Below are 44,797 nucleotides of genomic sequence, written 5' to 3'. Positions count from 1 at the left end.
CGAAAAAGAACTTTATTTTACAAACCGTTTCCAGAATTAATTTTTCCAGAACTTTATCCCGAAAAAATACCTTCTAACAACGCTTTCAATTTCAGCTTCCCCCGTTTGGGTCTGCAAAGGTGAGGAAGTTTTTCTTAGTTACAAAGCTTTTTCTTCGTTTTTATTCAACAAAAACTTAACTACTCTAATTCTCAGTTAAATAAGTTTTGAAAAACTTTGAAAGCTTAAAAGAACAATTTCCTCTTCTTTATTTCAATCTCAATATATCCTGCAACTTTTAGCAAGTTCGTTAAAAAAGCACTTGTTTCCTTAAACAAGAACTGTAGTGACCTCGCCAGGATTCAAACCTGGAACCTCTTGAGCCGTAATCAAGTGCTCTATTCAGTTGAGCTACGAGGCCATTATTTGGGATTGCAAATGTAGCACATCCCGTTAAATGATCAAAGGTTTTTTAAAATAAATCTCAAAAAAAGTAAAAGCATTTCAACTAAATAGTCTATTAATCAGCCAGATATTTCGTAAAACGAATTTCTCACTAAAGCCATGTACTCCATTCCCAGAACTTACATTAAGAATAATTAAGATAAAAAGCCCTAACTATCAAGCAAGTTTTTATAATTTAGCTCCCTGAAAATAAAATACAAAATACTCTTTCATGAAAAGACTTATAATTATTTTACTTGTATTTACCTTTCCGATCAGCATTTATGCACAAGAAGGTAAGAACAATCCATTAAAAGGCAGGCCAGATATAAACGGAGATTTATTTTTGGACTTCGGCTTCAATATATTAAACAATAGACCGGAAGATCTAAACACTAAGTTTTTCGCTTCTAAGACTGCAAACATCTATTTTCAAAGAGCCATAAACCTTGGAGAAAAGTCAGGATATACTTTCAACCCAGGAATTGGTTTTGGACTTGATAAAATGGCCCTTAAAAATGATATGACTTTAGTCAATGACCCAGACAAAGGAACCAATTCAAGTATGGTTGCAGATCTAGAAGATATATATGGAGAAGGTACTGTAGTTCATAAAAACACCATGGCACTTAATTATATAGACATCCCTTTAGAATTCCGTTACCACTTCAACAAAAGCGATTATAATGAAGGATTCAGAATCGCATTGGGTGGAAAAGTAGGATTTCTATATAATGCACATACCAAAAATGATATCACTACGCCTGACGGAGTAAGACAAAAGATAAAAACCACTCAGGACTATGGTTTAAATAAAGTTCGATACGGTGCTTATACTAGAGTAGGTTTATCAGGATTTAACCTATGGGCCTATTACGGGCTAAATAAAGTTTTTGAAAAAGACCTTGGTCCATTAGCCACTGAAGCTAGCCAATTCAACTTCGGTCTATCAATAGCTTTATTCTAGCAAGTCAATCAATAAAAAAGGGGATTTAAATATCCCCTTTTTTATTGATTGAAATTTGGCTTCCTTTTTTCCAAAAATGCGCTTACACCTTCAATAAAATCTTTCCCACTGCCAACTTTTTGTTGAAAATCTGCTTCCATCTCCAAAACCTCCTTCAAACTCATCCCTCCTGCCTTTTGGAGCATTTCTTTAATCCCCGCCACTGCTGCTAATGAAGCATTGGTATACACATCTATATATTGCTGAACTACTTCATTCAATTCAGAGGAATCTACACTTTTTGTTATCAAGCCAATTTTTTCAGCCTCATCCGCATACACCTTTCTTCCGGTAGTAGCAATTTCATAGGCTTTTGTATAGCCAAGCTTGTTCAACAGGAAATACGTAGAACCACCATCCATTACCAATCCAATATGAGGGAATATCTCTGCAAGATAAACATCCCTAGAAGCAACTATCAAGTCACAGGCCAAGGCCAGCGAACAACCTGCACCTGCTGCTAAACCATTCAGTTTACATATAATGGTTTTTCTACATTCAGCCATTTTTAAGATCAGCGGATTATATTGTTCCCTGACTATTTTGCTAAATGGAATATTGTCTAAATCTCCCCCTACTGATTTCAAATCCTGACCACTACAAAAAGCCCCTCCTCGCCCAGTCATCACTATACATTTAAGTTCTCTATCATTATCAGCCTCGGTAATTGCTTCCAAGAGTTCTTCAAGCAATTCCTTGTTTAGTGCATTATAAACTTTCGGTCGGTTCAGGGCTATTTCAACCCATCCCGATTGTTTAGTCACTATAATGTACTTATAATCCATAACCACTAAATCATCAAGAAATAAAAGAAAGCTGCAAAACAAGTTAAAAAGCCAAGACAAAAGCCAGCCACCAATTCTAAAGGGCGGTGTGCATTCAAATACAACCTACATGATCCCACAACCCCACTAAGGATAATTGTTAATATCAATGGATATAATAAATGGGACTGTGGAAATTTCATGCTCAAAACAATAATAATGGCTATAAGACCTGACAAACCTGTTAGATGAGCACTTACTTTCCAAAAAAAAGTAACCAAGGTAAGCAATATAATGGCTGCAGTTATTGTAGCAAGACTGAAGACTATGAGCTCATCAAAATTCAGTTTTAAATAAAACAGGTAGGTTACCAAAATATAGAACAAGCTCACAATTGTAAAAGGAATAAAGCGCTCCCTCTTCTCAGCCATATGCATGCTGGGAATAGAATCAGTGTATTTCATGCCCAATATTGTTAACATAGGAATCATCAATGTTGAAACAATTACCAACAAAAAAACGGAAAGCTTCAATTCATCAGGAACCTTTGTTGCCTCGGGAACTCCATATAATATCAAAGCAAAAACCAAACTTGGCATTAATAAAGGCTGAAATATCACCGAAAGGGTGAGCGCTATCTTTCTATACACTATAATTCTTTTCTTAATCTGGCTACTGGAATATGTAGTTGTTCCCTATATTTTGCTACGGTCCTTCTAGCTATATTATAACCTTTATCATTTAATAATTTCACTAACTTATCATCAGAAAGTGGCTTCCTCTTTTCTTCCTCATCCACCAGTTTTTGTAAAACACTTTTCACTTCCCTGTTACTTACATCCTCTCCACCCTCTGTAGAAATACCTTCAGAAAAGAAATACTTTAAAGGAAAGACCCCAAATTCGGTTTGAATGGCTTTACTGTTAGCCACTCTTGAAACCGTAGAAATATCCATATCAATTCTCTCAGCGATATCCTTCAAAATCATAGGTTTAAGTTTGGTCTCATCTCCCTCAATAAAAAACTCAGTTTGATAATCTAAAATAGCCTGCATGGTTTTCAATAGGGTCTGTTGCCTTTGTTTGATAGCATCTATAAACCACTTTGCGGCATCCAGCTTTTGCTTTACGAAACTAACTGTATCCTTAAGCTTTTTATCCTTCTTATCACTTTTATCATATGCCTCAAACATTTCTGAATATGATCTACTCACTCTAAGCTCTGGTGCATTTCGGGAGTTAAGGCTGATCTCCAATTTCCCATTGACATTATTTAGAATAAAATCTGGAATTATGTACTGGGTGCGCATTAAGCCATCAGAGCCTCCTCCAGGTTTTGGATTAAGGCGAGTAATCATATGAATGACTTCTTTTAAATCCTCTTCTTCCAGGCTGCATTTTTTAAGGATCTTGTCATAATGTTTTTTTGTGAACTCTTCAAAACATTCAGAAACTACTATAAGGGCCTTTTGTACTATCTCATCTTCTTGATGCTCTTTTCTCTCCAGCTGGATCAAAAGACATTCCTGAAGACTTCTAGCAGCAATTCCCGCAGGATCAAAGTTTTGGATCTTACGCAGAACTTCTTCCACCTCATCCAAATCTGTCTCCACATTTTGGCTGAAAGCCAGATCGTTTATGATAGCTTCCAAATCCCTTCTTATATAACCATCACTCTCAATACTACCAATTAGCTGTCTACCAATTGTTCTCTGATGCTCATCAAGACGTAAAAAATTTAATTGAGAAATCAACTGCTCAGACAGGGAGGTACCACTGGAAAGAGGCATTTCCCTTTCCTCTTCATCAGGGGAATAATTCCCATCACCTTGCATTTTATACCCGCCATAATCATCATTTAAATAATCATCCAGGTTAAGGTCTTTATCCTCCTTTTTCTCTTCTTCATAACTATCTGGAAGGATTTCCTCTTCCTGAGGCTCCCCTGTTTCATCTCTCCCTTCTTCCAGTGCTGGATTAATTTCCAACTCCTCTTCTACCCTTGCCTCCAATTCAGCTGTTGGTACTTGCAACAGCTTTATAAACTGAATCTGCTGAGGAGACAATTTTTGGGATAATACCTGATTTAAATTAAGCTTCTGCATATCGCGTACTCTAGAACTCCTTATTTCTTAAAAATTAAACACCACTTTCGGCAAGCCAAATTAAGGTCATCGATTATTATTCAAATTTAGGAAATTACAGCAAAATTTTGATAAAAAGCTTATTATATCGTTTTTTGCATTCCATTTTAAATCAATGATTCAAACTTACCTTTAAGGGGTAAAACCATAAATTCAATTCCTATGGCATTCAACAAACGATCTAAGATTAAATTCTTGCTTGACAATGATATTATTGGTGAAAAAGCCACTGTAATGGGCTGGGTCAGAACTAAAAGAAGTAATAAAAGCGTTTCTTTCATTGCCCTTAACGATGGCTCTGTCATCCAAAACTATCAAATTGTCGCTGACCCGAATGTCATAAGCGAAGATATTCTTAGAAGAATTACCACTGGCGCCTGTATTAAAGTTACTGGCCAAGTTGTCGCATCACAAGGATCAGGCCAAGTTTCTGAACTTGCCGCAGACGCCATTGAAGTTTTAGGTGAAGCTGATCCTGAAAAGTACCCTTTGCAGCCAAAAAAACATTCAATGGAATTTCTTAGGGACATTGCCCACCTAAGAATGAGAACAAATACTTTTGGCGCTGTATTTAGAGTTAGGCATGCCTTGGCTTTTGCTGTCAACCAATATTTCAACAACAAAGGGTTCTTCTATATCCATACACCTATTATTACTGCTTCCGATGCAGAGGGTGCTGGAGAAACATTTAAGGTCACAACCCTAGACTTAAAAAACCCACCATTGACAGAAAATGGTGATATTGACTATAAGGAAGATTTCTTTGAAAGAGAAACCAACCTAACGGTTTCTGGACAGCTTGAGGGTGAGTTAGCAGCTATGGCTCTCTCTGAAATCTATACATTTGGACCTACTTTCAGAGCTGAAAACTCAAACACTACCAGACACTTGGCTGAGTTTTGGATGATCGAGCCTGAAATGGCATTTTATGATGCTGAGGACAACCAGGATCTAGCAGAAGATTTCCTCAAGTATATTATCTCTTATGCCATGGAAAACTGCAAAGATGATCTTGATTTCTTGGATAAAAGAGCAGCCGAGGAAAACGCAAAGAAACCTGCCAATGAAAGGGCAGAGATGGGACTCTTAGAAAGACTTCAATTTGTGGTAGAGCATGAATTTGAAAGGCTCACTTACACTGAAGCCATCGAAATTTTAAGGAATTCAAAACCAAACAAGAAAAAGAAATTCAAATATTTAATTGAAGGTTGGGGTGCAGATCTACAGTCTGAGCATGAAAGGTTCTTGGTAGAAAAGCACTTCAAAAAACCGGTTATTCTAACTGATTATCCAAAAGAGATCAAAGCTTTCTACATGAAGCAAAATGAAGATGGAAAGACCGTTGCAGCTATGGACATACTTTTCCCGGGAATCGGAGAGATTGTCGGTGGTTCGCAAAGAGAGGAGAACCTAGAAAAGCTGACAAATAGAATGGATGAAATGAACATTCCTCAGGAAGAACTTTACTGGTACCTTGACACCCGTAGATTCGGAGCAACTCCACATTCAGGTTTTGGCCTTGGTTTCGAAAGAATGGTTCAGTTTGTTACTGGAATGGGAAATATAAGAGACGTAATAGCATTCCCAAGAACTCCAGGAAATGCAGAATTTTAAATAAAAAATGTCCCTTGAAGATTCAAGGGACATTTTTTATTTAATCCTTAATTTCACGAAACTCTTTGGAATAGCCTTAATAACATCCGAGGCAATGGTTCCTCTCAACTTCTTAGCAGAAGCCAACTCCCCAGCAACTCCATGCTGATATACTCCACACAAGGCTGCATCTTCAGCACAATAGCCTTGCCCCAGAAATGATGTAATCATACCTGTAAGCACATCCCCTGTCCCTCCAGTGGCCAAGTATTGGTTTCCGCTCGAATTAAAATATTGCTTCCCGTCTGGTAAGTTAACCGCGGTATGAGCGCCCTTTAACACCAAATAACAACTATATTTTTGAGCAAATTCTTTTGCCTTTTTCAATCTAATCTGATGATTTTCACAAGCTCCAACTAAGCGTTCAAACTCTTTAATATGTGGAGTAAGAATTATATTTTCCCTCAACAATGGCAAAAGGTACTTATGCTTCGCTAAAATATTAATTCCATCAGCATCTATTACCATAGGACCTGAATAATTCTTCAAAATTCCTTTTAACAAACTTGCTGTAATTTCTTGGGTTCCCATGCCAGGACCCAAGCCTATAGCATCGTAATTATCAAGCTCTGCATGTTCAAAATCACTCAAATACTCCTCATCCTTAGAAGCAATCACCATAAGCTCTGGCAAACCGGACTGTAATACAGCAACACCACATTTAGGACTTAAGCAGGTTACTAACCCACTACCTGTCCTCATGGCTGCTTCAGAACTCATCCGGATGGCACCCATTTTCCCATAACTCCCACCAACTAGCAAAACTTTCCCGAAATCACCCTTATGAGCAAATCTATTAAATGATTTATGCCTATGTTTAATATCCTTGTATTGTAAAAAATATTTCCCTTCAGAAAACTGACCAAAAAATGGCTGTTCAATCCCTATATTCACAACTTTGAGCTTACCTACGTTTTCTGCATGCTCTGGAAACAAAAGAGAATATTTAGGAAACTGAAAACTTACTGTAATATCTGCCTTAAACGCTTCTCCTACTAAACAGCCATCAGAAGGAAGGCCAGATGGTATATCCACTGCTATTCGCGTAGCATCTTCAATCCTATTAAGCTTGCTTACAAGATCTAGATAAAGCCCATCCAATGGTCTGTTTACTCCAATACCTAGTATTGCATCAATCAAAACGTGAAAGTCATAATCTATCAACTTGATACGCTCGTCGCAAACTGTAACAGAAGGGAGTTTATCAGGTAACAATTCCTTGTTCAATCTACAATCGGCGCTCGCCTTAACATAATCACCAATAAAAAAGACCATAACATCATAGCCTTTTCTCCAAAGAAGCCTTGCGATAGCCAATCCATCTCCTCCATTATTTCCATGTCCACAAAAAATCCCCACTTTATCATTTCGATGAAAGTTCTTTTCAAAAAAATCACAAAAGGCTGTTGCAGCGTACTCCATTAAGCGATGAGATGATATCCCCTTATCGTGTATAAAATCCGCATCCAGTTTTTTCACAGAAGTACCAGAAATAATTTCAAGCATTATAATATTTATTAAACTTTAAGCAATTTATGACTTGGAAACCTCATCCGCAACAGAAAGACTAGACCAACTACAAAAAATATACCTAAAACTAAAGAGCTAACCCGCATACTGCCTGTAAATTGCTCAATCAAGCCATAAGAGAATGTCCCTAAAACAATCGCAATTTTCTCTGTAACATCATAGAAGCTGAAGTATGAGGCATGATCTACCGTTTCCTCAGGTATTAGCTTGGAATAAGAAGATCGTGAAATCGATTGTATTCCTCCCATAACCATACCTACTACAAAAGCCAAAGCATAAAATTGATATTCGGTATACACAAAATATGCAGCAAAACATATCAAGACCCAAATAACAACCATGCTTACCAAAGCTAACTTATTTCCTTTTTTCATGGATATAAAGGCGAACAAGTAACTACCCAATATCGCTACTATTTGAATAATAAGAATGGTCAATATTAATTTATCTCCAGCAAGCTCTAATTCTTTATCACCAAAAGAAGCAGCCATATACATCACCGTTTGAACACCCATGCTGTAAAACCAAAAGGAAAGTAGAAACCTTTTCAATTGAATTTCACCTTTAATCTACTTAAAAACGGACCTGATCTCCCTATAGCCCGACAATAATAAGGACCTATCATATCTTCTGCCGTAAGGATTGTCTTCAAGCACACTAAATGGGATCATAGAAAATCCTAACCACCACAATCCTGTCAACAAAAATGACAACCTTGCAGCTTCTCCTCCATCACTAATATAAAATAATTCTGGCACCTGTATCATTAATAGATTTATCACCAAAAGAATTACACTCCCAATATACCCCAATGCAAAACCTTTCGCACTAAGCATATCATATTCATCCACACTACTAATTTCTGGAAGAAACGCATTATAAAACACTATACTACCTGCATATCCTATACTTGCCAGAACACTACATATTATTCCAAACTCCAAATTAGAACCATCAAAAAAGAACAACGCCATGCATGACAATGAACCCAATGTGGCAAATATCTTCATAAAGGTAAGCTTCTTACCCCCAGAGTCCGCCATCCCAGACAATAACGGAGATAAAACCGCAATAACAAGAAAAGAAAAAGAAATGGACCAAGAATACAACACCGTGTTGACCACTTCAAATCCAAAAAAGGAAACCAAATCATTATCGGAATCAGTTTGAGTCACATTATTGTAATAAACAGGAAAAATAGTTGAGGTAATGACCAAACTATACACAGAATTGGCCCAATCATACATTGCCCAGGCAAAGTGCGTCTTCTTCTTACTCTTTGACATTGAATTTTCTCTTGGATTAACAAAAAAAAGCTACCCTAGTTACTAAGGTAGCTTTTTCAAAATATTGATATTATCAAATATTATTTTACTTTTCCAACTGATGCATAAAGTACTTTTCTAGCATCAGCTTCTCTAAGCTCTAACTGAATATCAGCAATCGGTCCCATCTTAACGTCCCTATCTGCTTTAAGGGAAATGGTAATCTGGTCTCTTTCTGCTTCTGATAAATTATCTTTTTCCTGGTTCACCCAAAGCAAGATGTCATTTGTAGTTATCAAAGCATCATTTGCCTGCACTCTTGGCTCTGTACCGTAAAGTGAAGTGTTCTTAGGCTTACCCACATATAGATAAGATATCAAAGATTTCTTTTCCAATTTTTGCAACTGAGTAGCTTGAGGAAGCTTTTGTTCTACCAAAAGTTCCTGCTCTCTCAATACAGTAGTTACCATGAAGAAGAAAAGAAGCATGAAGATAATATCCGGCAAGGCTGACGTAGGAATGTTCTCTTCGGTCTTTGTTTTTTTCTTAAACTTTGCCATAATTATTCTCCTCCTGTTTTATCTGGTTCAGCAATTGAAATCGCCATAGGAATGTTTTCTTTTCCTCTTTGCATCAGTTCTTTTTCTGCAGCATCTCTACTGGACAATGCCCTGTATTCATCTGCAGTCAAACCTACTCTTTCGGCATAGATTTCAAAATAAGCTTTCTTTACCAAATCAAGTACTTCCAAATATAACTCATAGCTAGTACCACGATCTGTTTTTATTGACACTACCGCTTCATTGGGGTGGTCTGAAGACTCAGGATCTTTAGCAGACATTCCTTTCAATGAAGGAGGAAGGCTATTGTATAGATCCACATTCTCTTGATCAGGATTCCCGAAGTTCATGACGAATTCCTTTACTTCCTGATCCAAACCCTCTGAATTCTCCCTGAAATCTCCTTCAACCAATAATTGGTCATTGGAGTTGACTAATATCTTAAAGATATTTCTTTCATTCTTTTTAATATCAGGTGGTGGCACGTTAGGGTCTTGCTTTGGAGGCAAGATGTTAGTGATACCTTTGTCAGAAGCAATTGTAGTTGTTACAAGAAAGAAGATAAGTAGCAAGAAGGCGATATCCGCCATGGAACCTGCATTTACCTCCTGACTCATTCGGTTTTTCTTTCTTGCCATCGTAAATTACTTTATAATTTTACTTAATTCCGTATATACAATTCCTACTAATGAAAGTCCGAAAAGTACATAAGTAGTTAGCAATATTCCACCAACAGCTTTTGAAGCTCCTGGAGTCAGGTTGAACGGTTCAACTGCGAATTTAGGCAATACCTCGTCACCAGACACTGAGTAGGCAACAAAGAACAATACCGCAACACCAATTACACCGACACCTATCTTTAGCAAACTTTTTGGGTTATCAATTGATTTGATTAGAGGCATTACTATTGCAAATAACACTCCGAATCCGATCAATGCATAACTTACATATAGCATGATATCGTAAGAATCCATATCGTTTAGTTCTTTGGTTGGTTAATAAATAATTTTATTGTTAAAGCAAGGCTTGACTATTACTTAGTCAATTTATGCTTTACAAGGATATCAACCAAAGTGATAGAGGCATCCTCCATATCGTTCACCAATGAATCGATTTTAGCTACACAGTAGTTGTAGAACAACTGTAGGATAATCGCAACGATCAAACCTGCTACAGTAGTCAAAAGGGCGATTTTAATACCACCTGCTACCAAAGAAGGAGAGATATCACCAGCTGCTTCAATTGAATCGAAGGCTCCAATCATACCAATTACAGTACCCATGAAACCAAGCATTGGAGCAAGAGAGATGAATAGGGAAATCCATACCAAACCTTTTTCCAAACGACCCATTTCTACAGAACCGTAAGCGATGATAGACTTTTCAACCATCTCGATACCTTCTGAGTATCTCATCAAGCCTTGTGTAAAGATAGAGGCAACTGGACCTTTAGTGCTTTTTGTAACGTCTTTAGCCGCTTCAATTCCACCTTGATCTAGAGCATCTTCAACTTTTGCAAGAAGCTTTTTAGTGTTAGTAGTTGAAAGGTTAAGGGTAATGATTCTTTCAAGAGCTACTGCAAGACCCAAAATCAAACAAATCAATACTGGAGTCATGAAAGTAGGATCACCTTCAATAAACTTGTCTTTGATTACTTGATGGAATGGTTGATCTTCCACTACAATCTCGTCGTCTGCAACAACTGGTGCAGGTTCCTCAACTGCTTCTTCTTCCATTGCCATTTCAGTAGTGTCTTCAGCAGAAGCATCTTCTGTGGCATCCTGTGCTTTTGTGATAACCGGAGATAGAAGTAGTCCGGTAAGCATGAACAAAGCGATTAACTTTTTCATAATTTAGTTTTTAATAGACTTTAAATAAAGGTTAAACGGTTTCTAATTTTAATATTGAGCTTTTAAAGATATAATTTTTTCAAATCAAATGACAAGGGATGCTGCTATAATTTTTTCAGCTACCCATCCACTACCTTATTCTATTTACTCCTCTACAAGTTAGTTAACTTTTCATAAACTAAAAAAGCTTTAGTCTTATGAACGGATGATTAAGTGTACCAATTACTCTATCAGAGGATAATAAAGAAAGAACGAATGGCTTGTCGGTGGCTTAATTGGCCTAAATTCAAAATTAAAATGCAGAGAGGAAGGGATTCGAACCCTCGATACCCTTTAGGGGTATACACGCTTTCCAGGCGTGCTCCTTCGACCGCTCGGACACCTCTCTGTATACTTCGCTAACAATCGAAGCGACAAATAAAAATATAATATTTTCCTCCTGCAAATAAACTAACGCTTATTTAAGCAAAAATAAGCGTTTAGAAGACGTATTTCAAGATTTATTGAAAATAGGAGACTGAAAATCAAATGCTTGATGTTTTTAGATTTTTTTCAGTTTCTTTAAGCTTTTAACAGAAAAATTAACCTTAAAATCCTAAATACTCGTCAAAGACATCTCTCCTGCAATAGGAGTAATCAGCTTCCTTCTTATTTGTTCATCATCCGTTTCATTGGCCAACAAGAACATCATTTTGCATATGGCCGCCTCTGAAGTAATGTCACCTCCACTTAACACTCCTATTCTCTTTAACTCTTTACTGGTCTCATATCTTCCCTGTATTACTCTACCTCCATTACACTGGGACACATTCAATATTATGATACCTTTCTTTACGGCTCTTTCAACACATTCCACGAACCAAGCTTCTGTAGGACTGTTTCCGGACCCATAAGTTTCCATAACCACTCCCCTAAGTCCTTTGGTATTAAAACAACTATCCATGACTTCGGAAGTAATCCCTGGAAAAAGCTTCAAGATCATGACACTTTTATCCAGCTTGTTAAGATATTTTAATTGAACCCCTTCCTTATAGGGCTTAATAGCGGCATAATTAAAATCGATTACAATTCCAGCTTCTGCCAATGGAGGATAGTTTTCTGATTCAAAAGCATCAAAATGGACACTCTGCATCTTCTTGGCTCTATTCCCCCTAAGAAGCATATGATTAAAGAAAATGCACACTTCTGGCACAATAGGCTTCCCATTGGCCTTTGAAATGGCAATTTCCAATGAAGTCATCAAATTTTCCCGGGCGTCAGAACGCATGGCACTGATGGGCAATTGAGCACCGGTAAAAATCACAGGCTTGCTCAAGCCCTTCAACATGAAGCTCAACATAGAAGCTGAATAAGCCATCGTATCCGTTCCATGAAGTACTACAAAACCATCATAGGTATCGTAGTTCTCATATATAATGTAGGCCATATCCACCCAATGCTGCATGTTTACATTGGAGGAGTCTATTGGCTCGGGAAAACTAATTACCGTTATGGCAATATTCATATTGGTCAAATTGGGTATTTTCTCCAATATCTGTCCAAAATTAAAGGGCACCAAAGAGCCTTCATCATCATAGGCCATCCCTAGGGTTCCTCCTGTATAGATTATCAGCACCGAAGATTTGATCTCACTCTTGGCGGCTGTATTTAATCTTACGATCTTATAATTCATAGTTCAGACCGGTTAAAAACTTTATTGGCATTTAAATTAGTGATTTCGGAAACTTTTTCCAGTGTATTCTCTGTAAGATCTCCTACTCGCTGTGCAATTAAAGGAATATATTCTGGAGAATTGCGCTTGCCTCTGTGCGGCACTGGAGCCAAATATGGCCCATCTGTTTCCAAAACCAAATTATCAAGACCTATTTCTGGCAAAACTTTGTCCAAACCGCCATTTTTAAAGGTAGAAACACCTCCTATTCCCAGCAAAAAACCCATTTCTATTATCCTATTGGCCTGCTCTACATTGCCTGAAAAACAATGAAAAACCCCAGTTAACTTCTGATCATTAAGTTCACCTATGATCTCGATAGTCTCATCTATAGATTCCCTACAATGCAGAACAATCGGTAATTCCTTTTCCTTGGCCCAGTTAACTTGGATTTTCAAAGCTTCTTTCTGCTCTTCAAATAGGCTCTTGTCCCAATACAAATCTGTACCGATCTCCCCAACAGCTACAAAAGGTCGCTTATTCAACCAATCCTCCATCACATATAATTCCTTTTCAAAGCCTTTTTTTACATCACAGGGATGCAAGCCCATCATTGGAATACAAATATCTGGGTAGCGATGCTCAGCCTCCAACATGGCATCAATAGATTCCACATCCACATTGGGCATATAAATCTTTGTCACACCATTTTCAACACTTCTACGGATCACCTCATCACGATCACTATCGTACTTCTTAGAATAAATATGGGCGTGGGTATCAATAAATTGCATCAGTACTTCCTTTCTTTCCATTTAATTTTCGAAGGCCAAAAATAATACACTATTGTGGACCATGAAATTACTGGATAATAAAGTTCAAATATTATTAGTTGAAATAGGGGTATCACCTGTCCAACTTTTTTTGCTAGTGCCTTTATAAATAAAGATTGCATAATCCATTTACCAAGCCAAACCAGCCCTGCCTCAAGTGGAAAAAACATCAAAAGAACAAAAATACAGGGATAAAACATTACTTGAAGCAATAATAATAGTTGCCATTTCATAGGTAATGTTCTCGCTCCCCACATCCATCTTTTCCTTTGAATAAGTAAAGCCAAAAAATTATTTTCCCCTTTGGTATCTATTAAACTATTGGGACTAAATTGGTGAACAGGCTTATAGCCTATAGCCTTTACAGCCTCGCCAAGTGCAAAATCTTCAGTAACAGAAAAAGACAATCCTTCATAGCCGCCTACTTTTTCATAGGCTTCCCGGCTTACCAGCATATTATTTCCCACAGCTGTCAACAGAAAGCCAAGATCAGAGGTCACCTTTATCATTCCCAAGGTTTGCCACCACTCCAAGCCCTGAAGCTTTTCAAACAAATTTTCCCCAATGACCTGAGTCACCCCTACCACCAACCCAAACTTTGGTCTATAGGCCCTTACCAATTCTTTTACCCATTGATCACCCACCCTACAATCAGCATCCGTCAATAAAAGCAATTCACCTTTTGAATTTTCTATCAGCTGAGCCAGGGCATTTGCTTTTCCATTGATATGTGAATACAGGGATTGAATTTCCATATAAGTCCTTTGGTTGCCATTACCAGCCCAAGCTCTTAGTATATCAGGAGTTTCATCCTCACTTTGGTCATTTCCAATGATAAATTCTATTTTCCCCTTCGGATAATCAATTAGATCAAAAGCCCTTAAGCAACCTACTAAAACAGCTGATTCATTTCTTGCTGTCATAATAACCGAAACACTTGGCCAATCACGCTCTACCTGATCTTGTTCACTATGGTTTTTATAATTGAACAGAAAAAGGATCAGCAACAGGATATCCTGTACAACTAAAAGTGCAACAAGGATAATAGCAGTCCAAACAATCATAACAAGGCCGTTTGGATATTATTGGTTTTTAGGTAATCCAAATATAGGGGCAAAGCCTCTCTAATTACTGTTTCTGTTTTTTCCTGATCATGAAAAAGTATAATAGAACCATTCTGAGTATATTTGATTGTCTTTTGTAGACATTGACTAGGACTGATCCCATTTACAAAATCACCTGACAAGACATCCCACATGATGATCTTAAAGTACTTGGAAACAACTTTTGTCTGACTAGCCTTTAGCCTGCCATAAGGTGGACGAAACAAATGTGTGTCAAGCCCCAATACCTTTTTAATAGTTTGTCGGCATTTCTCTAGGTTCCCAATATAACTATTATGGTCTACCTTTGCCCCGTTAAGGTGATTATAGGTATGATTACCTATTTGATGCCCTTCCTCCATTACTCTTCTCGCCAAAGCAGGATGCTTTCGAATATTATCCCCCACCATAAAAAAAGTCGCAAACATCCCTCTCTTTTTCAATTCATCCAAAACAAAAGGGGTTATACTTGGAACAGGACCATCATCAAAAGTCAAATAGACTTCCTTTTTTGCTCTTGACTTGTTCCAAACATATTTAGGGAAAAGCCATTTTACTGGCTTGGGCACAAAATGGATTATCATGACATCGGTCTAATGGAACTGGATACTTAACATGGTTGTGTCATCCCTTCGTTCCACGCCCTCTGAAAATTTATCCCAGCTGTTGAACAGCATTTCATGAAATTTTTTAGGCTCAATGTTTCCTTCTTTTTTTACAAAATCAAAGAGCCTTTCTTCACCAAACTCCTCCTCATTCTTGTTGATAGCCTCCGTGAGCCCGTCCGTATACATATGGATGCTAAAATCCTTCACCCCGTCTCTTCTCCCCTCCTCTATAAAAGGCAATTCTTTAAAAGCACCCAAAATAGTAGTACCAGCCTCTAACAGCTCGCATTCACCAACATTGCCTCCACATAATAAAGGTGCATTATGACCAGCATTGACATATTTTAAACAATTGGTCTTATAATTATAATACCCCAAAAAAAATGTAATGAATCGTTCCCCTTTTGTATTATCAAAAATAGTTACGTTCAATTGCTTGGCAATCATGGAAAGGTCCGAGGAACTCAATAATAATGTCCTTAATGCTGCCTGAAAGTTGGACATCAACAAAGCCGCAGGCATACCCTTTCCTGACACATCAGCAATACAGAAGAATACCTCATCATCAGACTTCTGTATAAGATCATAATAATCTCCACCAACTGTACTATGAGGGTAATATGTAACCTTAGCTTTTAACTTATCCGTCACCGGCAGTTTGTCAGGAAACAACATACGCTGAACATTGCTCGCAATCTCCACTTCTTTCTTCAGCCTTTCTTGCTCCAACTGTCTTCTAGCAAAACGCTTATTTTCTAAGGCCACCACTAAGATATTGGTTAGGGCTTGGGTAAAATCCAAATCCAATTCTCGGTCTACATCCTTTGTCTTCAAAAGGAGTATGGCAAGCATTTTATCCTTATGATATACCGGCACATAAATATCCAATTCGTTAAAGGAATATTCTCTGGGCATAACCAAATTGAGCTTCCCTATCTCACGATTGTCATCCACATCTTTATAAGGTATCAACTTTGGAATATTTTGCTTCACTCCATGTTTTACCCTTTCCTGAAAACCGTCCTGATTGGCCACATATAATACCAAGGCCTTAATATTCAAATGAACCAAACAGGTGAATTTGAATATATTGAGCAATACCGATTCGGTTTTATTTTCATTGATGGCCTGCGTAATCTCCAGCAATGCTTTCAGCTCAAGTTCTTTTCTTTGATATTTTAAGGTTTCAGTGGTCAAGTTCCCTCCTGTTTTTTACAATATATTGTGTTCCATCAGTCCTTTTTTGGTAGCCAGGAAATAATATTTTTTCCCTTGCCTAGCTATGTCAATCCCCTCAAAGAGTTCTTCATCAGGCCCTATCATACACTTGATAAGTTCTCGGGAATGCAGCTCCTGCAAGGTAGCCAAAAGCTCCTCATCTTCCCAGTTTAAAGTTTTTTTTAAATATTGATATGGCTGAACAAAGTAAAGTTCATCCAGTAATTCGTATTCCTCGTCTGACATTTTATTCTTTTTCTACCAGTTAAATTTAAATACTGAACATTATCTTCCCTTCCAAGCCAGGTTTCCAAACAAAGCCAAAAACACCACAGAAACTACAAATAATGGGTGAAAAAAACTGGTGTACATAAAACTTAAAAAGGGCAATTTTATTTCATAATCCTTTAAAACTTTATTCAAGGACCAATATTCCACCAAAACCTTTATTGACCAGTAAAGCAAAAACAACAAAGGTATCAAACCTCCTCCAAACAGTAAAAACACACTTAAAATACTGAAGATGGTAAACAAAGCACTTATTATAGATCCTGCTGCATTTTCCCAGTTTTGATGTTTATTCCATTTTTTAGCCCATCTGGCACGTTGAAACAATAATTTCTTCCAGTTTTGCTGGGCCTTGGTGCGCACCAAAACCTCTTTTCCAGAAAGATACATTATAGCATCAGCGCCAAAGCGCCTGCTCATTTTTTCAAGCAAAAAGGAATCATCTCCTGAAGCATAACCATGATTGCCCTGATAGCCCCTTAAATGTAGAAAAGCCGCTTTTCTATACCCCATATTGGCTCCGCTACACATCACAGGCCGGCCAATTTGAAAAAAGAATTTGGTCATCAATAAAACACTTCCCCATTCAATCTGTTGAAAATTCTCAAACATTTTCTTTCCACCCTTAGACATAACTGGCCCAGCGACCATTTGCACCTTCGGATCATCAAATGGCTTCACCATATGCTTTACCCATTGGGCAGGCAACTTACAATCTGCATCTGAGGTAAGCACAATAAGACCATTGGATACAGCCACTCCACTTTCAAGGGCGGCCTTCTTTCCTTGTCCTTGACTTTCGATCAACAGAAAATTCTCATGGACTTTACTTTTAAGCCACTCTTTTACGTATTCTCCCCCACCATCTTCGCTATGATCATCCACCAAAACAACCTGCAAATTGGCATATTCCTGCTTGACCAAGCTCGACAATAGTTTTGGCAAATTGTTGATCTCATTTCTAAAAGGTATGACCAATGAAACCGGATATTCAAAAGCCTGCTCAAGGCCAGTGGCAGATGGCTTATCTTTCCCCCAATAATAGACCAAAAGAAAAAGGATAGCTGAATAAACAGCCAAAACTCCAAAAAAGAAAAATACCAAAAGATTCATGTCCATGGGAGGATTTCTAGTAAATTGCGCTAATGGGCAAAATAGCGAAAAAGGAGCTTAAAGAACAAATCATTTTGGGAATTGATCCGGGCACCAATGTTATGGGATATGGCCTGATATTGGTAAGAGGCAATAAATACGAACCCCTTCAATACGGTGTGATACACCTGAAGAAATATGGCTCTCATGAACTTAAACTCAAAAAGATTTTTGAGCGCATTACTGGGATCATTGATGAATTCCTCCCAGATAAAGTCGCCCTTGAGGCCCCCTTCTATGGCCAGAATGTGCAGTCCATGCTCAAACTAGGCAGGGCCCAGGGAGTAGCTATGGCAGCAGCACTGGCCAGAGACATCCCCATAGCTGAATATTCCCCTAAGAAAGTCAAACAATCTGTTACTGGTAATGGTAATGCCTCCAAGGAACAAGTAGCTGAAATGCTGAAGACTTTATTAAAAATAGAATCTATCCCCAAGCTTCTGGATGCCACAGATGCTTTGGCGGTAGCCCTTTGTCACCATTTCCATGATGGCAGATTACAAAGCCGAGGCCGATCAGCAGGCTGGAAATCATTTCTTGAAGAAAACCCAGACAGGATTAAATGAAAATTATAAGAAACAGAAAGGCCACAAAGCAGTTTGTTTTTCAAGCTTACTTTGTGGCCTTTTTATATTTTCCCTCTGGGGATTTAACACCCTTTTAGAAATGCACCCAGCCCTGGGCCTTTAACTGAACAGCTGTATCACTCTTAGTGACCATAAACTTACCTTCCTCTTCTTTGGTTACATGGCCGATAAAATGAATATCCGGATGTTTCTCCAACTTATGAAAATCTTCTTGGCTGATGGTAAAAACCAATTCATAATCCTCACCACCATTCAACACGCAAGTAATTGGATCTAAATTAAACTCCACCGCAGTATCATAAGTCTGCTTATCTATTGGTAGTTTATCTTCGTAGATCATTACCCCCACTTTTGACTGCTTACAAATATGAAAAAGCTCAGAAGCCAATCCATCAGAAACATCCATCATGGAAGTAGGGACTACACCCAATTCCTTTAATTCGTGGATAATATCCATTCTGGCATCAGGCTTCAACTGCCTTCCAGTGATATAGGCATATTTGTCTAATTGGGGTTTCATATTTGGGTCAGCCATAAAAACCTCTTTTTCCCTTTCCAAAACCTGCAACCCAATAAGTGCTCCTCCCAAATCTCCAGTCACACATATTATATCATTGACCTTTGCTCCCGATCGATACACTTCTTTTCCTTTTTCTATCTCTCCGATTGCCGTAACTGAAATTACCAGACCAGATCTGGAAGAAGTAGTATCTCCACCAATCACATCCACATTATAATGTTCTGCAGCAGCATTGATCCCCGCATAAATAGCCTCCACTGCTTCTACTGAAAACCTATTGCTAAGAGCTATACTTACCGTAATTTGTTTAGGGATCGCATTCATCGCAGCTATATCAGAAATATTTACAGCTACGGCCTTAAACCCCAAGTGATGCAGGGGAGCATAAGAAAGATCAAAATGCACACCTTCCAATAACAGGTCAGTAGTGATTACCTTTACTTTGTCACCAGCATCCAACACCGCCGCATCATCACCGATCCCCTTCAAGGTGTCCTGATGTCGTATTTGTATTTTGCTATTCAATTGATCTATCAGGCCAAATTCCCCGATTTCTCCTATTTCTGTTCTCTTTTCACTCATAATTTCCTTCTAATTGCTCCTGTCATGATACAGGATATTATTTTGAAAGTGGATTTACATCCTGACAAAGCTCCACCAATACACCATTGGTAGAACGCGGATGCAAAAATACAACTAATTTATGATCTGCCCCTCTTTTTGGCTCTTCATTGAGGACTTCAAAGCCCTCAGCCTTTAAACGCTTGATTTCAGCATAAATATCATCTACTGCAAAAGCCACATGATGAATTCCCTCAGCCCTTTTTTCAATAAACTTTGAAATGGCACTTTCTTGCTCATTGGCTTGAAGTAATTCAATTTTGGTATCCCCTACTTTAAAAAAAGAAGTGATTACCCCCTCACTTTCCACAGACTCTTCTTTATACGCTTCCTTTCCCAAGAGCTTTTCAAACAATTCATTGGATTTTTTGAGGTCTTTTACAGCTATTCCCAAGTGCTCAATTTTTCTCATGCGCTAATTTTGTATATTTGTAGTAGGAATTATTTCTAAGGTAAGCATGTTTCATGCTTAATCGAAAAACAAAAGAACATTAATAGACAGAAAATATGATCATAGTTTCAGACAACGCTAAGGAGCAGATTCTTAAATTAAAGCAGGACGAGGGCAGAAAGGACAATGAAAACATTCGAGTTTCTGTAAAAGGTGGTGGCTGTTCTGGCCTGATGTATGATTTAGGATTTGATGAGAATATTTCAGATAGCGACCAAGTTTTTGAAGACAAAGGAGTTAAGATCATAGTGGATAAGAAAAGCTTGCTTTACCTGGCCGGTACTACCTTGGAATTTTCCGATGGCTTAAATGGTAAAGGGTTTCAATTTGTCAACCCTAATGCTTCCAGAACCTGTGGTTGTGGAGAAAGCTTCTCTATCTAAGAACTACCTTATTTAATTAAATCATAAAGACCGACCAAATCAGTCGGTCTTTTTTGTATGTCCACTCGTTTTTTAGGCCTCATTTATTACCTTTGCCGAAACCGAAATAAGACCCAAGTATAAATGGAAAACACTATCAAAAAAGTTGCGCTTAATGATAAGCACATTGAACTAGGAGGAAAGATGGTTCCCTTCGCAGGATATAATATGCCTGTAAGGTACACTTCTGATAAACAAGAGCATAATACCGTAAGAGATGGTGTAGGTGTCTTTGATGTATCCCATATGGGAGAATTTATGATTACCGGACCACATGCTTTGGAATTAATCCAAAAGGTGACTTCCAATGATGCTTCCAAATTAGTAATTGGACAAGCACAATATTCATGTTTTCCAAACGAAAAAGGGGGTATTGTAGATGATTTGATCGTCTACAAAATGGCTGAAGAAGAATATTTATTGGTAGTCAATGCCTCTAATATTGATAAAGACTGGGCTTGGGTAAACCAGCACAATGAAATGGGAGCGGAATTAAAAAACATTTCTGATGAAATGTCTCTTTTTGCAGTGCAAGGCCCAAAAGCTACTGCAGCTCTTCAAAAAATCACTCCTGTAAACTTGGATGACATCAAATTCTATCATTTTGCAGTTGGAGAATTTGCAGGTATTCAGGATGTAATCATTTCTGGTACAGGATATACTGGAGCAGGTGGGTTTGAAATCTATGTAAGAAATGAGGACGCCCTTGCCGTTTGGGATGCCATATTTGAAGCTGGAGCTGAATTTGATATCCAACCTATCGGCTTAGGTGCGCGCGATACACTCAGACTGGAAATGGGATACTGCCTATACGGAAATGATATTGATGATAGCACTTCTCCACTCGAAGCAGGATTAGGCTGGATCACCAAATTCACCAAGGATTTCATCAACAGTGATAATCTTAAAAAACAAAAAGAAGAAGGGGTAAGCAAAAAGCTTGTTGGTTTCAAATTCAAGGACAAAGGGATTCCAAGGGCCCATTACCCGATTGTCAATGAGGCTGGAGCTCAAATCGGCGAAGTTACTTCCGGAACTATGTCCCCTAGCATGAATATTGGAATCGGGCTTGGCTATGTAGATATTGCATATGCAAAGCCGGGTACAGAAATAGCAGTAAGTGTAAGGAACAAAAACTTATCAGCAGTAGTTGAAAAGTTACCCTTATTGAAGAAATAATATTCTAATTAAAAATAAATCGGGCTCTTGAACTGTTCAGGAGCCTGTTTCTTTCCCATGAGTAAAATTGAAGTTTGCCTTAGCCCAGAACTGATTCATCTGCATGATTTGACTGATAAAATCGTAGTTGTAGTGGACATATTCCGCGCCACCTCCACTATGGTCACTGGATTGGCCAATAATGTAGCTTCCATCACACCAGTAGCAGGATTAGAGACTTGCAGGTCCATGAAGGAACAAGGCTACATTATCGCCGGTGAAAGGAACGGAAAGACAGCTGAAGGCTTTCAATTGGGAAACTCACCTCTGAGCTATTTGAACAATGCCTTTGCTGGCGAAAAAATTGCCGTGACAACCACTAATGGAACACTGACAATTGAGAAATCCAAAAAGGGTTCTGCAGAGGTTCTGATTGGTGCTTTTTTAAACCTACAAGCCACCGCTGATTATCTGGCCAATAAGGGAAAGGATATATTGATACATTGCGCAGGCTGGAAAGGAATGTTTAATTTAGAAGACTCTCTTTATGCGGGCGCATTGATTAGCTCATTGGCGGAAAAATTCAATTTTGATTGTGATGGGGCCATTGCCATGAAGGCCCTTTACGAAAGTAATAAAGCCGACCTAAAGGGATTTTTAGGCCAAGCCTCCCATGCAAAAAGGCTACAAAACCACAATATCGAAGCTGATATAGACTTCTGCCTTACTTTGGACAAATACAACTTCATAGGAAAACTCGAAGGTGAGGAATTAGTAAAAGTAGCACTTAATAAAGTTGGGTAGCAACCTGTTTTACCACAAAGGACTCAGAGGGCACAAAGAAACTATTTGACTTTATTGATCATTTATCACTCTCTTTATTCCATTTTTTAAAAGTAAAACATTAAAATTAATCAATAAACCTAATTTAAAATCCCCAAGCTTAAGATAAGTTAGTATTTGTGCAAGATGGACATCAGAAAGTTCTTTCACACTCTTTAATTCAATAACAATCTTATCTTCCACTAATAAATCTAAAGCCTCAATCAATCTTAGCATCTTCGAAAAACACGGGCATTGGAACTTCTTTTAACACCCTTAGCCCATCTTTCTTCAATTTATAGTGCAAACATTCTTGATAGACACTTTCCAGTAAACCTGTACCTAAAACCTTATGTACCTCTATTGCACATCCAATAATTTTTCCTGAAATCTCATTTTCATTCATAATTAAAAAAGCGAAGTCTAACCATATAAAACAAAGCCCTTACAAACTAAAAAGAATACTTAACAATTAAAACCTTCTTCTCTGCGCTCTCTGAGTCCTCCGCGGTTTATATCCTTTGTTCTCCTTGTCCTTTGTGGTTTATCCTTTGCAATTCGGCCAATAGGATTTACCTTTGTTCTCCATGGAAAAGCACCACCAATTTATCCATTCCAAATTGGAGCAAGCAGCCTCTACCAATAAACTGAGGACGCTTAAAACAACTTCCCCTGATAAAGTGGACTTCTTTTCCAACGATTACCTTGGTTACTCCACAAAAGGTCTACTCAACCAATCAATTCCTCAAACCTCAATTTCTCAATGGACTGGCGCCACTGGCTCCAGGCTAATCAGCGGGAATCATCCAGAAATAGAGCTTTTGGAGCAGGATTTTGCTGATTTTATGGAAAGCCCTGCAGCACTACTTTATAATTCCGGCTATATGGCCAATGTAGGTCTACTTTCTGCATTGGGAGATAAGGAAAGCTGTTTTGTTTTTGATGAACATGTCCATGCCAGCATAAAAGAGGGTATGCGTCTGAGCTTCGGACAAAAAACGTCCTTCAAACACAATGACCTTGATGATTTGGAGAGAAAACTCAAGCAACAATCTGACAATAACAAAAGACTATTGGTGCTCACAGAAGGTTTATTCTCTATGCATGGGGATATCCCAGATATCAAAGAAATGCTTGCTCTTTGCCAAAAGTACCAAGCAGCCTTGATCATTGACGAAGCCCATTCTCTTGGAACTTTGGGACAGGATAAAAAAGGAATTTCAGCTTCACTCCACCATCATCCCAACCTTTTTGCCAGGGTAGTTACCTTTGGCAAAGCTGCTGGAGGGCATGGAGCAATGGTATTGGGTTCTAACAAGCTCAGGGATTTCTTGATTAACTTTAGCAGGGCCTTTATTTATACCACTGCACCATCTATTGAACAGGTGAACAGTATAAGGGCTGCTTTAGGCTTATTTAAAAATAAAAGCAATTTTGAAGAGCTTGATCAGGCCATTAAAACCTATTTAAACTTGGTTAAGGAATTACCTGACAATTTTTCACAAAACCCAAGTCCAATCCAGTATTGGCAATGTGCTGACATCCCCAGACTAAAGGAAAAAGTGAAATTATTACAACAATCAGGGGTGAATTGTTATGCTATTCTTTCTCCAACAGTAAAGCCTGGTGAGGAAAGAATTAGGCTGGTGCTACACGCATTTAACACTAAAAAAGAAATACAAGAGCTTATCAGCTTATTGAATAAATAAAATGAACAATAAGGTATTTGTTACAGGAATAGGAACAGGAATAGGTAAAACGGTCTGTTCAGCAGCCCTTTGCAAAACATTTGGACACTCCTACTGGAAACCAGTGCAATGCGGTGATCTGGACCAATCTGACACTATTTTTATTTCCAAATATTCCCCTGAGACCTATATTTATCAGGAGATTTACAGGTTAAAAACTCCACAATCCCCTCACTTGGCTGCCAAGCTGGAAGATATTGAAATTTCACTTCCTGAATCACTTATCCCAAGAGATTCAGAAAAAATCTGTGTAGAAGGCGCTGGAGGTTTAATGGTTCCTTTCAATGAGAGCCAAACCTATCTGGATTTTCTTTTGGAATCAAAACTACATCCTGTAATTGTCATTAGACATTATTTGGGCAGCATCAACCACAGTTTGCTGACACTGCAAGCATTGACCTCGGCAGGAATTAAGGATTTCACCATAATCTGGAACGGTGAAGAAAATGCTTCTTCCGAAAGTGCTATTTTGAAACGATTCACCCCTGTGGCACAATACAGAATGGATGAATGGGATATGGATAAAAATGAATTGCCGCATCTTAAAAATATCGGCTGAGATGAATTATAGTGAAGAGATGAGACCGGAGAAGAATAAAATTGGCATCACTAAAGCCATGGGAATTAATCCTTTAGGGCTGTATAAATCTCAAGAAAGACAGAGGTACACTAAAAAGGAACATTCTTTTGACCAAAACCATAGTGGAGATTGGAAGGCAAGCGTTTCTCCCAATTTATGGAATGAAGTTAATGGATATATTCAAGACCTAGGTCATAAACCAGAACGTTTTCCAGAAGAAGCCAAATTGCTTTCTTATCTCATCTACAAAATGGATTTGCAGCCTTTAGATGGTCAAATGATCAATGCGGCCACTTCAAGGGGAAGCATTGATTTTCTTTCTCGCATGCAACAGGAAAATCCCTCCTTACCAGTTTGGACTTCCCCCCACTCCACCTTAGGCTTTGCCAGTAGTTGGCCCAGCTTACTGCATGAATCGGATAGTTCACTTTTCTTTCAATCCTCCACTTGTAGCAGCTTTGGCCTGACTTTACAAAATGCCTTTGCATGGCTGAATAGTGGTATGGCGGATAGTTTTATCGCATCAGCTGTGGAATGCCCCACAAGTCAATTGACCATAGACCAGATGAAGGCGATTCGAATTTATGCCAATGGTGCGAACAACAACTATCCTTGCAGGTCCATGGATTTTGAAAAGGAACAAAACACCATGGTACTAGGTGAAGGAGCTTATGCTTTCGAACTAAAGAAAACCAATAACAATGTACTTGCCTACTTGGATGGCGTGGGATCTGCTGTAGAAAAAATCCACCATTCCACCGAATTATCCTCCCAAGGAAATTGCATAATAACTGCAGCAAAAAGGGCCTTTAACGCTGAATCTGATCCAAATATTGATTTAATAATCGGACACTTTCCAGGCACCAAACTAGGTGATATAGCTGAAAAAAATGCTTACCAAACTGTCTTTGGTAATAAGATTCCTTATACTATTTCCAACAAATGGAAGATTGGACATTCTCTAGGTTCTAGCTTAGCAGCCAATTTGGATTTGGCCATCTCTATCTTGCAAAATCAGGAACTTCCAACATTACCAGATTACATCAAAAATGAAGTTGACCCGCCTCAATCCATCAATAGGATTTTGATCACAGCATTGGGCTTTGGGGGACAAGCTATCTGCGCGGTGGTTGGAAAATAGATTTAAGACACTAGACATGAGAAAAATCATGGCATGACTTGGAGTCATGCCATGATTAAAGCCCTATTTCAATTTATCGTTGCTTTTGTGCCGATCAATATCCCGGATATTTTTCTTTTCAAAATTTTTCTCCAAAGCCTTGGTAAGGTCAACACCTGTTTGATTGGCCAAGCAGATCAATACCCAAAGCACATCTGCCATTTCATCCCCTAGGTCCTTGCCCTTGTCACTTTCCTTAAAGGACTGTTCTCCATATTTCCGGGCCATGATACGCGCCAACTCTCCCACTTCTTCTGTCAAGATGGTCATATTGGTCAGTTCATTAAAATACCTTACCCCAACTGTCTTGATCCAATGATCAACCTTTTCTTGTGCTTCTTCTATCGTCATTCTATTTCATTAAATACTTCTTATAACTTTTCCTTCTTCCAATACCAATTCTCTATCGACCACTTTCGGGATATCTTCTTCATAATGGCTTACATAGATCATCGAAACATCGGGATGCCTTCCGATATGGTCGATCGTCTCACGTAACAAAATCCTTTGCTCATCATCCATGCCCTGAGCCGCCTCATCAAGGATCAGCAAAGCTGGAGATTTGATCAAAGCCCTGGCCAAAAGACAAAAGCGCTGATTCTCCAATGGTATTTGATGCAAAAGCATTTGGGCCACATGTTCTATCCTAAATAGCTTCAACCATTCCATGGCAACTTGTTCCTGCTCCTCACTGACTTTTTTGAACAAGCCAATGGAATCAAATAAACCAGAAAGCACCACCTTCAAACAGGTCTGGTTTCTGGGAAAATACCTGGCCAACTCAGGAGACACAAAGCCTATAGGGCGCTTGATGTCCCAAATAGTTTCTCCGGTTCCCCGCTTTCTACCAAAAAGAACAATATCATTGGCATAAGCCTGAGGATTCTCTCCATTGATCAGGCTGAGTAAGGTAGATTTTCCAGCTCCATTATGCCCTCTTAAAACCCAACATTCTCCCTGCTCTACTTCCCAGTTAACCTGGTCCAAAATCACCTTGCCATTATATTGAATATGGATTTGGTTCATCTTGACCAGGGTATCAAATCGCTTGACTGGATTATTTTGGATCAATTTATCCAGTTTTTTATGATCAAATTGTGAAAGGGCTGAATGGTTGACCAGATCCTTTTGGTGAAAGTCCTGTCTCTTCTCCTCTTGAACAATTTTGCCTCCATCTACTATGGCAACATGGGTAATCGCATCAGGGATTTCCTCTGGCGAAGTCGTCATGATTACCTGTATCCCGGATGCTACCATGACTTCCAATACTTCTCCAAAATGCTTTCTGGTGTCTACATCCAAACCGGTCATAGGTTGGTCCATCAAAAAAAGCTTTGGATTTCTCAACAGGGCTCCTGCAATGGCCAATCTCCTGCTTTCTCCATTGGACAGCTTGATCAGAGACTTATCCTTTAACACCTCCAAATCCATTAGTTCCATGACCTTGTCAACAGTCCATTGGCCATCTTGCTTCGCCTCCACTTCCTGCAGGTGTTCTATTACTGTAGCCGCCTCTTCAGATTCTGATGAATTGAAGCGCTGCTGATAATAAAAGTTTTGAAGGTTGGACTTATTGGTAAAAGTGTATTTCTGGGAGACTACAGCAATCAAATCCCTAAAGCTATTGATCCTACCCAGTGCAGTCATTTCCTTTTGGTAATCCACGGCAAAATCCCTGGTCACCCTACCCTCTGAAAGTACAGTCTTACCAAGAATAGTGTCCAAAAATGCAGTTTTTTCCGAACCAGAAGCACTCAAGATGACCCAGCTCTCCCCTTCCTGCATTTGGAAGTTCAGATCTTGAAAGATATTCCTGTCCAAATACCTTACATGAGCATTTTCGATCGATAGAAACAATGACCCCATCCTTTTATATTTTATTTTTTGAATCAATACTGATGGTTACCGGCCCATCATTCACTAAAGCCACTTTCATATCTGCTCCAAACTCTCCTGTTTCAATGGTTTTGCCCAAGTCATTTTCCACTTGTTGGATAAATGATTTATATAGTGGAATCGCAATATCCGGTTTGGCAGCTTTGATATAGGAAGGCCTGTTTCCCTTCTTGGTACTGGCATGCAAGGTAAACTGACTGATCAAAAGCAACTCTCCATCCACATCCAGCAAGCTTTTGTTCATCACGCCATTCTCATCACCAAAAATCCTCAAATTGACAATTTTCTTGCTTAGCCACATGATATCCTCAGCATTGTCTGCTTCCTCAATTCCCAACAGAACCATCAAACCTTGTCCTATTGCTCCTTTAATTTCTCCATCAATTTTCACCGAAGATTCCGAAACCCGCTGAATAACTGCTATCATTGTAATACTATTTTTAAAATAAAACCTTGAAGTTAATTGAAATCAGTTAAGATTTACAGTTTTCCGGATGTCATTTTGGCCATTTTCATCAGCCTGATGGGCTTTGTGGTTTTTAATTGGTTTCAACAACCCTTACAACACGAATTGAACACATTGTTTGATGCCAACCAATATCAGAAGGCCTATGAATTCTTTAGGGGAAACCTAGAAACCTATACTGTCAATTACCCCTTTAGTGTAAGGATTTTGGTTCCTTGGCTAGCCGCCCAATTGCCATTTGATAACATGTTCACCAATTTCAAAATCATCAATACGATATTTGGGATCACCTGGATCCCCGTTTGGTTCTATCTTGGTGAAAAACTTGGTTTGGACAGGTTCAAAACCTGGCTGGGGTGGTTTTGGATCAACTTCCATTGGGTAGGCGTTTGGAAAGCCAATCTTTCTGACCCTATCACGGTAGATCTACCTCTTTATTTGTTCCAATTACTTTTGCTATTGGCTTTAATTGAAAGGAAGTGGTGGCTATTATGTTTAATGGCAGCAATTTCAACCTTACAAAAAGAATCTATCTTACCGATTCTTCTAGCCCTATGCATCTATCCAGGAATCTCCCTTTACCGAAAGCATGACACAAAGGCTTTCATAAGTATTCTACTGGCACTTTCAATAAGTTATATTACCCTTAAAATCACCAACGTCTATTTTCCTGGTGCCAATACGGGAAAAAACGCATTAGTCAATTTATTTAATAACACACTTGGCCTATTGGGACATCCTGATCTTTTCCTAAGATGGATATTTTCATTGACTGTAGCCTATGCGGCCTTCCTATGGGTATTTATTTGGTACCCTAAACCGTTTTTGACCAAGTCTGATGATAAGCAAAAGTTTCTTATGCCGCTTATCTTAGTCTATGGATTTTTCAGTCTTTTCGCGGGAGGGGATTTTACCAGGATTGCCTTCTTAGGAGCTCCATTTGTCTTATTGTTTTTCCTTCGAAACCTTCAACTTTCTTTCCCTCAGTGGATCATACTTTTAATCATTAACCTTCCTGCAATGAGGCTGTTTGAATTTATCCCTGATGGTGGATCGGATTTTGAAAACTGGAAACAATGGTATCCAGAATATGCACCAACCAATTGGCTGATCATTTATGGAGCATATACGCTACTGGTAGCAGTGGTTAGCAAAAAATGGCTAAAGCCCAAGCATCTGAATCCCGATCTAACTTGATTTGACAGCAGTGAAAAACAAAAATGAGGTAGTCTCTTTACCATTTTTTGTATCATTCTGACGCAAAAAAGAATCTCATACAACTCATTTTCAGCAGCAAGTAAATCTAGAGATTTCAACTAAAGTCGAAATGAAAAGATTCGAGACAGTCACTGTATATTATTCAAAAATCTGCATCTGTTTTGACTCTATTATCTTCACTATTTCCAGTTCATCATTAAGAGCTTGGTGAACCATGGTCTTAGCCACCTGATGATCATAAATAGGCTTATATTTTTTGAACAAGCCCACCGAGGTAACGGCTTTCATCACCGCCTTCCCGATGGACTCTCCGATTCTGGTTTCTTTTCTGTGTCCTAGAAGAATGGAAGGTCTAAAAATCCCTAAATATTTAAATGGAATCACCTTTAAATCTTCTTCTGTCTCCCCCTTCACTTTATTATAAAAAATAGAAGAAAGCTGGTCTGCCCCCAATGAGCTCACATAAAGGAACTTGGTTGCTCCCCAGCTATGAGCCCACCTCGCAAAATTGATTACATAATCATGGTCAATTCTATAGAAATTCTCTTTGGACTTGGCTTTTTTAATGGTAGTTCCTAAGGCACAGAAAGCATGAATTTTCACCTCCTTTGCTTCCAGCGCCATGACTAATTGGTGGTTATCCCCACCAAAATCATTCTCCCTTAATTTATCAAGTAAACTGATTTGATCAATCTTAGCAAAATCCACCTGCACCTGAACTAACTTAGGATGTTTAAAAGCCAACTCCCTTCTGGCAACGGTGACCACATAATCGTATTCTTTGGCCCTAAACAGCTGATGCAACAGCTGCACACCAATCAAACCTGAAGCTCCGGAAACTAGTGCAATGGATTTCATAAAGATTTATTTAGCTTAACAACGCAACAATCTCTTGTTCAAGTGCTTTATTTTTATCTTTTGCGTACCAAAGATGGATTTTCTTTTTAAACTCTTCTGATGAAACTCCCTTTGGATCCCTTTTATGATCTAAAATCATTTCTTGCAACTCCTTAGGCCTTGGTCCCCATTCAAACATTTCTTCCAAATCCTCAGCATCTAAAGCTATTAATTTGGGAATGGACCTTCCGCCATTGGTCAAATATTCGTCCATGACGGCTAGATTTTGATCACGCAAAATATACCTCACTTCAATTCCATCAGTATAAGAGGCCAGTTTTTCAAAATAAGGAACAATCTGAGCTGCATCTCCACACCAACCTTCAGTAATCACCAGCCATATTTGTTTTCTATCTATTAACTTTACAAGATGAACAGCCTCTTCACTTATCTTTGCGGTCTTATCCCACCTTTTCATTCGCTGGATATTCAATCGGGTAAAGTCCAACATTCTTTCAGAATGATCTTCACCTGTGGTTTTGTTTTCTACTAATAGTTGGTCAATTAATTCCCGATATTGGGCGTAATTCATAGAGTTTGCAACCACCTCTGGTGTGATTACGGAAATTAAGTTACTCATATCATCCTGTTTACTTTCAGGACCAAACGTAATCTATTAAATCTTGGTTCTCTCCCAATCCAAAAAGTTTTGGATATCATGCTGTATGCTTTTTGTGATAGCCAAAAGAACAGAAAGATCATCCAAATAACCTAATCCAACAATAAAATCAGGAATCAAATCCAAAGGCATAACAAAATACAATAAGCCCAGCACCAATAAGGCCAGGGTCTTGGATGAGAAGCTCCTGTACTCATTATTACAATAAGCTTTGATCATTCGAATAATTACCGAAATATATAATTTCACTTCTTGAACCGTTGGATTTTCAGACACAGCCTGTAGCTTATCACTGACCTTGTGAATAAGGTTCTCCAGTTGCTCTTTACTTCTCACAATTTTCTCAGCTTTGGACTGATATAGTCCTTTGGCTTTATCCAATAATCTACTTGGTTCCAGATTCCTGTATCTTTTCATATTGTTATTTAGAAATAAACCCTGATTTCTGATTTCACTTGTTTAAGTGCAAAAGAGATGCCATCATTTTTTTGCTCCAAGGAATGCTGAAACACCCTTTTGGCCAATTCAACGCCCTTTTCATCTGGATTTACTTCCTGCATGGAGCGATTGACCAAAGTCACTACTTCCTCCACTGCCGTCTTGACACTCTCCCAGGTATCATCAGAAAAATAAATCTGCTGTGCCATATTGTGGTTAAACTCTTCTCTAATCTCGCTCAATAGTAATCCATGAAGTTCACGGGCAGAATAGGGCTGATTGTTCACCCTTCTCACCAAATTATTTGGAGTTAATCGCTCTAACAACAAACAAAGACGCTCACCTGCCTGCAAGCGCAAGGGAAGTATCACATCTGAATTTCTAGTTTTTAAAGCAATTAATTTAGCTTCTCTCTCTTTTGACAAAAAAGACACCACTACTAAATACATTCCGTAAATCACCAATCCAGCAGGAAGGATGATCTTCATTAGTTCAACAAAATACTCCATTTACTTAATTTGATTTATACTCGAATATCTAAAATATTTCAAAGAGAAGTTGATTATTTGTGATTATTTTTGAACTAATGAATCACAAAGAACATTAATCAGGCATGTTAATACCGATTACCATTACAGATAAGGCCCAATTAGAGATTAAAAATATCATCGATCATAAAAACATCCCCACAGATTACGCCTTAAGGGTGGGCGTAAAAGGAGGAGGCTGTGGCGGCATGTCCTATGCTTTGGGATTTGACAAAGCTAAGGAAGGTGACCAGCAGTTTGAATTACATGGCATCCAAGTCCTCATTGAAAAAAGACACGTCATGTTTCTGATGGGAATGGAAATTGATTTTTACGAAGGCAGTGAAGCCAGAGGCTTTACCTTTGTCAACCCTGATATCCCCAAACGACATGATGTAGAAGATTAAACCAAAATCATGATGAAAAACACCCTACTTTCCATATTATTCATTCTTGTAAGCCTCTTTTATTCCCAAGCACAGGAAGTCATTTTACAGGAAAAAGGATTTGAAGCTGCAGGAGCTGAAATTGCAGATTTGTCTTGGATGGTGGGGTATTGGAAGGGCCCAGGGCTCAATGGAGAGTGCGATGAGCTTTGGATGCCAGCCCAAGACAATTCTATGATAGGTGTTTTTCGCTATTCAGAAAAGGGCAAACTCATCTTCACAGAATACATGGCCATTGAAGAAGAAAAGAGAAAGATAAACCTAAAAGTCAAACATTTCAGTGCCAATTTTTCACCTTGGGAGGAAAAAGACCATTGGGTCAATTTCCCGTTAATAAAAATTGAAGGACAAACAGCTTATTTTAATGGATTGACCATTCAAAGATCGGGTGATAAAATGACCATAAAACTGGTCATGGAGCATAATGGAGCATATTCCGTTACCACTTTTGAATATGATAGGTTTGAATTATGAAAGTCCTTCAAAGGCAGGTTTGACGTTGGACCAAAACTCATCTAATGCAATGATCCTAGGTTTGAGAAATGAAATAATATCCGACCACTTATCCTTATCCATTACATTGACCCCATCCAGTCTTTTCTCTATTTTCGAGGTAACCTTCCCGTAGTCATCTATTGCATGAAGCTCCCATTCCCACTCCTCCTCTAGAGTAGCATGTAATATTTTCCTAAAAGATTCAAATTGCTCAAAAACCAATTCCTGCAATTCGGTATCCTTATGGTTGATCTCGATCCCAATGGAACAAAAGCCTCTTTCTGCTTTCATCCTGAAGAACACTTGGCTGACATGGGTTTTATAATTCTGCCAATTGACTCGTCCACCTTCGGCTGATGGGACTGGTTTCATATATTGCCCAAAGGCTGTCCAAAAGTCTTTCTTGGTCTTTGTAATTTCTGCTCTCTTATACACTTATTGATAATCTTCTGGATAGGAAACTTTTACCACAGAGTAATTGACTACCCCACCAAGGGCCGGGTTATGTTTTTTAATAATGATATCCACCTGCTTCAAATTGGGGTATACTTTTAGGATATCCTCTATCATTAAATGTCCCAGGTGCTCCAATAAATTTACAGGCTCCTCCATATGGGATTTTGCAATCTGGTAAAGCTTTGAATAATCCACCGTTTCGGTCAGGTCATCCTCCAACATGGCCTTCCTAAAATCCGTGTCTACATGGATATCCACTGTAAATCTGTTTCCCAGTTTTTTCTCCTCTGAAAAAAAACCATGGAAAGCATGGAATTCAATCCCTTCTAATGATACTTTTCCCATTAATCAAATTGGTCAAAAAATGATCCGCTAGTCTTTTTATTATCTGTGATTTCTGGTTTTTCTTCCTTCTTTTCTGGCAATATGCTCTCTTTGTATTTTGAGGTCTCATCCGCATCACTAGGTAATTCATCTTTCACCTGCGCTTCATTAGAAGATGTATCCTGCACTTCTTTGTTGGTTGGTTCCTGTTTTTCAGTTACAGGTTCAATTTCTACCGATTTCACCTCTTCATGCAAGTCTTGGGCTTCTATAGTTGCTGAAGGCTCCTCTTTTTTTGTTTCTATGACAAAAGTATGTGATTTCTCCTTAGGCATTGAAACAGCTTTCTCTTCCTCGGCTTTAAAATTTGGCATCTGCCTGCTCAATTCCTTTACGGCCTTGGTGTGCACTTCCATTTTGATCCGCTTGATATCCTCTTGGGATTGCTTCACATTTTCAAGACTATCAGTAGAAAGGTTCTTTAAGTTTCTTATTACAATCTCCCTTTGAGCCAACAGGTCTTCATAACTTTTCACCAGAGAGTTCACCTCGGCTTTTAGGTCCTCCACTATGTTTTTGGCCCTTCCATCGGCCTCATCGATGATATTTCTTGCTTTGGACTTCGCCTCAGAAATCATTGCATCAGCATTCATCTGAGCTTCTTTGAGAATAAGTTCCGCCGTTTTATTTGCTTGCTCAATCATGCTAGCCCCAGTATCTTCTGCAGCCTTTAGCGTTTTAAAAAGTGAATCCTCCACTTCCCTGAGTTTGGCAGATTCCTTTTCTACCTGATCAAGTTTGATTTTCAACTCCCTTTTCTCATCCATTTCTTTTTCCCATTCCTGAGAAAGAGAAACCAAAAAAGAGCTTACTTCATCTTTATCGTATCCACGAAAATTTTTCTCAAAGGATTTTTGGCGAATTTCTAATGGTGTTATTTTCATATGCATGATTAAAGTTCTACTTCCCAAATGGATATGGTACGATCATCACTAACGGCAATAATTTGCTGACTGTACCTACTCCATAGTACCTTATTTACGGATGTACCATGCCCTGCATGCCGTGATTTATCAATCACCTTTTTCAATTGAAATGTAGCACTTTCCCAGAGCTTGATGGACTTGTCCATACTACAAGTTACAAAATATTTGCCATCTTCACGAAAGTCCAAATAGTTGATGGCATACATATGTGCCACAATACTTTCCTCCTCCTGATATTGTCCCGTTTTCCAGATTTTGAGATGTGCATCACGGCCACCACTTATCAAAAATTTCCCATCAGGAGAATAGGATAAAGCAAAAACTGAATTTTGGTGCCCATCCAGTTTTGTAATTGGGGAGAAATCCTTCAGATCAAAAATCTTGACAGAATTATCGCTTGCACCAACTGCCAAATGCCCTTTCTCCTCATCAATATCCATTACACGGATATTTTTTTCTCCTAATTTAATGTGTTTGACAATGGAACGTTCATTGATATCCAATATAGTAATAAGCCCTTCCCCTGTTCCTACGAATACCCGGTCCTCATAAACCTTAATATCGAAAATGGACTGATCGGTCATTTTCAGGGACCAAATCTCACGATTAGTATTTAAATCTATTACATGAACTCCCTCGAAATTATGACCAATAAACAGCAGATTACGTTCCTTATCCACCTCCAAAGCATACACAGAATGTGGAAGTTTGGCGATCAATTTCCCATCCTTGGGTGCATCAAGATCCCATTGTACGACCATCCCATCACCTGCTCCGGTATAAAAAAACCTAGGATTCTTACCTTCTGCCAAGGCATAAATACTATCATTATGACCTGTTAAGGTATATAGTTTACTTACTTGAATTTTTGACATATATTGCACTTTCAACATCATACTCACCACACCAGCCCAATGCAAGCAAAAATAGAAAAAATTAACCCTTTATCGGCCTTGGCCGTCAAGAATATTGACGAACAGGAAAATAAACCCGTGGACTTCCTCAGCTTTAGGGAAAAGCTTTCTTTCGCCAATATCAGTCACCCGGAAAAGAAAAAGGAATGGAAAGGGGCCCGTTTGGCCATCAAAACAGCCTTAGACACCATCAACATGAGCTACCCTGGATTTTATAAGGATGAGCATGGCAAATCCTATCCCATGGACGGTTATGGAAATGTCTCCCTTACCCACACTCAAGGCCTGGCCGCTGCAATTTTCCATAAAGAAATGCCAGTAGGTATAGATTTGGATTATGTCAAGGAAAAAGTGGTAAGACTAGGACCAAAATTCTTGGACCCCTCGGAGATTGAATTCCTTAACAATGACCCCATATTATACACTATAGCATGGTCTGCAAAGGAATCCATCTTTAAGTGCCAAGGAAGAAAAGGCATCAGTTTAAGGCAGCACATTCTGCTTAGTCCCTTTAGTCTTGAAGACAATATCATCAAGGGGAAAATCCATGGTACTGACTTTGCTAACCACTATTACACTGTAAAAGTAGAACGAAAAAACGACCTGGTTTTAACTTATACTATCTGGTAAATAGTCCTAATATTCCAACTTTTTCGTAGTTTAGGAAAAAGACCAGGTATGAAAAGAGTTCAAATACTAACTTTTGCTCTTGCTTTTGTATTTTTTTCCATTCAAGCCCAACAATTGGAAAAAATTGAATTGGAGGATATTACCATGTCTGCAAGTTTTAAATTAAAAGATCACCAAAAGGACAAAGCCCTTGTGCTCATCTTCACCTCTAATGACTGTCCTTACGCCAAGCTTTATGAAGACCGAATCATTCAGCTTCAGAAGCAATTTGGTGATAAAGGCATTACATTCGCATTGGTAAATCCATATGCTGGTCAATCCGAAGAGGAAAGTTTGAATCAAATCAAATCAAAGATCAGTCAGAAAAACATTGCTTTCAGCTACTTATCTGACCCAAACCAACTATTGACCAAGCAGCTAAAAGTCACCAAGGTACCTGAGGCATTTGTGCTCATCCCCAGTCCTACAGGCTTTGGAATAGCCTATCACGGAGCCATTGATAACAATCCGCAAGCCCCACAAAGCGTTACCAAAAATCATTTAGAAATTGCCTTGAACCAAATTCTTAAAAAGGAAAATCCAATGCCCACCTTTGTCAGGGCCATAGGATGTAACGTCAAAGTGCTTAATTAATTCTCTTCTAGGATGGTTAGCAACTGCCTTACCTCCTCTACCTTTTCAGGTTCGCTCAATTTTTCAAAAGAAACAATCAGGTTTCGAAGACTGCGCTTAACAATATCAACATGGCTACAAGGCTCAAAAAACTCCTCCTTCGGTTCGATTTTCAGATGCTCTAAATAGTTATTGATATCCTGACGACTAAATATTAGCCCTTTATTGAAAGCATTGATATAAAAAGTAGCCTCATTAGACTTGTAAGTTAGCACAAATAGATTGGGCAAATTCACTCCATAAACTGGCAATCCAAGCTTTTTCGCCACCAGATAATAGATAGAACAGAGACTGATAGGATTTCCCCTTCTGGTATCTATCACATTACTGATCATGCTGTTTGCCGGAGAATGGAAATTTTTGGTATTAGCAGAAAATTTCAATTGGTTAAAAAGCACATTATTAATCAACCGAACTTGATCATAGGGAGAAATATCTGTTTTAAAGGATGTCCATACGTCAAAATATATCTGGTGCATTTCTGAATTCAATGATTCAAAATCCAGATCGGGGTACTGATAGGTATTGATAATCCATAAGCCCTTCAACAAATCCTTATCCTCAGAATCTTTCCATTCCACAAGTCTCTCTTTTAAAAGTGAGAACTGAAGTTCATGAACCAATTCCTCTATCTCCTTCTGCAGTTCTGGATTAAAGCTACTCTCCCATTTCTCCTCCAAGAAAGGAATTACATCATTGCCCAAAGAAATGATTTTATCCTTCACATGTTCTTTAACCTCCCTGTCTGAATCATCCAATAAGGAAACCAATGCATGCAGTTCTTTTTTACTTAGCTTTTCCATAACCGCTCTATAGTGGGACGTTATATCTTAGGGATATTTATACTTTAATTTACGCCCAAATTTACGATCAAGTTTGAATAACTCCTACATTAAATCGCTCTGTAATTGGAGCATGATTGGCAGCATCGATTCCTTTTGCAATCATAGATCGGGTATTTTTTGGGTGAATAACTCCATCTACCCACAATCGAGCAGCTGCATAATAAGGACTTAGCTCCTCATTGTATTTATCGGTTATCTCCTTTAATAATTTGGCCTCTTCTTCCTTGCTTATTTCTTTTCCTGCTTTTTTCAATGAGGCCACTTTGATCTGCAAGAGGGTTTTTGCAGCGGAAGCCCCACTCATCACGGCCATTTGAGCTGTTGGCCAGCTAAAAATCAACCTGGGATCATAGGCTTTCCCACACATGGCATAATTCCCCGCACCATAGGAATTCCCAATAATCAAAGTAAATTTAGGAACAACAGAATTGGCCATAGCATTGACCATTTTGGCGCCATCCTTAATAATTCCGCCATGCTCAGCCCTGCTGCCCACCATAAAACCACTCACATCCTGAATGAATAATAAAGGGATTTTTCGCTGGTTGCAGTTCATGATAAATCTAGCTGCTTTATCGGCAGAATCTGAATAGATCACTCCACCCATCTGCATTTCTCCCTTTTTGGTCTTGACCATTTTTCGCTGATTTGCAATGATGCCGACAGCCCAACCTTCAATTCTAGCTGTTCCACAAACTAAGGTCTGACCAAATCCGGGCTTGTATTCATCAAAACTGCCAGCATCTATTAGACAGTCCAGAACTTCATGCATGTCATATGGTTTCACCCTATCTGTTGGAAAAATCTCAAATAGTTCTTCAATGCTCTTGCTTGGTCCCTTGGCTTCCACTTTGTCAAAACCAGCTTTATCATTAGCCCCTAGTGTACTGAAAATCCCCTTGATAGCCTCCAGGCAATCTTTATCATCTCCATATTTGTTATCGGTAACACCAGAGATCTCACAATGGGTCGTAGCTCCACCCAATGTTTCATTGTCTACAGTCTCTCCTATCGCCGCTTTCACCAGATAAGACCCTGCCAAAAAGATGGAACCAGTTTTATCAACAATCATTGCCTCATCGGACATTATGGGCAAATATGCTCCTCCTGCCACACAACTCCCCATGATAGCCGCAATCTGCACTATTCCCATGGAAGACATTTTCGCATTGTTTCTAAACTGCCTTCCAAAATGCTCCTTATCAGGAAAAATCTCATTTTGCTTGGGCAAAAACACACCTGCACTATCCACTAAATATATTATGGGCAATCTGTTTTCCATGGCTATTTCCTGCGCACGTAGATTCTTTTTTGCCGTCATGGGAAACCATGCACCTGCTTTGACGGTCGCGTCATTGGCCACTATCACACACATTCTACCGCTCACTTGCCCGATACCAGTGATAACCCCTGCTGAAGGACAGCCACCTTCTTCCTCATACATCCCGTCTGCTGCCAAAGCTCCTACTTCCAAAAAATGGACTCCCTCATCCAATAAATAATCGATTCTCTCTCTAGCTGTCAGCTTCCCCTTTGCATGTTCCTTGGCTATCCTCTTTTCTCCGCCCCCTAGCTTTACCTGCTTGATTTTTTCCTGCAGTTCCTTTACTAGAGACAAATGTTTTTCTTGATTGGTATTGGTTTTATCCATGGGTTATTATTCTGATTCAAACATTCTAATTGACACAAAATCATTGACTATTTTTCCAAAAAGTCCTTATCTCAATATAGAAAAAATCAAATGATTTTATGTATTCTCCATTGGCACAAAACAAAAAACCGACCATTTCTGATCGGTTTGTAAATGATTCATTAAACAACAGGACAAATCATATCGCCTCTATTTCCTGCTTATATGCCTTAATGGACCTATAAATTGCAGAGGCTAGATAAACCTGCCCGTTTTTACTATTCAAATACTTTTCTTCATTCGAATTCGACAAGAAGCCTGTTTCGATCAATATACTCGGCATACTGGTCGTCCACAACACATAAAGAGGCAATTGCTTCACACCTCTACTGTGCCTATTTAGACGAGTTTTAAAATCACGCTCCACTTTCTGCGCCAAAGAAAGGCTATTCGCAAAATAGGCTTTCTGCATCAAGTTAAACATCATATAGGATTCAGGCGAGTTAGGTTCAAAACCTTCATAATTCTCCTTATAGCCATCTTCCATTAGGATCACCGCATTTTCTCTCTTTACCACATCAAAATTTCGTTCAAAATGATTGGCCCCCATCACATAAGTTTCGGTACCGTAGGCATTGGAACCTCTAACAGCATTACAGTGAATGGAAACAAACAAATCCGCTTTATTCCTGTTGGCGATATTGGCACGTTCTTTTAACTCTATAAAAACATCGGTTTTTCGGGTGTAAATTACTTCCACATCAGGCAGATTCTTTTCTATATAATCACCCACTTTTAATGCAATGGACAAGGCCACATCCTTTTCCCTTGAGGTCCTTCCACTGGTGCCAGGGTCTTTTCCACCATGCCCCGCATCAATTACTATCCTCCTGAGTCTAAACTCCCGCTCCCGTTCGCCTGCTGGAGAAAAGGCAGTTAGGAATGATACTAAGGTCAAGAAAGAAATTATTACAACATTTTTAGCAGTCCTTGGTTTCATAAAGATTAATAACGTTAACTTTACGCAAAATTTATAAATTTTTGAAGTAAATAGAAGTAAATCGGTGCAGAATATTAAGGTAGCCTATCTTTCCTTCATCTTAATTATAATTTCTCTACACTGCTCTTTCGCGCAAAGGACGCAAAAGAGGCCCAAGGAAAAAGAAATTATAGCACCAGATCTTACGCCAATTTCTGATACCATCCCTCCTATTTTAGTGGATAGTCTCGCTTTGAACGACACTATCCCCATAACTGACACTACAAAGGTTGTGCCCAAAGGGGATATCCAAACTACAATAAAATACGCTGCCCAAGACAGCATACTTTCTGATTTCACGCAAAAAAAGGTTTACCTATACAACCAGGCTTGGTTCGAATATGGCAATATCCGACTGGATGCAGACTATATCGAGATCAACTGGGAAACCAACGAACTTTACGCCTCAGGTGTCAAGGATTCCACAGGGGCAGTACAGGGAAGTCCCTTGTTCAAAGAAGGAAACAGCTCATATGAAATCCGGAAGGACATGCGCTACAATTTCAAAACGCGCAAGGCCATTATTTCGGATGTTGTCACCGAACAACAGGATGGACTATTACGTGGAGAAATAGTCAAAAAAGACGATGAGGGCAATGTATACCTTAGCCATGGCTATTATACCACCTGTAATTTAGCTGAGCCACACTGGCATATTTCATCCAATAAAATCAAATCAGTAAGCGGAAAGCAAACCATATCCGGACCATTCAATTTCTATTTTAATGGAATTCCTACGCCTGCGGGTCTGCCATTTGGTTTTATACCTGATCAAAAAGAGGAGCAAGTTTCTGGAATTATTATCCCTTCATATGGAGAAGAAAGACGTAGAGGTTTCTTCTTAAGGGATTTTGGCTACTACTTTGCCTTTAATGATTATATCCACTCCAGGCTTACTGGAGAGATATTCTCCAAAGGAGGCTACGGAGTAAAAGCCGCCACAGTTTACAAGAAAAGATACCGTTTTAACGGAGGTTTCAATATCGATTTCCAACAGTTTAGAAGTCCTGAAACGGATGAAACACCATTGGATTATACCACCTTGTGGGTCAACTGGAGCCACAGCCCCGAATCACGGGGAAACTCCAGGTTCTCAGCTTCAGTAAATGCTGGCTCAACCAACTATAACAATCTGGTGGTCAATCCTAATAACTATATGAGAAACACCAACTCTGAATTCACTTCCAATATTTCATATAGCAAAACATTTACAGGAACTCCCTTCAGTATGTCGGCCAATTTAAGGCACTCCCAAAATGTTCGTACTGAAGAAGTACGCTTGATCCTTCCTGATATTTCTGTAAACATGAACCGTCAAACGCCGTTCAGGAACTCAAAATTTGAACCTTTAAAAACACTGAACTTTGCATGGAACTTTAATGCCCAAAATTCCATCAACAACAAAGTAGTCCAACAGCTAGGTGTGGAGCAGGAGTCCTTACAAGACGAGGTTTTGGATGAAAACACCAATCCAGATATTATCCCATTTACTTGGGCCAATCTTCCTAAATTAATGAAGCAGGCTGAAAATGGCTTCAGGCATACGATACCAGTATCTTCCAATTTCACCCTATTTAAATATTTCACAGGTACTGCCAGTTTCAATTATAATGAGCTTTGGTACTTTGATAGGATCAACTATTTTTACAATGCACCTGAAGAAAGGGTTGACAGGATATTGGAAAAAGGCTTCAGCCGTGTAGGCCATTACAGTACTTCTTTTAATATGGCTACTAATATTTATGGGTTTTACACATTTGGTGGCAAATCCAATCTTGAAGCTATTAGGCACCATATTCAGCCTACTATAGGTATGTCCTTTACTCCAGACTTCTCAGATCCAAAATATGGTTATTACCAAAGTGTTCAGGTGGATGAAGAAGGAAACGAACAATTATATAGCAGATTCCAAGGTTTCCTTTATGGAGGTGCTCCTAGAGGTGAATCCAGGTCCTTGAACGTTTCTATTAGAAATACCCTTGAAGGAAAGAAAAAAGTAGAAAATGACAGCACTGAGGCTGAAAGCAAAAAATTCCCCCTACTGCAATCGCTTAACCTTTCGACCAGTTATAATTTTGTAGCAGACTCATTCCAGCTCGCTCCAATTAATATGAGCACAAGGACCTCCTTCTTTGACAATAAAATCTCAGTAGCTATTTCTGCTACACTAAACCCTTATGCTACTACGACCTACTTGGACAATGATGGTAACACCCTTACCCGTAAGATCAATGAATATGCTTGGAATAACGGTCAAGGAATCGGTTCCATTAGTCGAGCCAACTTAAATTTAAATGGCAGTTATAATCCAAGAGGTGTAGAAAAAACTCCAGCAGACACAAGGGAAGACCTTACCAATGAATTTCTGGAACAGGGCGGACAGTTGAATGACTTTGTTGAAAATGAAATCAATCGGATTTCAAATGACCCAAGTCAATATATAGATTGGAGCATTCCTTGGAATATCAACTACAGCTACAACCTTAGCTATAGCAAAAGTGACAGAACCGGTAACACCAATATCACGCAGGCAATAAACCTTTCTGGTGATGTGAGCTTTTCAGAGAAGTGGAAGGTTAACTTCAATACAGGATATGACATTTCCACCAGCAAGATCACGCAATCCATGATAGGAATTGCGAGAGATCTACACTGCTGGCAAATGAACGTAAGCTGGATTCCTTTCGGTACTTTTACCAGCTACAGCATTGATATCAGGGTCAAAGCCAGTATCCTTCAAGACTTAAAAGTATCTAGGAGAAGATCCTTCTTCGACCAATAAGCAACTAGATATTCTGTCTTAAATTTTAGCTCTACTAAGTGGCATGGTCATACACCTTGGTCCACCAAGGCCTCTGGACAGTTCAGAAGAAGGTATATCCAAAACCTCCACCCCTGCATCTCTCAAAGCCCTGTTGGTATGTTTATTTCTGCGATAAGAAATAACCTTTCTTGGCCCAATTGCAAAAACATTGGCCCCATCATACCATTGCTCACGCAAGGCATAATCCTTATTGCCATTGCCCATATGGATAATTTCCAAATAAGGAATCTCTTTTTCCAAAACCGTCAGTAAAGACTCTTTCAACACAGTCCGCTTGATATGAACCTGATCCCCGTCATTACTCTTTAAGGTATACAAGGAAGTTTTAAGTACGGCCTCCAAAGCATCCGGATAGGTTAGAACTAAGTTTTCGTCAAGCACGGTGAAAACGGTATCCAAGTGCATGAAATTTCTTTGCTTGGGAAGATGCACCTCATAAACCCTTTCCACTGTCCCCTCTGACAAAAGTGACTTCGCTACATGGTAAATAGCTTTTTCATCTGTTCGTTCAGAGTTGCCTATGGCTACTGCTTTTTTGGATAAAACAATCACGTCCCCCCCCTCAATACAAGCAGGAGTATTATGCCCGTCAATAGGATAAATCTTATTGACCTTATCTTTAAACTCTAGGTGATTTTCAAAAATAGCCCGAATGACATTAGCCTCCCTCTGCCTTCCTTCCATTTTCATACTAGAAAAAATCATGCCCCCAGGTGTCAAAGCTGCAGGGTCACGCTGGAAATATAGATTTGGACAGGGTGGAATAATAAAGGCAAAATCCATCAAGTCTTCCAAAGGTAGTTTGGTGATTTTTCTTTTGAGCTCATGAACCTTGATCCCAGCAATAAGAGCTGTGGCACATTCAGAAGTAGATAGTCTACCCAAAATACTTTCTGTATACTGGGAAAGCCTGGAAAAACTCAGTGCTTCTTCCATCATATTATAAAGCACCTTTTCATCAGCCATAGTCTCCATTAAAAGCTCATGAAGCCCTAAAACCTTTGCTCCTGTTGTCTGCTTGATTATATTGGTAAAATAATCATGCTCCAACTGCATGGCCTCCAAATAAGGAACATCTTCAAACAATAAAAGCTCCTTATTATAAGGTGTCAACCTATCAATTTCCTTACCAGGCCTGTGCATCAACACTGCCTTCAAAGTGCCAAATTCCGAATTTATTCTTAAATCAATCATTTTCGAAGAAACATATTGTAAATCAATTAATAATATAACTTCTTATTTAATAAAAGAGAAAAAAACACTCGTGATTTTTATCAATACGGTAATCAAATATAAATCCTATCTCTCTTTTCTATAAATAATACAGCCCTCTCTAAAAA

Annotated in this window: 49 protein-coding genes, 2 tRNA genes and 1 pseudogene; 15 read left to right on the top strand and 37 right to left on the bottom strand. The window is 38.8% G+C overall.

Annotated elements, in window-relative coordinates; all coding sequences use genetic code 11:
- Nucleotides 1-326: 326 nt before the first annotated feature.
- Nucleotides 327-400: transfer RNA gene (locus tag KMW37_RS19855), tRNA-Arg, on the bottom strand.
- Nucleotides 401-655: 255 nt separating this feature from the next.
- Between KMW37_RS19855 and KMW37_RS19850 the strand changes: the two genes are divergently transcribed.
- Entirely contained in the window at nt 656-1,390 is a 735-nt protein-coding gene (locus KMW37_RS19850) for a porin family protein (RefSeq protein WP_215226381.1), read from the top strand.
- A gap of 41 nt (nt 1,391-1,431) precedes the next feature.
- On the opposite strand, the gene KMW37_RS19845 is transcribed toward KMW37_RS19850, so the two are convergent.
- From KMW37_RS19845 to rpoN, 3 genes are read right to left on the bottom strand one after another with little or no spacing between them, the layout of a single operon-like run.
- Nucleotides 1,432-2,193 (bottom strand): enoyl-CoA hydratase/isomerase family protein, encoded by a 762-nt coding sequence (locus tag KMW37_RS19845; RefSeq protein WP_317195592.1) that lies wholly within the window; start codon nt 2,191-2,193, stop codon nt 1,432-1,434.
- Nucleotides 2,194-2,219: 26 nt separating this feature from the next.
- Nucleotides 2,220-2,843: a phosphatase PAP2 family protein gene (locus tag KMW37_RS19840; protein ID WP_215226379.1), complete on the bottom strand. Its 624-nt coding sequence runs from the start codon at nt 2,841-2,843 to the stop codon at nt 2,220-2,222.
- Nucleotides 2,843-4,297, bottom strand: a complete 1,455-nt coding sequence (gene rpoN, locus KMW37_RS19835) for an RNA polymerase factor sigma-54 (RefSeq protein ID WP_215226378.1) — start codon at nt 4,295-4,297, stop codon at nt 2,843-2,845. The genes KMW37_RS19840 and rpoN overlap by 1 nt, the downstream gene beginning before the upstream one ends.
- Nucleotides 4,298-4,498: 201 nt before the next feature.
- On the opposite strand from rpoN, the gene asnS reads away from it, so the two are divergent.
- The gene (gene asnS / locus KMW37_RS19830; RefSeq protein ID WP_215226377.1) at nt 4,499-5,950 is read left to right on the top strand and encodes an asparagine--tRNA ligase; all 1,452 of its coding nucleotides are present in this window, start codon (nt 4,499-4,501) and stop codon (nt 5,948-5,950) included.
- A 36-nt stretch (nt 5,951-5,986) separates the two neighbouring features.
- On the opposite strand, the gene KMW37_RS19825 is transcribed toward asnS, so the two are convergent.
- The 14 genes and pseudogenes from KMW37_RS19825 to KMW37_RS19760 form a co-directional block, all read right to left on the bottom strand.
- A complete protein-coding gene (locus KMW37_RS19825) occupies nt 5,987-7,495 on the bottom strand; it encodes an NAD(P)H-hydrate dehydratase (protein ID WP_215226376.1) in 1,509 nt (502 codons plus the stop codon).
- 11 nt (nt 7,496-7,506) lie between these two features.
- Nucleotides 7,507-8,805 (bottom strand): annotated as a pseudogene (locus KMW37_RS19820) (MFS transporter).
- Between the two features lie 80 nt (nt 8,806-8,885).
- Entirely contained in the window at nt 8,886-9,344 is a 459-nt protein-coding gene (locus KMW37_RS19815) for an ExbD/TolR family protein (protein WP_215226375.1), read from the bottom strand.
- A gap of 2 nt (nt 9,345-9,346) precedes the next feature.
- Nucleotides 9,347-9,982 (bottom strand): ExbD/TolR family protein, encoded by a 636-nt coding sequence (locus tag KMW37_RS19810; RefSeq protein ID WP_215226374.1) that lies wholly within the window; start codon nt 9,980-9,982, stop codon nt 9,347-9,349.
- Nucleotides 9,983-9,988: 6 nt separating this feature from the next.
- Nucleotides 9,989-10,318, bottom strand: a complete 330-nt coding sequence (locus KMW37_RS19805; protein WP_215226373.1) for a hypothetical protein — start codon at nt 10,316-10,318, stop codon at nt 9,989-9,991.
- 59 nt (nt 10,319-10,377) lie between these two features.
- A complete protein-coding gene (locus tag KMW37_RS19800) occupies nt 10,378-11,193 on the bottom strand; it encodes a MotA/TolQ/ExbB proton channel family protein (protein ID WP_215226372.1) in 816 nt (271 codons plus the stop codon).
- A gap of 300 nt (nt 11,194-11,493) precedes the next feature.
- Nucleotides 11,494-11,581, bottom strand: a tRNA-Ser gene (locus tag KMW37_RS19795).
- A gap of 207 nt (nt 11,582-11,788) precedes the next feature.
- Nucleotides 11,789-12,865: an asparaginase gene (locus KMW37_RS19790; protein ID WP_215226371.1), complete on the bottom strand. Its 1,077-nt coding sequence runs from the start codon at nt 12,863-12,865 to the stop codon at nt 11,789-11,791.
- Complete coding sequence (locus KMW37_RS19785; protein WP_215226387.1) at nt 12,862-13,638, bottom strand: TatD family hydrolase; 777 nt, start codon at nt 13,636-13,638, stop codon at nt 12,862-12,864. Before KMW37_RS19785 ends, KMW37_RS19790 begins: the two co-directional genes overlap by 4 nt.
- The gene (locus KMW37_RS19780; RefSeq protein ID WP_215226370.1) at nt 13,638-14,741 is read right to left on the bottom strand and encodes a glycosyltransferase; all 1,104 of its coding nucleotides are present in this window, start codon (nt 14,739-14,741) and stop codon (nt 13,638-13,640) included. Before KMW37_RS19780 ends, KMW37_RS19785 begins: the two co-directional genes overlap by 1 nt.
- A complete protein-coding gene (locus tag KMW37_RS19775; RefSeq protein ID WP_215226369.1) occupies nt 14,738-15,364 on the bottom strand; it encodes a polysaccharide deacetylase family protein in 627 nt (208 codons plus the stop codon). Before KMW37_RS19775 ends, KMW37_RS19780 begins: the two co-directional genes overlap by 4 nt.
- 9 nt (nt 15,365-15,373) lie before the next feature.
- On the bottom strand, nt 15,374-16,585 hold the full coding sequence (locus KMW37_RS19770; RefSeq protein WP_215226368.1) for a PP2C family protein-serine/threonine phosphatase: 1,212 nt from the start codon (nt 16,583-16,585) through the stop codon (nt 15,374-15,376).
- A 15-nt stretch (nt 16,586-16,600) separates the two neighbouring features.
- A complete protein-coding gene (locus tag KMW37_RS19765; RefSeq protein ID WP_215226367.1) occupies nt 16,601-16,852 on the bottom strand; it encodes a hypothetical protein in 252 nt (83 codons plus the stop codon).
- A 39-nt stretch (nt 16,853-16,891) separates the two neighbouring features.
- Nucleotides 16,892-18,013: a glycosyltransferase gene (locus KMW37_RS19760; RefSeq protein ID WP_215226366.1), complete on the bottom strand. Its 1,122-nt coding sequence runs from the start codon at nt 18,011-18,013 to the stop codon at nt 16,892-16,894.
- 26 nt (nt 18,014-18,039) lie between these two features.
- Here KMW37_RS19760 and ruvC point away from each other — a divergent pair, with 26 nt between their 5' ends.
- Nucleotides 18,040-18,612, top strand: a complete 573-nt coding sequence (gene ruvC / locus KMW37_RS19755) for a crossover junction endodeoxyribonuclease RuvC (protein ID WP_215226365.1) — start codon at nt 18,040-18,042, stop codon at nt 18,610-18,612.
- A gap of 94 nt (nt 18,613-18,706) precedes the next feature.
- On the opposite strand, the gene thiL is transcribed toward ruvC, so the two are convergent.
- Together thiL and mce are read right to left on the bottom strand one after the other, a co-directional pair.
- Nucleotides 18,707-19,735, bottom strand: coding sequence for a thiamine-phosphate kinase (thiL, locus tag KMW37_RS19750; RefSeq protein ID WP_215226364.1), 1,029 nt, complete (start codon nt 19,733-19,735; stop codon nt 18,707-18,709).
- Nucleotides 19,736-19,772: 37 nt separating this feature from the next.
- Entirely contained in the window at nt 19,773-20,186 is a 414-nt protein-coding gene (mce, locus tag KMW37_RS19745) for a methylmalonyl-CoA epimerase (protein ID WP_215226363.1), read from the bottom strand.
- A 95-nt stretch (nt 20,187-20,281) separates the two neighbouring features.
- On the opposite strand from mce, the gene KMW37_RS19740 reads away from it, so the two are divergent.
- From KMW37_RS19740 to KMW37_RS19730, 3 genes are all read left to right on the top strand, one after another.
- Nucleotides 20,282-20,608, top strand: coding sequence for a HesB/IscA family protein (locus KMW37_RS19740; RefSeq protein WP_215226362.1), 327 nt, complete (start codon nt 20,282-20,284; stop codon nt 20,606-20,608).
- 123 nt (nt 20,609-20,731) lie between these two features.
- Entirely contained in the window at nt 20,732-21,826 is a 1,095-nt protein-coding gene (gene gcvT / locus KMW37_RS19735) for a glycine cleavage system aminomethyltransferase GcvT (RefSeq protein WP_215226361.1), read from the top strand.
- Nucleotides 21,827-21,883: 57 nt separating this feature from the next.
- Nucleotides 21,884-22,609 (top strand): 2-phosphosulfolactate phosphatase, encoded by a 726-nt coding sequence (locus KMW37_RS19730; protein ID WP_215226360.1) that lies wholly within the window; start codon nt 21,884-21,886, stop codon nt 22,607-22,609.
- Nucleotides 22,610-22,660: 51 nt separating this feature from the next.
- Here the strand turns inward: KMW37_RS19730 and KMW37_RS22620 are convergent, their stop codons facing one another.
- Nucleotides 22,661-22,855 (bottom strand): GxxExxY protein, encoded by a 195-nt coding sequence (locus KMW37_RS22620; protein WP_317195591.1) that lies wholly within the window; start codon nt 22,853-22,855, stop codon nt 22,661-22,663.
- Nucleotides 22,848-23,033 (bottom strand): GxxExxY protein, encoded by a 186-nt coding sequence (locus KMW37_RS22615; RefSeq protein ID WP_317195590.1) that lies wholly within the window; start codon nt 23,031-23,033, stop codon nt 22,848-22,850. Before KMW37_RS22615 ends, KMW37_RS22620 begins: the two co-directional genes overlap by 8 nt.
- A gap of 181 nt (nt 23,034-23,214) precedes the next feature.
- Between KMW37_RS22615 and KMW37_RS19720 the strand changes: the two genes are divergently transcribed.
- The 3 genes from KMW37_RS19720 to KMW37_RS19710 are packed head-to-tail and all read left to right on the top strand — an operon-like array spanning nt 23,215 to nt 26,096.
- Nucleotides 23,215-24,336 (top strand): aminotransferase class I/II-fold pyridoxal phosphate-dependent enzyme, encoded by a 1,122-nt coding sequence (locus KMW37_RS19720; RefSeq protein ID WP_215226359.1) that lies wholly within the window; start codon nt 23,215-23,217, stop codon nt 24,334-24,336.
- Nucleotide 24,337: 1 nt separating this feature from the next.
- Nucleotides 24,338-24,934 (top strand): dethiobiotin synthase, encoded by a 597-nt coding sequence (gene bioD / locus KMW37_RS19715; protein WP_215226358.1) that lies wholly within the window; start codon nt 24,338-24,340, stop codon nt 24,932-24,934.
- A gap of 1 nt (nt 24,935) precedes the next feature.
- Nucleotides 24,936-26,096, top strand: coding sequence for a beta-ketoacyl-[acyl-carrier-protein] synthase family protein (locus KMW37_RS19710; RefSeq protein WP_246581577.1), 1,161 nt, complete (start codon nt 24,936-24,938; stop codon nt 26,094-26,096).
- A 63-nt stretch (nt 26,097-26,159) separates the two neighbouring features.
- Here KMW37_RS19710 and KMW37_RS19705 read toward each other — a convergent pair whose 3' ends face one another.
- The 3 genes from KMW37_RS19705 to dtd are packed head-to-tail and all read right to left on the bottom strand — an operon-like array spanning nt 26,160 to nt 28,458.
- Nucleotides 26,160-26,486, bottom strand: coding sequence for a nucleotide pyrophosphohydrolase (locus tag KMW37_RS19705; RefSeq protein ID WP_215226357.1), 327 nt, complete (start codon nt 26,484-26,486; stop codon nt 26,160-26,162).
- A 9-nt stretch (nt 26,487-26,495) separates the two neighbouring features.
- Nucleotides 26,496-28,001, bottom strand: a complete 1,506-nt coding sequence (locus KMW37_RS19700) for an ATP-binding cassette domain-containing protein (RefSeq protein ID WP_215226356.1) — start codon at nt 27,999-28,001, stop codon at nt 26,496-26,498.
- Nucleotides 28,002-28,005: 4 nt separating this feature from the next.
- Nucleotides 28,006-28,458 carry a D-aminoacyl-tRNA deacylase gene (gene dtd, locus KMW37_RS19695; protein WP_215226355.1) on the bottom strand — a complete coding sequence of 151 codons (453 nt, stop codon included), beginning with the start codon at nt 28,456-28,458 and terminating at the stop codon, nt 28,006-28,008.
- 36 nt (nt 28,459-28,494) lie between these two features.
- On the opposite strand from dtd, the gene KMW37_RS19690 reads away from it, so the two are divergent.
- Nucleotides 28,495-29,694 (top strand): hypothetical protein, encoded by a 1,200-nt coding sequence (locus tag KMW37_RS19690; RefSeq protein ID WP_215226354.1) that lies wholly within the window; start codon nt 28,495-28,497, stop codon nt 29,692-29,694.
- Nucleotides 29,695-29,853: 159 nt separating this feature from the next.
- Here KMW37_RS19690 and KMW37_RS19685 read toward each other — a convergent pair whose 3' ends face one another.
- The 4 genes from KMW37_RS19685 to KMW37_RS19670 are packed head-to-tail and all read right to left on the bottom strand — an operon-like array spanning nt 29,854 to nt 32,178.
- Nucleotides 29,854-30,573, bottom strand: a complete 720-nt coding sequence (locus KMW37_RS19685) for an NAD-dependent epimerase/dehydratase family protein (protein WP_215226353.1) — start codon at nt 30,571-30,573, stop codon at nt 29,854-29,856.
- A gap of 10 nt (nt 30,574-30,583) precedes the next feature.
- Nucleotides 30,584-31,192, bottom strand: coding sequence for a thioredoxin family protein (locus tag KMW37_RS19680; protein WP_215226352.1), 609 nt, complete (start codon nt 31,190-31,192; stop codon nt 30,584-30,586).
- Nucleotides 31,193-31,228: 36 nt separating this feature from the next.
- Complete coding sequence (locus KMW37_RS19675) at nt 31,229-31,648, bottom strand: YkvA family protein (protein WP_215226351.1); 420 nt, start codon at nt 31,646-31,648, stop codon at nt 31,229-31,231.
- An 8-nt stretch (nt 31,649-31,656) separates the two neighbouring features.
- On the bottom strand, nt 31,657-32,178 hold the full coding sequence (locus KMW37_RS19670; RefSeq protein ID WP_215226350.1) for a DUF7935 family protein: 522 nt from the start codon (nt 32,176-32,178) through the stop codon (nt 31,657-31,659).
- A gap of 104 nt (nt 32,179-32,282) precedes the next feature.
- On the opposite strand from KMW37_RS19670, the gene KMW37_RS19665 reads away from it, so the two are divergent.
- The gene (locus KMW37_RS19665; protein ID WP_215226349.1) at nt 32,283-32,603 is read left to right on the top strand and encodes a HesB/IscA family protein; all 321 of its coding nucleotides are present in this window, start codon (nt 32,283-32,285) and stop codon (nt 32,601-32,603) included.
- A gap of 9 nt (nt 32,604-32,612) precedes the next feature.
- Entirely contained in the window at nt 32,613-33,116 is a 504-nt protein-coding gene (locus KMW37_RS19660; protein WP_246581576.1) for a DUF6265 family protein, read from the top strand.
- Here the strand turns inward: KMW37_RS19660 and KMW37_RS19655 are convergent.
- Genes KMW37_RS19655 through KMW37_RS19640 form a run of 4 tightly spaced genes read right to left on the bottom strand, consistent with a single transcriptional unit; the run spans nt 33,111 to nt 35,778 of the window.
- Entirely contained in the window at nt 33,111-33,572 is a 462-nt protein-coding gene (locus KMW37_RS19655) for a DUF4268 domain-containing protein (protein WP_215226348.1), read from the bottom strand. The genes KMW37_RS19660 and KMW37_RS19655 overlap by 6 nt on opposite strands.
- A complete protein-coding gene (folB, locus tag KMW37_RS19650; protein ID WP_215226347.1) occupies nt 33,573-33,938 on the bottom strand; it encodes a dihydroneopterin aldolase in 366 nt (121 codons plus the stop codon).
- The gene (locus KMW37_RS19645; protein ID WP_246581575.1) at nt 33,938-34,867 is read right to left on the bottom strand and encodes a DivIVA domain-containing protein; all 930 of its coding nucleotides are present in this window, start codon (nt 34,865-34,867) and stop codon (nt 33,938-33,940) included. Before KMW37_RS19645 ends, folB begins: the two co-directional genes overlap by 1 nt.
- A gap of 2 nt (nt 34,868-34,869) precedes the next feature.
- Complete coding sequence (locus KMW37_RS19640; protein WP_215226346.1) at nt 34,870-35,778, bottom strand: WD40 repeat domain-containing protein; 909 nt, start codon at nt 35,776-35,778, stop codon at nt 34,870-34,872.
- 39 nt (nt 35,779-35,817) lie between these two features.
- Between KMW37_RS19640 and KMW37_RS19635 the strand changes: the two genes are divergently transcribed.
- On the top strand, nt 35,818-36,447 hold the full coding sequence (locus KMW37_RS19635; protein WP_215226345.1) for a 4'-phosphopantetheinyl transferase family protein: 630 nt from the start codon (nt 35,818-35,820) through the stop codon (nt 36,445-36,447).
- 48 nt (nt 36,448-36,495) lie between these two features.
- Nucleotides 36,496-37,080 (top strand): redoxin domain-containing protein, encoded by a 585-nt coding sequence (locus KMW37_RS19630; protein WP_215226344.1) that lies wholly within the window; start codon nt 36,496-36,498, stop codon nt 37,078-37,080.
- On the opposite strand, the gene KMW37_RS19625 is transcribed toward KMW37_RS19630, so the two are convergent.
- The 3 genes from KMW37_RS19625 to KMW37_RS19615 all read right to left on the bottom strand — a co-directional run bounded on the left by KMW37_RS19625 (nt 37,077) and on the right by KMW37_RS19615 (nt 40,594).
- Nucleotides 37,077-37,922, bottom strand: a complete 846-nt coding sequence (locus tag KMW37_RS19625) for a transglutaminase-like domain-containing protein (RefSeq protein ID WP_215226343.1) — start codon at nt 37,920-37,922, stop codon at nt 37,077-37,079. The two genes, KMW37_RS19630 and KMW37_RS19625, sit on opposite strands and share 4 nt — an antisense overlap.
- A 67-nt stretch (nt 37,923-37,989) precedes the next feature.
- Nucleotides 37,990-39,615 (bottom strand): acyl-CoA carboxylase subunit beta, encoded by a 1,626-nt coding sequence (locus tag KMW37_RS19620; protein WP_215226342.1) that lies wholly within the window; start codon nt 39,613-39,615, stop codon nt 37,990-37,992.
- Nucleotides 39,616-39,793: 178 nt separating this feature from the next.
- A complete protein-coding gene (locus KMW37_RS19615; RefSeq protein ID WP_215226341.1) occupies nt 39,794-40,594 on the bottom strand; it encodes an N-acetylmuramoyl-L-alanine amidase family protein in 801 nt (266 codons plus the stop codon).
- A gap of 64 nt (nt 40,595-40,658) precedes the next feature.
- Between KMW37_RS19615 and KMW37_RS19610 the strand changes: the two genes are divergently transcribed.
- A complete protein-coding gene (locus KMW37_RS19610) occupies nt 40,659-43,415 on the top strand; it encodes a putative LPS assembly protein LptD (RefSeq protein ID WP_215226340.1) in 2,757 nt (918 codons plus the stop codon).
- Between the two features lie 18 nt (nt 43,416-43,433).
- On the opposite strand, the gene KMW37_RS19605 is transcribed toward KMW37_RS19610, so the two are convergent.
- Nucleotides 43,434-44,648: an arginine deiminase gene (locus KMW37_RS19605; protein WP_215226383.1), complete on the bottom strand. Its 1,215-nt coding sequence runs from the start codon at nt 44,646-44,648 to the stop codon at nt 43,434-43,436.
- Nucleotides 44,649-44,797: the final 149 nt, after the last annotated feature.

Origin of the sequence: Echinicola shivajiensis (assembly GCF_018642165.1) — a bacterium.
In the GTDB taxonomy this organism is placed as follows: Bacteria; Bacteroidota; Bacteroidia; order Cytophagales; family Cyclobacteriaceae; genus Echinicola; species Echinicola shivajiensis.
This window is presented reverse-complemented; position numbering and strand designations above follow the sequence as displayed.

Excerpts from the sequence above, each read along its gene's own strand:
- KMW37_RS19705 (WP_215226357.1), bottom strand. The coding sequence starts at position 26,486 with ATGACGATAGAAGAAGCACAAGAAAAGGTTGATCATTGGATCAAGACA.
- KMW37_RS19790 (WP_215226371.1), bottom strand. The coding sequence starts at position 12,865 with ATGAATTATAAGATCGTAAGATTAAATACAGCCGCCAAGAGTGAGATC.
- KMW37_RS19615 (WP_215226341.1), bottom strand. The coding sequence starts at position 40,594 with ATGAAACCAAGGACTGCTAAAAATGTTGTAATAATTTCTTTCTTGACC.
- KMW37_RS19815 (WP_215226375.1), bottom strand. The coding sequence starts at position 9,344 with ATGGCAAAGTTTAAGAAAAAAACAAAGACCGAAGAGAACATTCCTACG.
- folB (WP_215226347.1), bottom strand. The coding sequence starts at position 33,938 with ATGGGAAAAGTATCATTAGAAGGGATTGAATTCCATGCTTTCCATGGT.
- KMW37_RS19800 (WP_215226372.1), bottom strand. The coding sequence starts at position 11,193 with ATGAAAAAGTTAATCGCTTTGTTCATGCTTACCGGACTACTTCTATCT.
- KMW37_RS19685 (WP_215226353.1), bottom strand. The coding sequence starts at position 30,573 with ATGAAATCCATTGCACTAGTTTCCGGAGCTTCAGGTTTGATTGGTGTG.
- bioD (WP_215226358.1), top strand. The coding sequence starts at position 24,338 with ATGAACAATAAGGTATTTGTTACAGGAATAGGAACAGGAATAGGTAAA.
- KMW37_RS19620 (WP_215226342.1), bottom strand. The coding sequence starts at position 39,615 with ATGGATAAAACCAATACCAATCAAGAAAAACATTTGTCTCTAGTAAAG.
- KMW37_RS19805 (WP_215226373.1), bottom strand. The coding sequence starts at position 10,318 with ATGGATTCTTACGATATCATGCTATATGTAAGTTATGCATTGATCGGA.
- KMW37_RS19675 (WP_215226351.1), bottom strand. The coding sequence starts at position 31,648 with ATGAAAAGATACAGGAATCTGGAACCAAGTAGATTATTGGATAAAGCC.
- KMW37_RS19740 (WP_215226362.1), top strand. The coding sequence starts at position 20,282 with ATGATCATAGTTTCAGACAACGCTAAGGAGCAGATTCTTAAATTAAAG.
- ruvC (WP_215226365.1), top strand. The coding sequence starts at position 18,040 with ATGGGCAAAATAGCGAAAAAGGAGCTTAAAGAACAAATCATTTTGGGA.
- KMW37_RS19760 (WP_215226366.1), bottom strand. The coding sequence starts at position 18,013 with ATGGACATGAATCTTTTGGTATTTTTCTTTTTTGGAGTTTTGGCTGTT.
- KMW37_RS19625 (WP_215226343.1), bottom strand. The coding sequence starts at position 37,922 with ATGGAAAAGCTAAGTAAAAAAGAACTGCATGCATTGGTTTCCTTATTG.
- KMW37_RS19645 (WP_246581575.1), bottom strand. The coding sequence starts at position 34,867 with ATGCATATGAAAATAACACCATTAGAAATTCGCCAAAAATCCTTTGAG.
- KMW37_RS19810 (WP_215226374.1), bottom strand. The coding sequence starts at position 9,982 with ATGGCAAGAAAGAAAAACCGAATGAGTCAGGAGGTAAATGCAGGTTCC.
- mce (WP_215226363.1), bottom strand. The coding sequence starts at position 20,186 with ATGAGAAAAATTGAGCACTTGGGAATAGCTGTAAAAGACCTCAAAAAA.
- KMW37_RS19670 (WP_215226350.1), bottom strand. The coding sequence starts at position 32,178 with ATGGAGTATTTTGTTGAACTAATGAAGATCATCCTTCCTGCTGGATTG.
- KMW37_RS19730 (WP_215226360.1), top strand. The coding sequence starts at position 21,884 with ATGAGTAAAATTGAAGTTTGCCTTAGCCCAGAACTGATTCATCTGCAT.
- KMW37_RS19720 (WP_215226359.1), top strand. The coding sequence starts at position 23,215 with ATGGAAAAGCACCACCAATTTATCCATTCCAAATTGGAGCAAGCAGCC.
- KMW37_RS19665 (WP_215226349.1), top strand. The coding sequence starts at position 32,283 with ATGTTAATACCGATTACCATTACAGATAAGGCCCAATTAGAGATTAAA.
- KMW37_RS19680 (WP_215226352.1), bottom strand. The coding sequence starts at position 31,192 with ATGAGTAACTTAATTTCCGTAATCACACCAGAGGTGGTTGCAAACTCT.
- KMW37_RS19640 (WP_215226346.1), bottom strand. The coding sequence starts at position 35,778 with ATGTCAAAAATTCAAGTAAGTAAACTATATACCTTAACAGGTCATAAT.
- KMW37_RS19630 (WP_215226344.1), top strand. The coding sequence starts at position 36,496 with ATGAAAAGAGTTCAAATACTAACTTTTGCTCTTGCTTTTGTATTTTTT.
- dtd (WP_215226355.1), bottom strand. The coding sequence starts at position 28,458 with ATGATAGCAGTTATTCAGCGGGTTTCGGAATCTTCGGTGAAAATTGAT.
- asnS (WP_215226377.1), top strand. The coding sequence starts at position 4,499 with ATGGCATTCAACAAACGATCTAAGATTAAATTCTTGCTTGACAATGAT.
- rpoN (WP_215226378.1), bottom strand. The coding sequence starts at position 4,297 with ATGCAGAAGCTTAATTTAAATCAGGTATTATCCCAAAAATTGTCTCCT.
- gcvT (WP_215226361.1), top strand. The coding sequence starts at position 20,732 with ATGGAAAACACTATCAAAAAAGTTGCGCTTAATGATAAGCACATTGAA.
- KMW37_RS19635 (WP_215226345.1), top strand. The coding sequence starts at position 35,818 with ATGCAAGCAAAAATAGAAAAAATTAACCCTTTATCGGCCTTGGCCGTC.
- KMW37_RS22615 (WP_317195590.1), bottom strand. The coding sequence starts at position 23,033 with ATGAATGAAAATGAGATTTCAGGAAAAATTATTGGATGTGCAATAGAG.
- KMW37_RS19710 (WP_246581577.1), top strand. The coding sequence starts at position 24,936 with ATGAATTATAGTGAAGAGATGAGACCGGAGAAGAATAAAATTGGCATC.
- KMW37_RS19785 (WP_215226387.1), bottom strand. The coding sequence starts at position 13,638 with ATGCAATTTATTGATACCCACGCCCATATTTATTCTAAGAAGTACGAT.
- KMW37_RS19765 (WP_215226367.1), bottom strand. The coding sequence starts at position 16,852 with ATGTCAGACGAGGAATACGAATTACTGGATGAACTTTACTTTGTTCAG.
- KMW37_RS19850 (WP_215226381.1), top strand. The coding sequence starts at position 656 with ATGAAAAGACTTATAATTATTTTACTTGTATTTACCTTTCCGATCAGC.
- thiL (WP_215226364.1), bottom strand. The coding sequence starts at position 19,735 with ATGAGTGAAAAGAGAACAGAAATAGGAGAAATCGGGGAATTTGGCCTG.
- KMW37_RS19780 (WP_215226370.1), bottom strand. The coding sequence starts at position 14,741 with ATGATTGTTTGGACTGCTATTATCCTTGTTGCACTTTTAGTTGTACAG.
- KMW37_RS19825 (WP_215226376.1), bottom strand. The coding sequence starts at position 7,495 with ATGCTTGAAATTATTTCTGGTACTTCTGTGAAAAAACTGGATGCGGAT.
- KMW37_RS19700 (WP_215226356.1), bottom strand. The coding sequence starts at position 28,001 with ATGGGGTCATTGTTTCTATCGATCGAAAATGCTCATGTAAGGTATTTG.
- KMW37_RS19775 (WP_215226369.1), bottom strand. The coding sequence starts at position 15,364 with ATGATAATCCATTTTGTGCCCAAGCCAGTAAAATGGCTTTTCCCTAAA.
- KMW37_RS19660 (WP_246581576.1), top strand. The coding sequence starts at position 32,613 with ATGATGAAAAACACCCTACTTTCCATATTATTCATTCTTGTAAGCCTC.